The organism is Sphingobacterium siyangense (assembly GCF_007830445.1).
In the GTDB taxonomy this organism is placed as follows: Bacteria; Bacteroidota; Bacteroidia; order Sphingobacteriales; family Sphingobacteriaceae; genus Sphingobacterium; species Sphingobacterium siyangense.
In genome coordinates this window covers 94,453-140,846 of the sequence record NZ_VLKR01000017.1, presented here as the reverse complement: position 1 = coordinate 140,846, position 46,394 = coordinate 94,453, and the positions used below count along the sequence as shown (strand labels likewise).

Below are 46,394 nucleotides of genomic sequence, written 5' to 3'. Positions count from 1 at the left end.
GATATAGGATATATTAGACTTACTTGGAGCTCTTACTACACCTAAGTGGTTCAGATTACCAGTGGTACTGCGTAGACCGTTACTAATATCACGAACCGAATCTGCCGAGGAAAAATGACAGAAAAGCATACTGACTAGATGCGTCCAGCTGTTGATCCCTTTCTGATGTTTGTCACTTTTGTGCTTTGAAACCAAATCTTTGAATAATTCGCGGTCGATAAGAGATAAAATCTGACTAAAAACATTTAAATTTATCATGGCGGTGTGTTATAATTTTGCGATTTAAATATAGCAACTTTGCTATATCTAAACACCGCCACTTTTTAAACGTTTAGGACGCAAGTGATATTTAATAATGATTGGTTTGAAAGTACACCACTGAAAAGAGGTGTACTTTCTCTTTTTAATAGACCTTAAAACGTTTTAGGTCTATTTTATTTCTTTGATACAAATAGGCAGTTTTTTGAGAAAAAACGAAAGTCTGTACGATTGAATATATCTTAATTTTGGACAAATCAATTATACAAACTAATCAATCTAGGTATGTTTAAGGGTCTTAAATGTCTGCCAATATCTGCTACATTGCTCTGCTGTGCGAGCAGTTTTATCCCCTTAGCAAAGGGAGCTAATTTAATTCCAGTTTCTCCAGGGGGGATCGAGTTGCAAAAAGCAATAAAAGGGGTTGTTAAGGATAAGGATGGCAATCCTATTGTAGGAGCGACGGTCGCATTGAAATCCAAACCCAATATTGCAGTCTCAACAGATGCCAAAGGTAATTTTAACTTGACAGGTGTCAATGCCGGTGAACTTTTGACCATAAGATCTGTAGGCTACCTTTCCAAAGAAGTGATGGCAATCGCTGACTTGGCAATCACTTTGGAAGATGAAAATTCGCGCATTGATGAAGTGGTCGTTGTAGGTTACGGTACGCAGAAGAAAGAATCCGTTACCGGTGCAATCACCGCAATTTCTTCTCAGGATATCTCCAGATCTGTTGCTACAACAACGTCTGGAGCCTTAGTAGGGAAGATCGCCGGTGTTAACAGCAGGATGTCGGATGGGCGTCCTGGAGCTCCAACAGGAATTAGTATCCGCAATATGGGGACACCCTTATATGTGATCGACGGTGTTCAAAAGGATGAAGGGCAGTTCAATAATTTAGATTTCAATGATATTGAATCGGTTTCGGTATTAAAGGATGCGTCTGCTGCTATTTATGGTGTGCGTGCTGCCAACGGCGTTGTTGTGGTGACGACAAAGAAGGGGAAGCGTGGCGATAATAATACCTTTAATATCAATTCATATTATGGCTGGCAGAGTATGTTTCGTTTTCCCAAGCCAGCCGATGCCAGTACTTATATCAAAAGCTATATTCAGTCTGATGCTATTCTCGGAACTGAACATCCACAATATACGTTGGCAGATCTCGAAAAATGGCAACAAGGTACCGAGAAGGGATATCGTCCTTTTGATTGGTATGATTATATTCTCAAAACTAGCCCACAAACTTATATCTCGGGTAATGTCAGTGGTGGGTCCGAAAAAATTAATTATTACCTGAGTGTAGGGCATCTGGACCAGCAGTCCATCATTCGTAATTACGGCGGCTTCAATCGTACCAATGTGCAGATGAATATTGACGCGAACGTATCAAAACGATTAAAGATTGGTGCTAATTTGAATGGGCGGATCGAACAGCGCAAACAACCGGGCGTACCTGGTGCTGACGATACTTGGCAGGCTTTATTTGCGATATATCGCAACCTGCCTACTGCACGGCCTTTTGCCAACGACAATCCTTTATATCCAACGCAGACATCGCCCAATGCGGAAACTAACTTTGCGATGCTGAATTATGATCTGTCCGGTACTTATCAGGAAAAATGGCGGGTGATGCAGTTAAATTTTAATGCGGAATATAAGATCACAAATGATTTGATCGCTAAGGGAACAGTAGGCTATTATTTGGCCAATAAATGGATGGATAATCAGGAGTTTACCTATAAACTATATGGCTACGATGAGAAGACAGATACGTACCCGGTAACTTTTAGCATGGACAACCCTTGGCGGGAGAGATCTATTTCGCAGGTTGAAGAAATCTCAACCCAATTTACCTTAAATTATAACAAGCGATTCGGCAAACATGGAATCAATGCTGTGCTTGCTGCGGAGTCCATAAAAAGGGATAATCCAGATGTTTATGTACACGATCGTCCAGCCTCTAATGCCTTGAGTTTGATCTATTTTCAGACGATGGACACCTACAATGATACTGGAGTGAATACCCAGGCGAGAGCCGGTTTTGCAGGGCGGGTCAATTATGATTATGACCAGAAGTATCTTTTGGAGCTTTCTTCGCGCTATGACGGTTCATGGAAATTCGCGCCAGGAAGCCGATGGGGATTTTTCCCTTCGGTATCTGCAGGCTGGCGTGTTTCATCTGAAAAGTTCTGGTCTGAAGGTATGAGAAAGGTATTTGACGATGTGAAGTTAAGGGGATCTTACGGTGTATTGGGCGATGATAATTTGGATGCCTGGGAATATTTTGCTTTTGGTTATCTAAGTGGATATAATTATTTCCGAAAACCAGTCCGTGATGGCTATCAAAATATCGTCGGTTCGACAATTGACGGGAAGTATGTTATCGGTTCTCAAGCACGTGGCCTTCCCGTTAAAACGCTTTCTTGGATTCAGGCCCATATGCTAAATGTTGGTTTGGACTTTAGTACACTAAAAGGTAAATTAACAGGTTCGGTAGATGTCTTCCGTCGAAAAAGAACAGGACTGCCTGCCAAGCGAGAAGATGTATTGATACCGAATGAAGTAGGCTTTAGTTTACCTTATGAAAATCTGAATTCGGATATTCATCAAGGTATCGATGGATCATTAATGTGGCGGAGTAGCGTCAATGGATTTAACTATTTCGTAGGCGGTAATTTCACTTTCGCACGGCAAACTGACGGCGAACAATATAAACCACGTTTTGGAAACTCTTTGGATCAATATCGAAAATCGATCTATGACCGTTATGCCTTTCTCAATTGGGGATTACATTCCATTGGACAATTCCAGTCGTGGGAAGAAATTGCCAATTATGATATAGACAATGACCGTAAAGGTAACTCATCATTACGGCCGGGTGATATTAAGTATGAAGATATTAATGGCGATAAAGTGATCAATGAGCTGGATGAACGGCCAATCGGATATCGACAAGGCGGTCTTCCTTATTTCAATTACGGAATTAACCTTGGCGGCCAATTTAAGGGATTTGATTTGGCAATGGATTTCACCGGAGCAGCTTTTGCTTCTTTTAATCCCAGTTATGAAGCTGTTTTCCCTTTCCATGATGGTGGCAACAATCCGCAATACTATATGGAAAACCAGTGGATGCTGAGCGATATTACGGATCCAAATAGTGCCTTGATCCCAGGAAAGTACCCTACATTAATTAAAGGAAATAGAGATCATAGTAATTATTGGCATAGCGACTTCTGGCTTACCAATGTCAACTATTTGAAATTAAGAAACCTGCAGATCGGATATACTTTACCGGAGAAATGGATGAAACCTCGAGGAATTCAGAAATTGAGGATATATACCATGATGCAGAATCTGTTTAGCATAGATAATTTGGGTGATATGAAGATCGATCCAGAAATCACAAGTGATTCGGGCGTTCAGTACCCAACAAACAAAGTTATAAACGTTGGTGTTACCTTAACTTTTTAATAAGATGATAAATAAGAACGTTATTTTATTGGGTGTATGTCTCGTATGTACATTTTCAAGCTGCAATAAATTTTTGGAACGGGAATCACAGGCTATTTTTACCGACGATCAGATATTTTCGGATCAGAATATGATAAAATCTGTTCTAGCGAATTATTATGGGCGGATTAGCTGGGGACAGCAATTTGGAGACAATGGATCTTTTGCGATGTTAGATGAGGCAGGATTTTCAAGCGGTGGCCCCAATACGATGCAGGAATTTCCGAATGACTTTTGGCGTATGTACGATTATGAACTGATTCGCAATCTGAATCAATTTATCGTAGGTGTTCGTCAATCATCATTGGACGAAAATAATAAAAAGAGCATCGAAGGCGAGGCCAGATTTATTCGTGCTTGGACCTACTTTAATATGATCAAGCGTTTGGGCGGAGTTCCTTTGGTGGGTGATAAGATCTATGATTATACTGGCGGCATGGATCCAGCAGAGTTGCAGACACCGCGATCAACAGAAGCAGAGAGTTATAATTACGTGATTAACGAATGTACCGAAGCCGCTAAAATGCTCGGTACAGAGAAAACCATAAATTCAGCTAGAGCTAATAAATGGACAGCTTTGGCACTTAAGGCGCGGGCCAGTCTATACGCCGCCTCAATAGCGAAGTATAACTATAAAACGCCAGACGTCAAAACAGCAGGTAACGAGGTGGGAATCCCTGCGGCGGACGCCAATAAATATTACGAGATTGCTTACGAATCAGCATTGGATATTATCAATAATAGCCCTTATGCCCTCTATAATGGAAATGCCGATAAAGGAAAGAACTTCTATCTTGCTGTAAGTTCAAAATCAAGTAGCAATGAAGTTATTTGGGCCAAGGATTATGCGTATCCAGGTGAAACACATTTTTTCACCAACAATAACATTGCCTCATCCGTCCGTGGAGATATTGATGCCAATTTTGTTACGCCTGTTTTAAATTTGGTGGAAGCATTTGAATATACAGATGATCGAAATGGAGCATTGAAAACGAAGACTGCTACGGGAGATTACATTTACTATAACAATCCCGAAGAGATATTCGCCCATAAGGACGCGCGTCTGTATGGTACTGTGATTTACTCTGGTGCTGATTTTGCTGGTACCAAAATCACTTACCAAGCAGGCGTTAGATATAAAGAAGGAGGTGTTTGGAAGACGATGACCGCAATACCCGGTACTTCAGATTCCAAATTCGGAGGAATTATTACAAGCAAAGATGGACCTACGACTTCCAACGATATGTATGTCAACAAAACTGGATTTAATATCCGGAAATTTATCGACGAAAATAAAGATGCCTCTACTCGTGGGCGTGGGTCGGATATTTGGTTTGTGCGCTTCCGTTATGCTGAATTTTTGTTGATCGCTGCAGAGGCGGGGCTTGAACTTGGTAAACCGCAAGCCGAGTTGACGGGATATGTCAATAAGATTAGGGAGCGTGCGGGGATACAGGCATTGACAACCATTTCCCTGAATGATATTATTCAGGAGCGCCGGGTTGAATTTGCCTTCGAAGATCATCGTTATTGGGATCTGAAGCGTTTGCGGATTGCCCATGAAATCTGGAACGGAAGCGCTGATAATTACAATGCGGTACACTATGCCCTATTTCCATACAAAATATATGCTCCGGGGGATCCGAACGATGGTAAATGGGTTTTTGAGAAACAGAAATCGAGTCATACGCTCTATCCACGAAATTTTAAATATCAGAACTATTATAATTTCATCGATCAAGATTGGATTAATAACAATCCGAAGTTAGTTCGAAATCCTTATCAATAGCATTATCCTTATGAAAACTTTTTTTTGTAAATTAATAGTAAGTTTGTGTTTGATCGTAGGTGTATTTGCTTGTGGCAAAGATAACTATGATGCCCCTAAAAGTACACTGAACGGTCGTGTAACCTACAATTCAGAACCTCTAGGAGTAAGAGGATCAAACCAGTCCGTTTCACTTCAGCTATGGCAAGATGGTTTTCCGCTTCGATCTGCTATTAATGTGTATGTGACGCAGGACGGTTCATTTGCGGCAAAACTCTTCGACGGGCAGTACAAATTGGTGGCAACCAGCGGAAATGGCCCCTGGCTGAATAGTGCGGATACAGTGCTGGTTGATGTGAGGGGCAATACAAGCATCGAGTACCCGGTTAAACCTTATTATACCATGAGTAATATTACCTATAATGTTCAAGGGAATATGCTGAAAGCTTCTTTTGACGTCAAGACAATAGATGCTTCAAGAACGATTGATTTTGCCACCTTGTTGGTCAATGATACAAAATTCGTGGATTTGGGTCAATATACTTATAAGATGGAAAAAACTGGAATTAGTTCGGGGCATGTCGATCTGGAGCTGGATATCAAAGATATTTTGACCAAGAATGCTGCAGTGTATGCGCGCGTGGGCTTGAAGATAAGCGGTATCACCGAGGCGCTATACGATAGTTCACCTAAGAAATTGAAATAACAATGATCAAAAAATTTAGCTTTTTAAGCCTATTAATGGGCATCGGTCTTGTTACGACTGCACAAACGGGAATAGCAACAGCTGTAGACCAATTACCATTAACCGGAAAGAATACGCAATATCTGAATAATAGGGCTCCTTTAAGACAGAATGCCTTGCTAAAATTACCCGTGGGCAGTATCGTCCCGGAAGGTTGGCTCGGGAAGTATTTGGAGCTGCAGAAAGATGGTCTTACAGGCCATCTGGGAGAAATTAGCGCTTGGCTATCGAAGAAAAATAACGCTTGGTTAAGTACGGATGGGAAAGGAGATTATGGCTGGGAAGAAGTTCCTTATTGGTTAAAAGGCTACGCTAATTTGGGCTACATCTTAAAAGATCCTAAGATAATAGGAGAGTCAAAAATTTGGTTAGAGGCTGCGCTAAAAAGCCAGCGTCCTGATGGATACTTTGGACCATTGATCCTACGTAATAACAAACCGGATCTTTGGGGAAATATGTTGATGCTATGGTGTTTGCAGTCCTATTATGAATATAGCGGTGACCAGCGTGTTTTAACGTTGATGACCAATTATTTTAAATGGCAGGCCAATTTGCCGGATAGTTTTTTTCTCAAGGATTATTGGGAAAACAGTCGTGGTGGTGACAATTTGCTATCCGTATATTGGCTCTATAACAGAACACAAGGTAATGAATGGTTGATGGATTTAGCGGATAAAATCCATCGGAATACAGCCAATTGGCGGCAGAAAGATGATTTGCCCAATTGGCATAATGTCAACGTAGCGCAGTGTTTTAGAGAGCCAGCAACCTATTATCTGAAAAGCCAGTCGACTGCAGATCTTAACGCAACCTACGATAATTTTCATTTTGTCAGACAAGTATTTGGTCAGGTTCCGGGCGGCATGTTCGGTGCCGATGAAAATGCACGTCCGGGATATACCGATCCCCGTCAGGGTGTGGAAACCTGTGGAATGGTGGAGCAGATGGCTTCCAATGAAATCCTTCTCGGGATAACAGGCGATCCTTTTTGGGCGGATCATGCGGAGGAAGTTGCTTTTAATACCTACCCAGCAGCTGTGACAGCCGATTTTAAAGCATTACGCTATATCACGAGCCCTAATATGACTATCAGCGATAGCCATAATCATGCTCCCGGGATTGATAATAATGGGCCATTTTTAATGATGAACCCTTTCAGTTCACGTTGTTGTCAACATAACCACAGTCAGGGCTGGCCATATTACGCGGAGCATCTGTATATGGCAACAAATGATAATGGTGTTGCGGCAGTACTTTATGCCGCATCAAAAGCTGAAATCAAAGTCGGAAACAATCAAGCCATTCAGATTAGACAAGAATCCAATTACCCATTTGAAGAATCGCTGCGATTTGAAATAGGAACACAGGCTAAAACGGTTGATTTTCCCTTTTATCTCCGTATACCTGCCTGGGCGAAACAAGCCAAAGTAACGGTTAATGGTAAAAGTCAGGCTCTAGAAGCTGGAGCAAAATATATTCGGATTGAACGGAAATGGAAAGACGGCGACAAGGTCGAACTCTCCTTGCCGATGACCATAGATCTGAAAACATGGACTGCCAATAAAAATTCAGTTAGTATCCAGCGTGGACCACTGACCTATGCACTCAAAATCAAAGAGAATTATGTGAAAAAGGATAGTAAGGCTTCGGCAATTGGGGATTCTAAATGGCAGGAGACTGCAGATCCATCAAAATGGCCATCCTATGAAATCCTTCCTGCAAGTGACTGGAATTATGGACTTGTACAAAATCAGCTACAAGCTGTTGACCAACTAAAAGTGATCAAACGACCATGGCCTAAAGATGCATTTCCTTTTGAGGCAGAAGCAGTACCTATTTCGATTCTTGTGAAAGCGAAACGTATTGATGGCTGGAAAATTGATGAAAATGGACTAACGGGCGTATTGCCCCTGAGTCCGGTGGAAAGCAAGGGCGAGGTGCAGGAAGTTGAATTGATTCCCATGGGAGCAGCACGTTTGCGCATTGCTGCTTTTCCAACTGTGAAATAATGTAAATACGATATATAAATTAATGACTTAACGATTTTTTATGATGAAGAAAACCTTACTTTTTGCCAGTTTGATGATGGCAGCACAATTGAACTTTGCTCAGGATTGGAAACCCGCAGGGTCACATATATTAACCCCTTGGGGCGAGAAAGTAACGGCACAAAAGCCACATCCTGAATATCCTAGACCGCAATTAACCAGAACCAATAACTGGCAGAATTTAAATGGACTATGGAAATATGCTGTCACTCCAGTAGGTACTAAAGAGATTCCTCGTCAATGGGACGGCAATATCCTTGTTCCTTTTGCTATTGAATCGGCATTGTCCGGTGTTGGTAAAGAGGTCGGAAAAGATAAAGCGTTATGGTATAATAATACCATAACATTGGACAAGTCTGTCAACAAAAATAAGGTCCTGTTGCATTTCGGTGCCGTAGATTGGCAATGTGATGTGTATGTAAATAACCAATTGGTCGGAAGACATGAAGGTGGTTTTGATCCATTTTCGATGGACGTGACAAGCTTTCTAAAGAAAGGCGCAAAACAGGAAATAGCCATTCGGGTATGGGATCCGACTGATGATGGTCCACAACCCAGGGGTAAACAGGTGAATAAGCCGAATGGTATATGGTATACACCAGTGACGGGAATTTGGCAGACCGTTTGGTTAGAAAGTGTCCCCCAAACTTACATCGTGAGTACCAAACAGACTCCGCGTTTGGATGATGGAGTCTTGGCCTTTCAGGCTTCCGTAGAAGGAAGTCAAGCCGGTGACGAAATAAAGGTGCGTGCATTGGATGGCGGAAAGGTTATTAAAGAACAAACAGGACAACCGAATACATCGTTCGATCTTTCGGTACCTAATCTGGAGCCATGGTCCCCAAGTAACCCTAAGCTCTATGATCTAGAAATTCAGCTGATTCGAAAAGGAAAAGTCGTAGATCAGGCGAAAAGCTATTTTGCCATGCGGAAAATAGCCATGCAGAAAGACGAAAATGGCGTTCAACGTTTAATGCTAAACAATAAGTTTACTTTCCAATATGGTCCATTGGATCAAGGCTGGTGGCCAGATGGTCTACATACAGCACCTACGGATGAAGCGCTGAAGTTTGATGTTGTCAAAACAAAGGAAATGGGATTCAATATGATCCGTAAACATATCAAAGTTGAACCGGCGCGCTGGTACCGTTACTGCGATAGTATAGGTATGCTTGTCTGGCAAGATATGCCTAGCGGCGATCTTGGGGGAAATCATTGGGATATGCAACCGGGAAAGATTTCGGGAGGAAATAGGGATAAAGTACGTTCGCAGGAATCTGAAGGGTATTACAGAAAAGAGTGGAAAACCATTATGGAAGTGTTGCACAACTATCCAAGCATCGTCATTTGGGTACCTTTTAATGAGGCTTGGGGGCAATTCAAAACGAAGGAAATAACGGAATGGACAATGGCCAATGACCCTTCAAGACTCGTAAATAGTGCCAGCGGTGGTAACTTTATGGAAACTGGACATATCTTGGATATCCACAATTATCCCGATGCAGCCATGCCTGATCCAAATTTATTCGGCGCTAAACAAGTGCTTGCTTTGGGTGAATTTGGTGGTCTGGGATTACCGATCGATGGGCACTCCTGGCAACAAAAAGACAACTGGGGATACCAAAGTTTTAAAAATAAAACGGAATTATTGGAGCGCTATAAACGTCTGATCCATGACTTGACACGTCTAATTCCTATGGGATTGTCTGCCGCTGTTTATACACAAACAACAGATGTGGAAGTAGAAACAAATGGTTTGATGACCTATGATCGTAAAGTTGTCAAAATGCCTGAAGCAGAATTAAAAGCTGCACATCAGGCGCTTTATAATGCACCTACCAAATAATTGATAGCGATATGGCCGCAACACGGGGTGCGGCCTAAATTTATCGCTGAAAGTATACCTGTCAACCTAAACCTGTTTTATACAAAATCAATGAAATTAAAATTACTAATTGCAACGGCTATTGTATGTCAATCGGTATCGTCGTTTGCACAAAAACAAATCCTTAAGAATGATCTTCGCGCGCCTGCCTATCCTTTAGTAACAATTGACCCCAATACAAGTGCCTGGTCGTATAGCAACGAATTGAATGCGGATGTTGTACGCCATTGGACCGGAAAATCCTTCCCCTTATTGGGCGTCCTTAAAGTGGATGGGAAACCCTATCGCTTCTTAGGTAAAGAAGAAGCTGAGCTCTTGCCTTTGGCACGGATGGGTGAACATGCGGCTTGGACCGGACGTTATGTTGTCAATGAACCCGCCCCAGACTGGATGAAACCTTCATTTGATGCACGGCAATGGAAGACGGGGGCAGCGCCATTTGGTACCAAGGATAAAGAACCCAATGTGGAGACTGATTGGCAGGAACCTAAAATTTGGATTAGAAGAGAAGTTGACCTGAGTGAGGATCTTACAGGCAAATCCGTATATATCGAATTTACACATGACGATGACGCTATTTTGTACGTCAACGGTATTGAGGTTGCTAATACAGGCAATTCGACAGGTAAAAATAGTCGGGTCAAGCTGCCCGATCATGTCGTAAAAACATTGAAGAAAGGAAAAAATATACTCGCGGGTTATTGCTATAATAGGGTAGCTAATGGATATTTTGATTTTGGACTCTTTACAGAAAAAGAAGGTAGTATTCAATTCGACAATGAAGCGAAGCAGATCGCTTCCAATGTGCAGGCAACACAAACACATTATTCGTTTAACTGCGGGCCGGTCGATTTAAATATTACATTTACTGCACCGATGTTTCTGGATAAATTGGACTTAATGGCTAGACCCGTAAATTATCTTTCCTATACGGTCCATGCGAAGGACGGCAAGGAACACCAGGTACAACTTTATTTGGAGGCAGCACCAAATTGGGCACTGAATTCTCCACTTCAAGATGCTGCAAGCAGTTCCTTTGTTTCAGGAAATCTCCAGTTTGTAAAGACAGGAAGCAAAAGCCAGCAGGTTCTAGGAAGGAAAGGTGACGACCTACGGATAGATTGGGGGTATTTCTATATGGCTGGTGCAAAATCAAAGACAAAGTCCGCGGTCGGAAGTAGCCATCAATTACGGTCTAATTTTCTGAAGAGTGAAAATAGCTCTTCTTCAAATGGAGGACAACAATTGGCGCTGATGCAAACTTTTGATGTCTCATCAAGCTACCAGGATAAGATCTTGTTGGGGTATGATGACCTGTACTCCATCCAATATTTTGGACAAAATTTACGACCTTATTGGAATACCAATGGAAATAGTTCCATTGAGAAACAATTTGAACTGGCCGACAAAGAGTATACTGCTCTCAAAAAGGCTGCTGATAAATTTGATGCCGAATTATGGGCTACAGCTTTGCGCAACGGAGGTGAGGACTATGCTGCATTATGTGCCTTGGCCTATAGGCAGGCAATCGCCGCTCATAAACTTGTAAAAGCACCCAATGGCGATCTGCTTTTACTGTCTAAAGAAAATGACAGCAATGGGTCAATAGGAACTGTTGATGTAACCTATCCTTCGGCTCCGATTTTCCTTTACTATAATCCGGAACTGGCAAAAGCACTAATGAACGCCATTTTTTATTATAGTGAAAGCAATAAGTGGACAAAACCTTTTGCTGCACATGATGTTGGGACCTATCCTTTGGCGAATGGCCAAACTTACGGTGGAGATATGCCTGTCGAAGAATCGGGAAATATGTTGATATTAACTTATGCTTTAGCGAAGGTCGAAGGAAATGCCGCTTATGCCAAAAAACATTGGAAAGTGTTGTCTACCTGGGTAGATTATTTAGTAGATAAAGGTCTTGACCCCGAAAATCAATTGTGCACAGATGATTTCGCGGGCCATTTTGCGCATAATGCCAATTTATCAATTAAAGCTATTTTAGGTATTGCATCTTACGGTTATCTAGCCCAAATGCTTGGTGAAGAGGCTACGGCGAAAAAGTATCTGACCGAAGCAAAGGCAATGGCTATGAAATGGAAAGAGATGGCTGAAGATGGGGATCACTATAAGTTGACTTTTGATAAAACCGGAACCTGGAGCCAAAAGTATAATATGGTCTGGGATAAATTGCTTAAGATGGATATTTTTGACCCCTCTATTCGTGAAACTGAAATTAAATACTATCTCGGCAAACAAAATAAATACGGACTTCCCCTGGACAATCGTCAGCCTTATACCAAAACCGATTGGATTATTTGGACGGCGACCATGGCAAATGACAAGCCTACCTTTGAGGCATTTTTAAAGCCAGTCTACCATTTTATGAACGAAACAACAGACCGTGTTCCCATGTCGGATTGGACGTATACAGACCGTCCTAAGAGAGCTGGATTTAAAGCAAGATCCGTTGTTGGGGGCTATTTTATCAAAATGTTGGAAGAGAAATTGGGAAAAGCAAAATAGCTTTTCCTGTGATGAAGAAAATAATATAAAAAAATAATAAGATGTTGAATGCAATGTTGTTCAGATATTGGATCGGCGGAGTTGTCGTACTGAACTTGTTGAGCTCCTGCGGAAGCTCTCCAGGTTCAGTTAAGCAGTCTGGTCAAATAACAAATGCTACGGCTCAGCATAAGACCTACAGCAATCCGGTTTTTGAGCCTATACTTGCTGATCCTACAGTCGTTAGAGATCCTCAGAGCAAAATGTTCTACGCATACGGGACAGCCGACAATTGGGGCGATGGAAAGGGACAGCGTTTGGTGTCTATTCTACAATCGGCTGATCTTGCTCATTGGACCTGGATTGGAACGGCCTTCAGCTCAAAACCGAGCTGGAAAGCCGAGGGGGGAATCTGGGCACCAGATGTGGTGCGGTTAAATGGTAAGTATATCTTATATTATGCTTATTCAACATGGGGAGACCCCAACCCCGGTATCGGTGTAGCCCTAGCCGATAGACCGGAAGGCCCCTTTATCGATCAAGGTAAACTTTTTGATAGCAAGGAGATCGATGTACCTAATTCAATAGACCCTTATTTTTTTACAGAAAATGGGCAGAATTATCTGTTCTGGGGTAGTTTTAGTGATGCGAATACGCAGGGAACATATGGTGTTGAACTCGATGAAAATGGGACTGCGGTACCCGATTTAACTAAAAAATTTAAAGTTGCTGCTGGGGATTTTGAAGCTGTGGTGATCCATAAACGGAAAGGATATTACTACTTTATCGGATCCAAAGGCTCCTGTTGTGAAGGAGAAAAAAGCAGTTATCATGTTCTTGTGGGTCGCTCTCGCAAGCTGAAGGGACCTTATACCGATCAAGAGGGGCGTAATCTTACACAGCGGGGGAGTGGAACGTTGTTGTTAAAGGGAAATGATCAATTTGTGGGGACAGGTCATACTTCGCGCATTATTACAGACGATAAGGGAAAAGATTGGATACTCTATCATGGCATGGACCCAAAGCAGCCTCGTGTTGCGACGGGGGGAAATCGTCGGATGCTATTTTTGGATCAGATTATCTGGGATAAGGACTGGCCCAAAATTGAAGGGGCAACCAGCAGTGTTGCAGCGCAACGGGCCCCAACGTTTAATTTTAAATAGAATTTTCAATAGCTAGCAGCAGAGGCCTACCTTTGTGGGCCTGGATTTTCGCTGTCCATAAAAAATATGATACATCAAACGAAGAAACATTTTGAACTTCTTGACGCCATGCGTGGGGTGGCCGCAATTGCAGTCGTACTGTTTCACTTTATGGAAATTGCACAACCGGATTATCGCAATAATTTTATTCCACATAGCTATTTAGCCGTTGATTTCTTCTTTTGTTTATCGGGTTTTGTAATTGCCTATGCCTACGATCAGAAGCTGGTTACAATTGGTCTAAAACGATTCTTTCTTTTGCGTTTGCTAAGATTGCACCCATTGGTTATAATCGGTACATTAATTGGTTTATTTGCATTTATTTACGACCCATTCAGTAATTTGGCCAGCTCATTTTCCGTCTTACAGAAGATAGGGATGTTCATTAGTGGGATAACGTTGATTCCATACCCAGCTGTACCAGAGCGATATTTTAATCTTTTTCATTTAAACCCACCTACATGGTCGCTATTTTGGGAATATATCGCCAATATAGCCTATGCTTTGATACTGGTACGGATTCCAAAAAAGGTTCTTTGGGGAATAGTGCTCCTCGGTGCGGCAGCGCTATGTGCCGAATCATTTCGTTCCGGCTATTTAGCTGTAGGTTTTGGGGCAGATAATTTTTGGGCTGGGGGAATCCGTTTATGGTTTTCATTTTCAATGGGACTACTTATTTTTAGGTCGAACTGGACTATTTCGAACAAGCTTCCTTTTTTCAGTGTTCTTGGTCTGCTTGCTGTCGTATTTTTCATTCCGTTTTCTGATGTTTATGGTAAGTACATCGATCCTATTGTCGTTATCTTTTATTTTCCTTTATTGCTCATGCTGGGGATAGGAGGACTACCTGTTTTTGGAGGGGTCAGGAAGTTATGCAAGTTCTTAGGTGATATTTCCTATCCGCTCTATATCATTCATTATCCATTTATCTGGATTTTTATGAGCTATGTGGAGCTCCATCGCCCATCGAATAAGCAAATGGCTGTGATTATTATAATTGGAATGCTGTCGTTGATTTTTTTAGCTTTATTGGTCTTTAAATATTTAGATGAGCCTATTCGGAAATATTACAGCCGGAACTAAACTAAATGGCGATGAAGCCAGGTACTGATGAACTGGAATACCTCCATTTTGCAGTCTTCATTTAAAATTTCATGCCGCATGCCTGGATATAATTTAATGGTTATGTCGGTCTGCCCCTGTGCAATTAACTGCGCTACGCTCTTTTCAACGCCCATTCCAAAATCTCCAATTGGATCATCCTGTCCGCTGATAAATACAATTGGAAGATTTTTTGGGATATTCTTGGTAGCTTCGATATCTGTCGCTTGCAAGGAAAGATCTAACACGGTATGAAATCCATTGTTGGTAAACAATCCCCCACAAAGTGGATCTTCCAAAAATGAAATACGGTTTGTCTTGCTTACGCTTAACCAATTGCTGTTATTTTGGTTGGGCTCGTTCTTAAATCGAGCATTATTACGCCTGTCAAAAATACGGTTGATCAATTTACTTCTTCTTTTTGGGGCAATACTATTGAGAAGAGTGAGTAAAAGGCGAAAAGCTGTGGAACCTTTTTGACGTTGGCCTGTCCCCACGATAATGGCCCCCTTATATTGCTGGCCAATTTTTTGTAAAACGCAGCGTGTGACAAAGGATCCCATGGAATGCCCTAAAATAAATTGAGGCGGTTGCGGATATGTTTTTCTCAAGAAATTACTCATTGTAATGGCGTCATCAATGAGTTGTTCTTTAGCCCCATGCTGTTTAAAATACCCCAATTGATCGGCATCTAGAGCTGTCTTTCCATGACCCAATTGATCGTAGGTTAAAACCGCAAAATTCTGTGTAGTCAGATAATTGGCCAATTCTTCATACCGACCACTATGTTCCTGCATGCCATGTACCAGGAGTATTGTTGCTACTATCTGATTGTCGTCGGGTACATACAAACGATAGAAAATTTTATGTTCATTTTCAGTCGTCGCGCTGATTGTATAAAAATTGGATGCTACCTTGCTCATTATACCTCTTTATTTTAAGTAAACTAAGATAATTTTAGTGCATTTGCAAGTTTAACAATCTTCTTTCCGATTTTGTTCGGATGAGACCGAAAGGCTTTAAGGGCAGTTGATCAATGAAAATTAGCACGATTAATTTTTGTGGTTTGGGAATATTTTTTAGATTTGCATTAATTTAGAATTAATTTAAATAAACTAGTTATTCTATTTTAAACATGGGCTTCTCTGTATGCAGAAATTGTTGTACAAAATCGAATTCGGAAAGCTCCCTTGTTCTTAAAATATACGCATTTACACTTATATTCTGATGAAACCAGCACGATGTATTTCGACCCAAGTTATCGTATGACTGTAGCTCAATTTGCCGAATAATTGAGTGGGAATGAATAGGCCATGTTACTTCATCAACTTCAAAAGACAAATAAAAGGATGAAAAAGACACTTTTAGCAGCTTTATTATTCGCTGCAACTTATGCACAGGCGCAAACAAATTCGTTAATGAACGGCGAGTTTTGGAAAGGTAAACCTACCTTGACAATTGTTAAAGAAGAAATCAGCAAAGGAAATAGCCCTTCTCAGCCTAATGCGGCATCCTTTGATCCAGTCACAATGGCGATATTAAATGGCGCTCCGACGGATGTTGTCAAGTTTATGATCGAACAAGAAGGGAATAGTGTAACGAAGAAGACGCATCACAGCCGTAGTTATTTACACTGGGCAGCGTCAAGTGGAAATGCGGAGCTTGTCGAGTTTTTAATTGCAAAAGGATCGGATGTCAATTACCAAGATAGCCATGGTTACCCAATTATTGCTTATGCAGCTTCGACAGGAAATACAAATACTGCCGTTTATGATGCTTTGTTTAAAGCGGGTGTGAATCCCAAGCAAAAATATGAAGGTGGTGCTACATTAATGATGCTTGCAGCGTCTGCAGACAAGGACCTTGCATTGACGGATTATTTCATTAAAAAAGGATTATCTATTCAAGATAAAGACGAGTCGGGCCGTACAGTGACGGATTATGCGGCTAAACTTGGAAATACCGAGCTCATGGAGAAATTCATCGCCCGTGGCGTAAAACCAACCAATAATGCGTTATTTTTTGCGACTCAGGGTTCCAGACAAGCATCGAATGGTTTGTCGGTTTATACCTATTTGGTTGAAAAGTTCAAATTGGATCCCAAGGCTGTAAATAAAGAAGGAGCGACAGTGCTGCATGCTTTAGTTCGCAGACCAGATATGGCCGTGATCAATTATTTTTTGGATAAAGGTGTAGATGTCGCAAAAGCGGACAACGAAGGAAATACAGCGCTTATGGTGGCTGCTAGTGGTAAGGATGCTAAATTGGTCGAGCTGCTACTTGCTAAAGCGAAGAACGTAAATGCAGTAAATGAAAAAGGCGAATCTGCATTGACCAAGGCTGTAGCGAATGGGGCCCCCGAAATCGTGGCATTGTTGATTAAAGATGGAGCCGATATCAAGCTATTGGATAAGGAAGGTAATAACTTGGCCTTTTACTGGTTTAATTCCTACAGAGAATTGCCTCAGGGCGGCAGACCCGGTGGACAGGGAAATGCTTCACAAGGGGATGAGTTTAAAGAAAAATTAACGATCCTTAAGACGAATGGATTGGACGTTGTTGCTCCGCAAAAAAATGGTAGCACATTGTATCATTTGGCAGTAGCGAAAGAGAATGTGAAGCTTATCCAGAAAGCCAGCGAACTTGGAGCAGATATTAATGCACAGGATAAAGAGGGAACGACGGCACTACATAAGGCAGCTCTCATAGCGAAAGACGATTCCTTGCTAAAAACATTGGTTTCCCTTGGTGCAAAAAAGGAATTGAAAACAGAATTCGATGAAACGGCTTATGATTTGGCGAAAGAAAACGATTTCTTGTCTAAATCCAATGTGCAGCTTGACTTTTTGAAATAAAATTAGATACAACTGAAGATGAATAACATAGTTAAAACCACGATAGCCACCCTTTTATTTTCGATGGCAGCCCTAAGCTCTTTTGCACAGGCAGCTAAATATAAGTGTATGATCCAAATGAATGCCTATGAAGGTGAGAAAGCCTACGTGGTGATTTCACTGATTAATCCTAGTGGAGCTTACGAAAAAACACTCGCCGTATTGGGATCTGATAAACAATGGTATAATACAATCAAGGAATGGTACAAGTTCCAAAATAAAACCAAAGAAAAGCTAAATGCGGTGACGGGCGCGTCAGTTGGTGGCGGTGACCGTGCCATGCGGACATTGGATATTGATGAAACGAAGTTTAACAAAGGGTATAAACTCCGTTTTGAATCTGCTGTAGAGGAACAAAAATACCATACTGCTGATGTTGAAATTCCTTTGACAAAGGAGGCTATCACTGAAAAAGCTAATGGCAAGGGATATATCAAACTTGTTAAGTTAAATAAAGTACAATAAGAAAAGGGGTAAAAATGCTGGTATCTATTTGGAGGTATGCACATTTAGCCTTAGCTATTGTTTCTTCTATCTTTTTACTTTTATTATCGATAACTGGCGTAATATTGGCCATTGACGCCGTTAACGAAAAAATTCCGCCTTATCGGGTTGAACATATTGAAACGTTAAACCTTGCGCAGTCAGTAACAGCTTTGCGCAAGGTTTATCCTGAAATCATAGCGATCTCGGTAGATCACAATCAATTCGTGAGCATTGATGCCATAGACGCAGATGGCAACACCGTGAAAGGTTATATCGATCCGAATACGGGGCGTCTGCTGGGTCCCCAATTGAATAAGTCCCAATTTGTTCAATGGATTACAGCTTTACACCGCTCACTCTTTCTTAAAGTGACCGGTCGGGTGATTATTGGTGTGGTTTCATTTCTGTTGTTTCTTATTACTATTTCAGGAATTATTCTGATTGTCAGGCGTCAACAGGGAGTTCGACATTTCTTTGCTAAAATCAACCGGGACTTTTTCGCACAGTATTTCCATGTTGTTTCAGGACGTCTATTTTTGATACCAATTTTGATATTGGCCCTAACAGGTACCTATTTATTTCTGGTGCGTATTGAAATCTTAAAAAAGCCGAACCAAACAATTGAATATCCCAATAAGATGAAGGAAGATATTCAATTGGAGGTGGCAAAATTTTCAATATTCCAAAATACAAAACTTGTCGATTTGAAGACGTTGGAGTTTCCGTTTATGGAAGACGATCCTGAGGAGTTTTTTATATTGAAGCTTCGCGATCGGGAATTGACCATAAATCAGTTGAATGGAAGCTTGCATAAAGAAGTAAAGTATCCCTTTACAGCATTGGCCGAACAGTTTTCTTTGGACCTCCATACGGGCAAGACCAATATCATATGGGCCATTATATTGGGGCTCGCATCTTTGAATATTGTGTTCTTTATTTACACGGGCTTTGCAATCACATTCAAGCGCAGGCGTACTAAAATCAAGAATAAATATAAACCTGAAGAAGCAGAGATTGTTATTCTTTTCGGAACGGAAAATGGAAGCACGCTGTTTTTCGCCAATCAGATCCATAAACAACTCTTAGCGGATGGGCAAAAATCGTTGCTGCTCGGAATGAATCAATATCAATGCTTTCCAAAGGCAAAACACTTGCTTGTGTTTACCTCAACATACGGGCTAGGAACTGCACCATCCAATGCACTTCAATTTGAACATAAGCTCAACAGCCATCCGCAAGAACAAGACGTACAATTTTCAGTTCTGGGCTTTGGTTCAAAAGCCTATCCCGACTTTTGTGCCTATGCGCGCGAAATTGATCATTTATTAGAAAAACAAGCCTGGGCTTCTCGACTAACAGATTTACACACAGTTAATGATAAGAATGTTGATGAGCTTATTTCATGGATACATCAGTGGTCTGCTCAGACCAATATTGCATTAGCTTCTGCACCGGCTATTTATAGTGCTAAAGTCGTCGGATTGACGAGATTTAAGGTGATAGCGAAGTCTACTGTTTCAGCTAGTAACACGACCTTTACTTTAGTCCTGAAACCTTCAGGTAAAATTAAAATGCAATCGGGGGATTTACTGGCAATCTATCCCGCGCAAGATCAACGTGAACGTTTTTATTCGATAGGTTACAAAGACGGTATGGTTCGGCTTGTGGTGAAATTGTTTCCTGATGGATTTGGCTCGAGCTTCCTTTATCGATTGGAACCGAATCAACCCCTGCAGGCACGTGTCATGGTTAATCCAAGTTTTCATTTTCCGAAAGCGGCAAATGCCGTTGCTTTAATTGCGAATGGTACAGGGGTAGCACCTTTTCTAGGCATGATTTCAGCGAATGAAAGTATGACACCTTTGCGTCTGTATGCTGGTTTTCGCCATCGAAATGAAATGACAGCACACTATATAGATTTTGCTGATGAGCAGATAAAGCTGGGACATCTGAAACAGCTTGAACTGGCTTTTTCACGCGAGGAAAATGCACAATATGTCATGGATTTGATTCGTCGGGATGCGCTATATTTTGTCGAATTGCTTGATAAAGGAGGTTGTATATTGCTTTGTGGAGCATTGCGTATGCAGCATGATGTTGAACATACTTTAAATGAGCTACTTTTGGAACATGTCGGCAAAACTATTGCAGTCTATAAAGAAAATGGACAGATCTTAACCGATTGTTATTAGTAAATTGGTGGTACAATAGTATATCCCATCGGTAAAACTGCTTTTGGTACACATCGACTTTTTAATCCCTTTTTCAGATCAATCTCATGAAGAACAATAAACACTGTGGCCTGCTTTTAATTCTCTGCTTTGTATCCATTACTTCAGGGATTGCGCAGGTATTGGTAAAGCGACAGGTTACCCTTATGGGCTCTGTTTTCGAAATTAGCTTGGTAGATCGGGATAGCTCGATTACAAATCAGCATATCGATGAAGTCATCTCCGAAATAGATCGAATAGAAAATCTGATTTCAGAATGGCGTCCGCAAACCCAAATAGCAGCGGTAAACCGCAATGCAGGGATTAAGCCAGTTAAGGTGGATAGAGAAGTGTTTGAACTAACACAACGTGCAATCCAATATGCTCAAAATTCAGGTGGTGCTTTTGATATCAGTATTGTTGCGTTAGATAAAGTTTGGCTATTTGATGGCAGCATGACCACAATGCCCTCGGAAGAAGTGATTAAGAGGTCTGTCGAGAAAGTTGGTTATCAACACATTCGCCTCGATAGTGCGGCTTCGACAATTTTTCTGGAGTTACCGGGTATGAAGATCGGTTTCGGCTCTATTGGGAAAGGCTATGCGGCAGATAGGGGCAGGGAAATAATGAAAGCAAAAGGGATTGAAGCAGGTATAGTGAATGCTTCTGGTGATCTGTCGGCTTGGGGAAGCCCACCCCAGGACGATGCATGGAAAGTGGGCGTAAACAATCCGTTCAAAGCCCATCGAATGGTCAAAGTTCTTCGTTTGAATGAAATGGCCGTAGCAACTTCGGGCAGCTATGAGAAATATGCGGAGATTAATGGAAAACGTTATTCACATATTATAAATCCGGTGACAGGTTACCCAGCTACGGGATTAACTTCAGTGACGATTTATGGACCCTCAGGGGAAGTCGCAAATGCACTCAGTACGTCAATAATGGTACTGGGCGAGAAAGAAGGAAAAAAATTGATTCAGCGTTTTCCAGCATACCATTATATTTTTATTACCGATAAAGGTAAGGTCATTCAGCAGCGCCGGAAATCTTAAACCATGGAACTACTTTTTTATGTTGCATAAAGTGTATAGAAAGCATAGCCTATTAGCTGATTATCTAGTATATTTATGCGAACAAAGCGTATACGAAAGACGACGAAAAAAGAATGTGTGATGTTGTTCATCCGTTGGAAGTCAGCAAGAAAGTAGATCCTTGAAAATAATTTAAAGTAAAAGTTCGACTAGTTCGTCTATGCTGCTATGGACATTGCATACCAAAATCATATGGCAGAAAAAAATTCCAGATCATTTACGGATATCGTTAAGACTTATGGAAGTCAACTGCTACGTTTTGTTAAGGGGAAAGTAAAGAAAACGGAGGATGCAGAAGATATCTTACAGGAAGTCTGGTATCAATTTAGCCGTTTGACCAATATGGACGAACTGGAGAATGCGGGAGCATGGCTCTATGCTGTCACACGGAATAAGATTACCGATAGTTATCGGAAAAAGAAAAATGAATCACTTGATGATATGATAGCAGGTGATGATGATAGTGAAAGTACTTTCCCTATTCGTCAGTTCCTTTTGGCCGACGACTCCAATAATCCCGAGCTAAAATTATTTAAGGATATTTTTTGGGATGAGCTGATGAAAGCATTGGAGGAATTGCCGGAGAAGCAGCGTCGGGTTTTTGTGCTGAATGAGCTGGAAGAGAAAACACTTCAAGAAATTGCCGTTATGGAAAATGAGAACCTCAAGACGATTATCAGTCGAAAAGGGTATGCCGTGAAGCACCTGCGGGTACGGTTGCGAAGTTTGTATGAAGAATTAAAATTTTAAAAGGATTAAGCTATGAATGGAAGAATGAATAGACAGCGGAAGGGTAAATTCGCTTTTATGTTTGTCGCTATTACCATTGGTGTTTTTTTGTTGGTAGCCTTACTACAATATTTATGGAATACATTAATGGTTGATATTTTCAATTTAAAAACAATTACCTATTGGCAGGCATTGGGACTCTTTGTTTTGTCAAGAATTCTGTTCGGCAGGGGTTTTGGTAAACCTGGAGGGGGGAGATTTCGAAAAGGTTTTCCGCGTCAGATGGAAAAAGGAGAAGATCTTTCCGATGAGGAAAGGGAGCGTTTGAGGGCAGAATGGAAGCGTCGTTTTGGAGGACGATGTGGATTCTAAAAAAAGAATAAAAATTTTAAAGTAAAAACTGTTGTTGGGCGTCTTCTTCTATAAAGGCGCCTTTTTTTATGCCGGTATCCTGATTCTAAGGGAATAGCAGAACGCGATGTTCTGTCAGAATGGATGTTGGACAGCATAATAATTAGTTACAAAATACGAATGGTCAAGGAGAATGTCGTTTTCAATCAGATGAAAATGGAGGAAGCCAGCAACCATTTTACAAAAAAGATGTATTCAAATGAAAAATAAACTTCGATTTATATTGCCTCGCCTGATTGTGCTTACGGCAATAGCTGGATTAGCAACCTTGATTATTGGGACGATCTTTAAACTCTTATTGTTTGGGACAGTTCTCTTCGGAATAGGAAGCTTCGCGGCAGCAAGAATGCGTAGGAGAGATAGACAAGCATTCAAAATGGATAGGACTCCGGTATATCCGAATGTTCACCGTCATTACAACACTGCGGTCGCTATCGTACCATTACAAGGACAAAAACGTGCTAGGAAAGCAACGATAGTTCCCGTTTATTAAGGTTAAAAAACTGCAAAGACGAAGCAATTCGTCATGTATTAGTTCAACGTATTATTCAATATTAAAAATTAAAGACATGTTTAAAAGAGATCATTATACCAGAGGATATTCAAATCATAACAAATTTTGCGGACAACATTTTAAAGACCGTTTTGAAAAATTTCAACAACATTTTTTTGAAAGTGAAACCGCACACAGTGGTGGCGGACAGCAATCTGTTCCTGTAAATATTGTAGAGAATCAAGAATTCTATGAAGTACAGCTTTTTGCTGCTGGCCGTAAGAAGGAACAATTCCAAGTCAGTATAAATGACGGAATACTAAAAATTTCATGTACAGAGAATGCACAGGACAATGCCATAGATTATATTTATAAAGAGTACGATGGAATGGCATTTGAACGTGAATTCCAATTGAATGAACAAGTGCTTACAGATAATGTGCATGCGAGCTTCGAGGATGGGGTATTGACTGTCATTCTTCCAAAAGATCTTGAAAAAGTAATACGACCACAAGAAGTTGCTATTGATTAGTAAAAGCCAGTTTTTGATTTGGGCGCACATCAAAGTAAAGGTTGCTTATGTGCGTAAACTTAAATCAGCATAAGGGCTAATTTTGAAAAAGGACAGCATCGAATTTTGCTGTCCTTTTTTTATGGTTTACCTCCGGCCTCCACCCAAAGCAGCATATATATTTACTAAATGGAAAAAAACTAATACCAAATTATACCTAATAACAATTTTTAATCAGTTTTTAGACAGTAATTAGTCACTATTTATTCAGTCTACACTGAGTAATCACTGAGCAAACACTGAACAAGCACTGAACAAGTACTGTTGAAAGGTATAATTTGATTACCATCATATCTTCGTTTGATTGACAGGTATAAAGGTTAGGGATTATGATTTTATGCAGATATTGATCAGCTTATGTCTATTAAGATGGAGACAATATTCCTAGTTGGTTTGTGCATCTGCTAAATTGGCTTCTGCCTGTGTAGGTGAGGCTTGCTGTTATTGTAGCTTGTATAGCGCTGTGTCAAGTTTATTTAGATGTTATGACAGCTATTCAGTTCTTTTAAGTTTTTTATGTAGTTGTTCTCTACCAAATCGCCAAAAGAAGTAAAACAAGCCAATAACAACGATTATAGCCATAAAAGGCACAAATATGGCGAGTATAGTTAAGATCGTAGAACCGATGGTTTCCATTGTCGAAATCATAAAATTACCAAAACCGGCCGTTCCTATCGAAGAGGCAGCTCGGGTGCCTGCCAGGGCCGTGCTAATGGTTGCTGCAGTACCGCCACCGGCGATTATGGCCATAGCCCAGCGGAAAAAAGGAGAAATATCTGTAAACTGTATAGCGAAAAGTAAAGTACCGGCTATGGTTGCTAAGGGGATGGATAGGCTGTCCAATATGTTGTCTATAAAAGGGATGTAATACCCCGCTATTTCCAAAATCATGGCTATACTTGTTGCTGCTAAAACAAGCGGTGAACCCGCCCAGGCTAATTCATTGCCAACTTGGAACAATTCCAGCCGACAGCCAAGACTCAATAAAAATAAGGGCATGAAAATCCGGAAGCCAGTGGCTGCCGCCAAACTCACTCCTATAAAAGCACTCACCAAAAATGTAGAAAGTTCACTCATGGCCAATATTTTTTGATACAACCTAATTGTAGAATAATAAAAGAATGGCTTTTGTTTTAGCAATGCTAAAAATCCGCGTTTTCTGGAGTCTCGCTAAAAGATGATTTTCAAGTTTTTATATATCTGATAATGGTGTATATAGATTTTGATTATAGTGTATCAAATCATTCGATGTACAAGTGGTAGTGCATTTATGTAATTTTATGAAAGTGGAAGTCAAACAATTTGATCACTTAAGGTATTATATAAATAAACTTTCTTTTCATATGGACAACAACGAAAAAGACATTAGCAAATGCCCATTTCACAATGGTACTATGCGCAACGCCGTTGCGGGAGGGGGAACTCAGAATCAGGATTGGTGGCCAAATAGACTTCGTGTAGATCTGTTGAGACAACATGCGAGCAAGTCAAATCCGATGGACGAAGGCTTTGATTATGCAGAAGCATTTAAGCAGTTGGATTTAGAAGCTGTAAAAAAAGATTTGCATGCATTGATGACCGATTCACAGGATTGGTGGCCGGCAGATTTTGGTCATTATGGACCATTATTCATCCGGATGGCTTGGCATAGTGCCGGTACCTATCGGGTAAGCGATGGTCGAGGCGGAGCTGGGTCTGGTCAGCAACGTTTTGCACCCTTGAATAGCTGGCCTGATAATGTGAGCTTAGATAAAGCGCGTCGCCTGTTGTGGCCTATCAAACAAAAATATGGTAAAAATATCTCCTGGGCAGATTTATTGATCTTAACCGGTAACGTCGCTTTGGAGTCTATGGGCTTCAAAACTTTTGGTTATTCCGGTGGGCGTGTGGATGCTTTTGAACCAGAATTGGATGTATATTGGGGCTCTGAAACAACATGGTTAGGCGGTGATATTCGTTATGCACATGGTTCAGAAGGCGTAGTTGAAGCACATGGTGTTTTGTCTGCCGATGATAATGCAGATGGTAAGCAACACTCACGTAATCTTGAAAAACCGTTGGCAGCGGTACAGATGGGGTTAATTTATGTTAATCCAGAAGGACCGGATGGAAACCCTGATCCTATAGCGGCTGCAAAAGATATACGAGATACTTTTGGTCGGATGGCTATGGATGATGAGGAAACTGTCGCTTTGATTGCAGGTGGGCATACTTTTGGAAAAACTCACGGAGCTGGACCTGCCGACAATGTCGGAAAAGAGCCTGAAGCTGCCGGTATAGAACAACAAGGATTAGGTTGGAAAAGTACTTACGGCAGTGGAGTAGGTGCTGATGCAATTACTAGTGGACTGGAGGTCATTTGGACACAAAAACCAACGGAATGGACCAACCTCTTTTTTAAGAATCTGTTTGAGCATGAATGGGAATTGACAAAAAGCCCAGCAGGGGCACACCAATGGGTCGCCAAAGGCGCCGATTCGAATGTTCCAGATCCTTTTGATCCAAATAAAAAGCGCAGACCAACGATGCTGACGACAGATTTATCGTTGCGTTTTGATCCAATCTATGAAAAGATCTCGCGTAAATTTTACGAAGATCAAGATGCGTTTGCTGATGCATTTTCTCGTGCCTGGTTTAAGTTAACCCACCGTGATTTGGGGCCAAGAGAGCGTTATTTAGGTGCCGAAGTTCCTGCTGAGGAATTATTGTGGCAAGATCCTATACCGGCTGTCGATCATGTTTTGGTCGATGCGGATGACATTAGTACATTGAAATCCGCCCTATTGAAGGCGGGACTAAGCTCTGCCGAGCTCGTAACGACGGCTTGGGCGTCAGCTTCTACATTCCGTGGGTCGGATATGAGAGGTGGTGCAAATGGTGCTCGAATTCGTCTGGCTCCGCAGCGGTATTGGCAAGTTAATAATCCAGCACAATTGCAAAAAGTTCTTACTGCGCTGGAGCAGATTCAGCAGGATTTTAATGGAAAACAACAGGGCGGAAAGAAGATCTCATTGGCAGACTTAATTGTCTTGGGCGGTGTTGCCGCGATAGAGCAGGCAGCTCGTGCTGCTGGGCATGATATCAAAGTACCGTTCCGTCCTGGGCGTATGGATGCGACACAGGAACAGACTGATGTAGAATCAATGGGTTATCTTGAGCCGATTGCGGATGGATTCAGAAACTATCGCAAAGGGGCTTATACCGTGTCTACGGAATCGTTATTGATTGATAGGGCGCAGTTGCTGACCTTATCGGTTCCTGAATTGACTGTCCTTATTGGCGGGATGCGTGTTCTTCAAGCCAATTTTGATGGTTCTCAACTAGGCGTAATGACTGACCGACCTGGCCAACTGACCAATGACTTTTTTGTTAATCTATTGGATATGGGAACAGTTTGGAAAGCAATCTCTCCGGATCGGGAAGTTTTTGAAGGATCAGATCGTAAAACTGGTATTAAAAAATGGGAAGCAGGAAGAGCAGACCTTGTTTTTGGTTCAAATGCTGAACTAAGAGCCGTTGCCGAAATATATGGTAGTGCCGATGCAAACGAAAAATTTGTACAAGATTTTGTGAAGGCGTGGAATAAAGTGATGGAGCTGGATCGCTTCGATTTGCATCGCTAATGAATAAAAATTAAGCCGTTCAAGAAGCCAGTCTCCTATCGAGGCTGGCTTTTTATGATTTTGCTATTGGAGAAAATATTTTGTATTTAGCTGCGACAAAAAATACCCAATTTTTGCCTCTAATATCATTTTAATCTCACTTTAACCAAATTTTAATTTAATATATATAGAATTATGGAATTTTCTTTGGGTGTTTCCTATTTTGTGAAATAAAATTCAAGATTTGTGCTACTTTTTCTTCTTTGATCGGTAGTAACTTTGTATTGGTTTCAAAGGAATCTTTGATACTTTGTTACGTTAAAGCTATGTGGAAGCACTTTATTTTTCTGTTTGCAGCACTGTTATTATCATTTAAAATTTTAAATGCAAACAGTCTTGTACTGAAAAGTGATAGTTTTAAATCCTCGTATTTATCTTCAAAAAGTCCTTCAGAACACGCGGGAGATTCACGTATAACCCATTTTCCAAAAGATCATAGCCACTTTTGTTCACTCTACCCATCGCTTCAATCCATTGTTGCGGAAATGGACGTAGAAGTAGCACAAGATTGGTTAATGGATCGTTGGTTGGTTACTGTTGATTTGCTTTGGCATGAACTACTGCCATCCCCATTGCAGAAAGACTATCGGTATGAACATACCTTAGATCTTGAGCCTATACCCATAGCTCGATTTTTGCTGTTTGAGCAAATCAAAATTCCATGCTAAGGCGTAAGCTTTTCTTCACATCAGACAGGCAAAGAAATCTGCCATTTCTTTTCTAAATTTATTTATTTCTTAAAATATACCAATGCACGAGCTAAGTATAGTAAAGGATATTTTTGATACGTTGACCTCGCATTATGAGGCTAGGGTAGATGATATTCAAAAAATTCAAGTTACAGCAGGATTGTTATCCAACGTTCAGCCTGTATTGATCCAAAATGCATTTGATGCTTTTATTGCTGAAAATACGCAATACCAGGATATGGAAATGGAGGTCGTTGTAAACGATATCATTGCATACTGTGAACATTGTCAGAAAAATTTCCCTGTTCATTTTCATCGATTTGTCTGTGACTGCGGACAACCCTCCAGCACAATTGTTCAGGGAAATGAACTCTATATTTCAAAAGTAATTTTTAAACAAGACTAAAAAATCGTTTATCATGTCAGACAATACTCCAAATCCTAAAAGTTTAGGTAACCGTGTAGGTTCGGTTCAATGTGAAAATACAACACTACATTTATTAAAAGCAAATGATTTTGTCGCAAAAGCCATCCGCGATAGACTGAAAGATGTCTGTGTGATCAATGTATGCTCTTCTCCGGGGTCAGGTAAAACAACCTTGATGCAAGAGACGGGAAAACGTTTGTCGAAGGATTTGAATATTGCTGTTTTAGTGGGCGATCCAGAAACTGAACGCGATGCGGTACGTATGCGCGATGTGGGCATCAATGCCTTGCAGATTGTCACTGGAGGAATGTGTCATATTGAGGCACAAATGATCTTACAAGCCCTGGATCATATTGATATTGAAGGAATAGATCTGTTGTTTATTGAGAACGTCGGGAACTTATTGTGTCCATCAGCATTTGATTTGGGTGAAGATTACCGCGTAACCTTATTGGCGACAACAGAAGGGGATGATAAACCAAAAAAATACCCACGTATGTTTTTAACAAGCGAATTGATGTTGGTTTCCAAAGCGGATTTATTACCATATGTACCTTTCTCCGTGGATGCGGTAACGAAAGACGCGCGCGAGGTAAATCCCAATCTGGAAGTTATTACAATCAGTACATTAAATGGTGACGGCCTTGATACCTGGTGTGATTGGTTAAAAGAAAGAGTTCAGGCAAAAAAAGATCAATATAAAGCGCTTGAAGTAAAATAATGAACAACAGATAAAATGAATAGGATAATAATGATCCATGTTTTATTGTTATCCTGTTCAATGTTGACGCAATAGTGCTGTTTTTTGAGGAAATAAATAGCACTGAAAACAAAGCCAAATAGTGCTGTTAACGTGTGATGAAGATAAGTTTACAAAAATGAATAAGCTGCCTATACCAATAGATAAAATTGTCGCAAACAAGGCGTTTGCCCTTAGCGAGGTCGATCAATTGCATCTTGAGTGGTATGAAGTTCATAAAAGACGCCTGACGCGCAATACAATAAACGGAAAAGCAATCCTTATGCAATTGGACCAGGGTGCGGAATGGCACCATGGTGATGGTTTATTTCATCAGGAAACGCTGCAAGCGATCCTGGTTGTCAAGCCTTCGTTGACGATAAGATTTAATCCAACGGATTTGGTTCAGCTTGCAGATTTCGGTTATTTCATCGGAAATAGACATCTGCCGATATTCAACGTAACAGATGCCGAATCGCTTCGTCTTCCTTACGATGGACGGCTTTATGAACAGGTTCTAGCAAAATATGGAACGTCGATTCAGTTGGAGGAAGCCTTGTTGTTATCCGAAGATTTGATTCGTTTGCAGGCTAAAAATAAGAAGAATCCAGATTTAAAGAGAATAGACGGGCATATCAGTTTGGGTGAACAAGTTCGAAAAGATAATTAAATGAAAGTGAATCGAATTATAGTTGTATTGCTTTTGGTATGCTCTGGTATATTGAGTGCCTGCCAAAATCGGCAATCCGGCACGCTCAACAGTCAAGTGAAAGCAGTCGATAGCAGAGGAAAGGAAGTTGTGTTGGCGCATGTGGCAAAGCGTGTAGTTGTACTATTCCCTTCGCTTGTTGATGAAGTGTATATGTTGGGCGCTGAAAATAGCCTTGTAGGTATTCCTGAACAGGTTTATCAGCTCCAAGATACCTATAGCTTTTTATCCAAATTGGATCAAAGAATTGCAAAAAAAGAACTGGCAACGCCTACCTTCGCAGGCCAGGCAAATAATGTAGAAAGCATAGTGGGCTTGAACCCTGATCTTGTTTTGACGTTCAATACTGATCAGGATAATATTTCTCAATTAGAAGATCTTGGAATTCCCGTGTTTACTTTTTCTTCGCAGGATGAAAAAAGTATTTTTAATGAACTGATAGGGATGGGAGCCTTACTCGGAAAGAAAGCGAGAGCTGAAGAAATTGTTCAATTTGTTTCGGCGGAGATCAAAAAAATGACTGCTCCCAAGGATCAAATACAGAAGAAGGTTTATTATGCCTGGTCTAAAGGTAGAGTACTTTCGACATCCGGTCGTGGTAGTTTGATTGATATGGCGATCCGGCTTTCGGGTGCAGCTAATGCCTGCCCGTTAGAAATGGAAGCCCCAAATGTCGGTGCAGAAACGATTTATAAATGGAATCCGGACCTCATTATTCTTTGGAATTCTAAACTGGCAGACGTATATAATCTGAAGGAACTCGCGGCATTACCTGCAGTGAAAAATAAACAGGTATTTGTGATGTCACCGTCGTTCCCATACGATCCACATACCGTCAAATTTATGCTTTTTGCCAAACAAATTAGACATTGGTGTTTTTCGGATTATACGAAACAGCAGCTTGATCAGGATATGACCATAGCTTTTGAAAAACTATACGGTAAAGCAGGACTACTTCAATGATACATCAATTAAAAAAGCTGTTTCTGCTAGTTGTTTTACCGTTGTTGGTTTTATTGCTTTCCTTACTTGTAGGATCAAGTCAGAACATTGGTTTTGTCGAGCTCTGCCAACGCATCGGATTGAAAGTGGGGATTTATATCGGAGACCATAATACGGTATTAAAAGATAACATGGATACGATATTGTGGCAGGTACGTTTACCACGGATTCTGTTGACCTTTATGGTCGGAGCAGCATTAGCTTCTTCCGGCGGAATTTTACAGGCCATTTTTAGGAATCCAATCGTTGATCCCTTTACATTGGGTATTTCTTCGGGATCTGCTTTTGGGGCCGCATTGGCCATGTTGTTCCCTCTATTGTCCGTCAATCTATCGGCATTTCTGTTTGGTGTATGTGCGGTAGGTTTGACCTATTTTGTTTCAAATGCCGGCTTGAAAACCTCGATTATTGGGATGGTGTTGGCTGGAATGGTTATTTCCGGTGTATTTACAGCAATGTTAACCCTGTTACAATACATTAGTGATCCCTATAAATTACAAGCTATTGTGCAATGGACAATGGGGAACCTACATACAGCATCATGGTCGAAAGTACAGCAAGCGTTCCTGCCGATCACAATAGGATTGGGGATCCTGATCCTTTTGCGCTGGAAGCTGAATCTTCTCGCCCTTGGAGATCAAGAAGCAATTGCTGTTGGCGTTAACCCGAAAATATTGAAATTGGTCTTCATTGCTGTGGCAACACTAATTACGGCATCAGCTGTAGCAGCTGTCGGGGTGATTAGTCTGTTCGGATTAATTGTACCGCATATCAGCCGCATGATCTTTGGACCCAATAACAATATTATTGTGTGGGCAAATATCAGTATTGGAGGTACTTTCCTATTACTTATCGATGATTTTTCTAGGGCTGTTATGCCATTTGAAATTCCGATCGGTGTTTTTACAATGATTATTGGCGCTCCCTTGTTTATTTATCTGATGCGCCGTAACGAAATCAACTGGAATTCATGAATAATTCGATTCATATCAAAAAACTTTCTTTTGCCTATGGTAAGGATGTCATTTTAAATGATGTAAACATGTCATTTCCGGAAGGAAAGCTTTCTGTTATTCTTGGTCGAAATGGAAGTGGTAAATCGACTCTGTTTAATATTATTGCCGGGCTGGAAAAAAAATATAATGGATCAGTTCTTATTGGTGAAACAGAACGTCGCGATTGGAAGGTTGGTCGGGCCAATTCATTGAAATTGGGTTTTCTGAATCAGTTCCATCAGACCACATTTCCTTTTAGCGTTGTTGATGTTATTCTGACGGGACGAGCCTCATTTTCTCGTTTTTCACCAAATAAGGAAGATTTCGAGGCAGTTGAACAGATCTTGGATAGATTTAACCTCACACATTTAAAGGACAAACCCTATACCTCTTTATCTGGAGGAGAGCGACAATTGGTATTACTTTGTCGCGTGTTGGTACAACAGCCTGATTTATTATTGCTTGATGAACCCACCAATCATTTGGATCTGAAGTATCAGATTGCGGTTCTGCAGACAGCCAAGGAGCTGGTCAAAGAGGGGACAACCGTGTTATGTGTGATGCACGACCCCAACATGGCGTATCTTTTTGGTGATCAGTTTTATCTGATGAAGGACAATAGGCTCGTGGATCTGCACGGTCTGGAGCGGGAGCAAGTACGGGAATTATTGGAACAGACCTATCAACTTCCTTTGATCAGTTTGGAAAATCAAAAGAAATGGATGTTTGTTCCGATGCTGGGTGCGGATAGGGCATTTGACACCATTGCGGGTTCAGCGCATAACGCCGAAGCCAAAATTGAAATGAATACGCCATGACGAGGCTGTCTAAATAGGTGCCTTTATGAAAAATCATGGTTTGTACCTGAGATGCTCAGTTTACTGTGCAAATATTTTAAAAATAGCTATAACGATATGAATACCATCAAAGACAGCGGCAATATATTGGTTAATAATCAACTGATGAGCAAGCGATGTTTTCCCACACAACCCCATTTGAAAAATATCAGCATATCTCGTGTTGAAAAGGAAGATATTGATGTCGTATTACCTTATGTCATTGAATTTAGAAAACAGTTGTTCCCGATGTTGGATGCACATAAGCTTCCCAAAGATCTACGGGCATTTTCAGCCGTGTATCTTGAGGCTGAGGCTGGTGCGTTCTTGCAGGCAAAAGATCAGCAGGGTAAACTGATTGGCGTCGTTGGTATGCTGGCTTATGATTACCGTTTCCCGCACTTGGATATTGATAGAAGGAAAACGGTGGAAGTTGCTCGACTTTTTGTTGACCCGAGTTACCGTAGGTCAGGTTTGGGAACGGCCTTATTCAAGGGTTTGGTCGCTGTAGCTAAGGAGAAAAGTATTGAAAGGCTTTATTTACATACCCACCCATTCCTGACTGGAGCCTATGAGTTTTGGGGAAAACAGGGATTTCAATTGAAAGACTTTTGTAATGAATCGAATTTTCCAACGATACACATGGAATTATTCGTTGATCGTATTGCTTAACCCTAAAAGTGGATAAGCCAAAAAATATATAATTTATTCGAATGAACAACGTAATGAAAGCGCTAGCTTTCGCTTTATTGACAAGTGCTTCCGTACCGGGAGCGGTGTATGCACAACAAGGTGTGGCACTATTTGGTAAGATCCAGGATGAAAACGGTAATCCAATCTCAGGGGTCACATTAACCCTGGCAGATCGACAACAACAGACAAGTTCTAATGCTCAGGGCGAATTTAGTTTTACCGGAATAACTTCTTTTCCTGTACAGCTACGTGCAGCTGCAATTGGGTATAAGCCTGTATTGCTGGATTTGAACGCGGCCAACTGGAATGCAAAAAAAGGAGTTCGATTGCTTATGGTAGCCGGTGATAATACATTGGATGAAGTATTGGTTACGGGTAGACGTAACAATTCATATCTGACAAATAATATGGAGCTGGGGGGTAAATTTGCAGGAAAATTAAAGGATCTACCGCAATCTGTCGCTGTACTCAGTAAGGAATTTATCGAAGATAAACAGGCCTTTACTACTGGAGCGCTGGTACAGGACCTGGCTGGTGTGACAGAAGCATCTTCCTATGATGATGTTGTTATCCGTGGTTTCAAAAGCGGTTACGAAACGGGTGTTCGACTTGTCAATGGTTTACGCTCGGGGTATGGTTATGGTAACAGTTATTATAATTCACCACTAACGATCAATCTTGAAAATATCGAGGTTTTGAAAGGGCCTGGGGCATCTTTGTTTGGGGATATTGTGCCGGGTGGTACAATTAATATGACGACAAAGAAGCCTTTGGAAGATTTTAAGGGGCATGTGAATTTTGCCGGCGGTAGTTTTGAAACGATGCGAACTACTGTAGATCTCGGTGGACCATTGGATAGTGCCAAGCGTATTTTATATCGTTTTAACGCGGGTTATGAAGATACGAAGACTTTTCGTGACGTAAATCGTCAGAAACGAATGATGATTGCTCCTTCCTTTACCTTCAAACCAGCTGAAGGCACGGTGGTTGATATTGACATGGTCTATAATCAGTTCAACGGTTATCTTGATCGGGGAATGGGTATTAAGGAAAATAACTTTTATGCTTTGCCCAGGTCATTTACGTTGAGCCAGCCTTCCGATTTTTATAATTCCAAGACTTTTTCATTAAGCGCTCGTTTGTCTCAGCGTCTGGCAGAACATGTTAGTTTGAATCTGAGTTACATGAAATCCATTTATCAGGAGGATGTCAATGAACACCGGACAATGAATACATTTGCTGATGCACCACATAATACCATTATGAATATGCGCTTTTTTGATCGCCATGGGCGTGATTATACCGATAATGTTGTCGGTTACGTCAAGTGGGATCTTTTGGGCGATAGAGTTGATCATCATTTGGTTGCTGGGATTGATTTTGCCCAATATCGGGGCGACAAAGAAAACCAATTGCGGGAGGCTAGGCAGCAAACTATAGATGGTAAAGTTGTTCCTTTGACTTTTGATTTGAACAATCCCACTTATACGACTCATGATCTGACGAATTATGTATGGCGTACGGGAGTCGCTTATCCTTTTTTGAGCCCTTATAAAACAACGGGTAAATATATTCAGGATCAAATCAGCATTGACGACCGACTTAAACTTATTGTAGGTCTACGTCATGAACACTATTCTTCTGAGACACTTGATGGACAAAATCGGTTTCATGCGACACAAAATGCCTTATTACCTCGTTTTGGTGTAACCTATGGAATTAATAAGCAGATTAACTATTTTGCAAGTTATTCACAGGGGTTTGTGCCTGTAGGCGCCAATTTTATTCAAAACTATAAAGATTATGGTGCCGATAAACCCTTTGATGCCGAGCGGAGTTTCCAGGTGGAAACAGGGGTGAAGACGGGTTTCTTTAAGGAACAATTGCAGGTTGATCTATCCTTATTCCGAATTGAACGACGGAATATGCTCATTGCCACAGGGGCTATCAATGATTCAGGGCTGCCGGAATATAGACAATCCGGCAAAGCGCTATCGCAGGGTGTTGAACTCGATGTGCGTGGGCAGTTGACACGGGAGTTCCAGGTTATGGCCAATTATACCTATAATGATACGGAGGTGAAATCATCCTCGGTTCCTTCTGAAATAGGACAGTCCCTGCCGGGAGCACCCAAAAATATGGCGAGTGCCTGGTTAAAATATGTGTTTTCAAATAGTACCTTAAAAGGCTTAGGTTTTGGTGCTGGTGTTTACTATGTAGACCGTAAGCGGATGGACAATAGTATCGGAAAGGATAGCGATGGAAATGCACTCTGGGGACAATGGCCATCTTATACAACTGTTAATGCAGCGGCCTATTACCACATTGGTGCTATGAAAATGGCCGTAAACCTGAACAATGTATTCGATAAATATTACTTTTTAGGTGGTTTTGACTACACGAGAGCCTTTGCTGGTGCACCGAGAAATATCATGGTATCAGTTGGTTACTCTTTTTAAATTCGAAAGATTGATCTAAAATCTCCAAAGCGGGCTTTTTCAACAAATTTGGACTATTTAATTCAAGATTTGTGCTAGTCAAGTAGCCCGCTTTGGTTGTAAATTTGAACAACAAATAATAGAATTGTGAACACAAGAATGAGGTATAGTTTAGTCTTTTTAGTTTTCCTTTTGAGCACCCTGCTCATGAAAGGAATAGCTATACCGACGCATTCTACTGTCCAAAGTTTACCCGTCTTCCGGATAAGCCTGGCGGCTTTCCATACTCATGTAGAACAAGGTTCAGGAAATTCCGAGCGGGAAAATTTGGTCGCTGCGGTTAAAGATCATGATGTCTATGATATCACCGAACAGATGGACCTCAAAGATGAATGGAGCAAGCTGCTCTATTGGGGAGTGCTTTCAATTTGTCTTTTTGTATTCTGCTATCCTGTACGTCTCAAAATTCAGAATAACAGAAGGCCTTATATGGATCGATTGATCCTTCCGCCAAAATATATTCTTTTCCAAAGTTTAAAGATCCCGTTTCTGGGGTAAAAATTTCCATTTCTTACAACGGTTGAGAAAAGACAGACCTTACGCTGCGTAGGGGTGTAATCTGTCCTATTCATCACGATTTTGAACGATTTTTTTAAGTCGTATGGCCTTGTCGTGACCTGTACTCACCGTGACTTGTTTTAATTCGAATAACAACAATTTAAATAATATTTATATGCATTTATTACCTAGAGAGACAGAGAAGCTATTGCTTCATCTTGCCGGCGAACTAGCGAAAAAACGTAAAGCTAGAGGACTTAAATTAAACTATCCGGAGTCTATTGCATTGATCAGTAGTGAACTTTTGGAAGCTGCTCGTGACGGACGTACTGTTGCGGATTTAATGCAGTATGGTGCAACGTTGTTGACACGTGAAGATGTCATGGAAGGTGTCCCTGAAATGATTCATGATGTACAGATTGAAGCTACATTTCCAGATGGTACAAAACTGGTTACTGTTCATAACCCGATTCGCTAATTGTTAAAAATATAATCTATGATCCCAGGAGAATTTTTTATTGCAGATGGCTATGTTATCTGCAATGAAGGTAGAGAAATTACAACGATCACTGTGACAAATACAGGTGATAGACCAATTCAGGTAGGTTCACATTTTCATTTCTTTGAGGTGAACAAAATGATGGAGTTTGATCGTGAAAAAGCATTTGGCAAACGGTTGAATATTATCGCCAGTACAGCAATTCGTTTTGAACCAGGTGAATCAAAAGACGTCGAATTGGTCCCTTATGCAGGTGCAAGAAGGATCTATGGCCACAATGATTTGGCAAATGGAGATACCGAAACCGAAGTTGCGAAAGCAAATGCAATGAAAAAAGTAAAAGAACAAGGCTTTAAAAACAAAGTATCATGAGTTTAAAAGTTAGCAAATTAAATTATAGCGCCATCTTTGGCCCTACAAGTGGAGATAAAATCCGTTTAGGAGATACAGATATCATTATTGAAGTCGAAAAAGACTATGCTTACTACGGCGATGAAGCCAAATTTGGCGGTGGTAAGACTGTCCGTGACGGGATGTGCCAATCTTCAGTTCATACACGTGATGAAGGTACATTGGATATGGTGATCACTGATGCTATCGTCATTGACCACTGGGGTATCGTGAAAGGTGATATTGGTATTAAGGATGGTAAAATTGTTGGTGTTGGTCGTGCTGGAAATCCGGATACAATGGACAATATTACACCAAATATGATTATCGGTGCTTCTACTGAGGTACATGGTGGATCGGGATATATCTTAACTCCAGGTGGTATTGATACCCATATTCACTATATCAGCCCAACACAAGTTGAAACGGCCTTGTATAGTGGTGTTACAACAATGATTGGTGGTGGTACAGGTCCAGCGGATGGAACAAATGCAACTACAGTAACACCGGGTAAATGGAATTTACGCCGCATGTTGCAAGCTGTTGAAGACCTTCCAATGAACTTCGGTTTCTTTGGTAAAGGAAACGTAGGTACGGAACAACCTATTGTGGAGCAAATTGAAGCAGGCGCGCTAGGCGTTAAAATCCACGAAGATTGGGGTGCTACACCAGCAACAATCGACAGAGCTTTGACTGTTGCAGATCAATACGATGTGCAAGTTGCAATCCATACAGATACCTTGAATGAAGCGGGTTTCCTAGAAGATACGATCCAAGCTATCAATGGACGTGTCATCCATACATTCCATACAGAGGGTGCTGGTGGTGGTCACGCTCCAGATATCATCAAATCGGCGATGTATCCAAATGTTTTGCCAGCATCGACAAATCCAACACGTCCATTCACAAAAAATACGATTGACGAGCACTTGGATATGCTGATGGTTTGTCACCACTTGAGTAAAGAAATTCCGGAAGACGTCGCTTTTGCTGACTCTCGTATCCGTCCAGAAACGATTGCTGCTGAGGATGTACTGCAAGATCGTGGTGTATTCAGTATCATGAGCTCGGATTCGCAGGCAATGGGACGTGTAGGTGAAGTCATCACACGGACTTGGCAGACTGCAGACAAGATGAAGAAACAAGTAGGTCCATTACCTGAAGACGAAGGCAAGGACAACGATAATTTCCGTGCACGCCGTTATGTAGCGAAATACACGATCAATCCAGCAATTGCTCATGGTATTTCCAAATATGTTGGTTCAATCGAGCCCGGTAAAATTGCCGATATGGTGATCTGGCGTCCTGCTTTATTTGGCGCAAAACCAGAAATGATTATTAAGGGCGGGATGATTATCGCTTCAAAAATGGGTGATGCGAATGCTTCTATTCCTACGCCACAGCCAATTATTTTAAGAACAATGTTCGGTGGTTTAGGTAAAGCTGTTCACCAAACTTGTTTTGACTTTGTCTCTAAAATTTCATTGGAAAAAGGAATTAAAGAAGAGTATAAATTGGAAAGAACCTTACTTGCTGTAGAAAATTGTCGGAATATCTCCAAAAAAGATATGATCCACAATGACGCTACACCTGAAATTATCGTCAATCCAGAGAATTATGAGGTAAGTCTTGACGGTGAGATCTTGCGATCAAAACCGGTTGATACAGTTTCGTTGGGACAACGATACTTCTTGTTTTAACCCTATACTACTTTTTTATGGCGTGATCCGATATCACGCCATAAACTATGAAAAACAATATGTTGATGAAATCATCATGGGCTTATCAAAAGCGGATAAAGAGAGGGAATAACGACTGCTCATGATGCTTCATTACTGCTAAAATACGATTTACGCTAATGAAAAATTTGAAGACATTTTTAGGCTGTTGTATAGCAATAGCATGCTTTACGATACAATCGGCCTATGCGCAAAAGGGGGGTATCATGGTTTATGGGTCACTGAATTACCACGAAACAACAGCGGGGCATCAATTTAGTGCCGCTCCGGTGGGTGCTGCCTATTTTTTCACCGACAACATGAATGCGGGGCTAAACTATGGATTCAATTCTGCTAAGGATAAAGCACTGGATTTTACAGATCATTCGCATGAAATAGGACCTTTCTATAGTAATACTTGGCCTCTGAGTGAGCATTTCATGTTAATTGGCCAGGTTGATGTGCATTATTTGTGGGGCGATCAACATGTCGCTACCGGAGGTACAATGGTCGATGGTAAATACAATGGCTATCTATTCAGAGTGTACCCGCTTGTGGGTATCGCCTTGGGAAAAGGTTGGGCATTAAAAGCTAAAGTGGCAGAATTGTCTTATAAAAAGAGAAATAGTAAAGATGCTGCTATTCCCAATGATCACGAAGTCATTACGGGAATCAATGGATCTACAGTAGGTTTAGGCTTATCTAAAAATCTATTTATTAAAAATTAAAAAATGATAATCACGGAAATCACAAGGAATATTCAGGGGGAGCAGATCAATAAGCGTCTTGATTCGCTCGCTATTGAATGGTATGAGTCGACCAAACGTATTCAACGTTTACGTACAGCGGAGGGAATGGATATAGCCGTCAAATTGTTGGGTAATACCTCCAGTTTGCAGGATGGCGATATCTTGTACGAAGATGAAGAGAAAATGGTTGTGGTAACGATCAAACCTTGTGAAGTCATCCGTGTCATAGCAATTGATTTCCTTCGAACCGCTTTTGTAAGCAGTGAAATTGGAAACAAACATTTGCCTCTATTTGTGGAGGCAAATGAATTGCTTATGCCTTATGAAAGGTCCATGTACGAGTGGTTAGCGAAACAGGGGTTTGACCCGCAACGTTGCGAGCGCCAACTTTTACGTCAGCTCAACGCAAATGTCGACCCAAAACATCATCAGAAGATGAAGTTTTCGACGAAGAATATACCGCTCTTAATCAGCGATAAAGCCTTCATGAATTCGCAAGGGCCAGCAGCTATGAAATGAGATTGAAGATCCTTTCTGTCCAATAACCGAGCGTAGCGAGCGCATTGATGCCTTAATGGAGAAAATAGGGATCAAAGGAAAAACTTGGTCAGCTTGAATGCCCAATGATAGCGAAGATTACGCAAGGGGCTGATTGGTCCTTGAAGATATATACTTACAATAAAAAATAATGTCAATGAAAAATACATTTCTAGGCAAGTTACTTCATCTAGCAGATCCTACATTGCCAATTGGTGGGTTTACCCATTCCAATGGACTGGAGACCTATGTGCAACAAGGCTTGGTCTGTGATAAGGCTACGGCGGACAATTATGTGCGTCATAACCTCTGGTATAATCTGAAGTACAATGATGCTGCTTTGATGAAATTGGCCTATGAAGCAACTTCTTCGCAGGACATGGATGCATTGATCGCCCTAGATCAAGAATGTACAGCATTAAAAAGTCCAAGAGAAATTCGCGATGCCAGTAAAAAACTGGGCGTCCGTATTTATAAAATATTCAGTCGGTATCAACAGCAGGATTTTATGTTGTCCTGGGGTGAATTAATCCAAAAGAAGGAAGTAGATAGTCATTACTGTTTGATGTATGGCATGTTGGCGTCACTTTTAGCAATTCCTTTGGAAGAAGCGTTGCACGGCTTTTATTATAATGCCGCTATTACAATGGTGACCAATGCTGTTAAACTGGTGCCATTAGGGCAGTTGGATGGCCAAGATATACTTTTTGGTTTACATGATGATATACTTGATCTCTGCAAAGAGACCTTAACAGTTGAACGGAATTTAGTGGGCTTATGCAACATTGGATTTGACATCCGTTGCATGCAACACGAACGATTATATTCTAGAGTTTATATTTCTTAAAAAACAATTACAATGGAAAATAGAAAATATGTTAAAATAGGAGTTGGTGGACCAGTAGGGTCTGGTAAAACAGCATTATTGGAAAGATTGAGCAGACGTTTGATGAATGAAATTGATCTTGCAGTAATTACAAATGATATCTATACGAAGGAAGATGCGGAGTACATGGCCAAAAATAGTTTGCTGCCCCGTGAACGAATTATCGGTGTAGAAACCGGTGGTTGCCCGCATACGGCCATACGGGAGGATGCGAGTATGAATCTAGAAGCTGTAGATGAACTAGCAAGCCGCTTCCCGGATTTAGAGTTGATTTTGATTGAAAGTGGTGGTGATAACCTAACTTCTACCTATAGCCCGGATCTGGCCGATATTACCATTTTCGTAATTGATGTTGCCGAAGGTGAAAAAATGCCTCGTAAAGGTGGTCCAGCAATTACAAGATCTGATCTTTTATTGATCAATAAGAAAGATTTGGCACCCTATGTAGGCGCAAGCTTAGAAGTAATGGAGCATGATGCACGTAAAATGCGTAAAGGTTCTCCATTCTTATTTTCAAATCTAAAAACCGGAGATGGTTTGGAAGAGATTGTAGGCTGGATTAAAAAATACGCACTACTTCAGGATATTGAGGAACCTAATTTACTACGTTAGTTATGATCTGTTCTTTAGATATTAAAATAGCACATCGCGAAGGAAAATCCTTTTTAAAAGATGCATATGCGACACAACCGTTTCGTATCGTTCCAGTTGGACAATATCAAAAAGACAATGCAGCGTATCTGATGATTATGAGTTCATCGCCTGGTTTGTTGGATGGAGATGACCATCGTATTCAAGTTGATATTGCTCCGGGCGCTAAGCTGCAGTTACAAACGCAAGCTTACCAGCGTTTGTTTCATATGAAAGGCCATTCGTCCCAAACTATGGAAGTGAATATCGGTGAAAATGCTGTTTTTTCTTATGTGCCCCATCCTGTAGTACCACAACATTCGTCTCATTTTTTGAGCCATAACATTGTACATCTTGCTTCTAATTGTCACTTATTGCTTAGTGAAATCGTGACTTGTGGTCGGAAAATGTCCGGAGAAGAGTTTATGTACAATCACTTTCAAAATCTGACAGAATGTTATGTCAATGGTAGGCTTGTAGTGAAAGATAATGTATTGCTGCAGCCAGATCGTATGCCTATACAAGGCTTGGGTATTTTGGAAGGCTATACGCATCAGGGAACTTTGATCTACCTTAATAGTGCCGGCTTGAATCCAAGTGACTGGATCGAGACTTTCCATGAACAATATGGGGAAACCAAAGACGTTGCGTTTGGTATTAGTGAATTGCAGCACGACGGTTTTATGGTTCGCGTTTTAGGTTACGGTGCCGAACAGCTTTATCTTCTTTTTAAAGAAATGCAAAGCGCATTATGGGACAACATATTTTTGAATAACAACTAATTATATTCCAATGAAAAATAACATCCTAGCTTTTGTAAAAGCTTTTTTTAAAGGATTTGGGCAAATTATGTTACAGGGTAACATTTGGACGGGTATTTTATTTATAGGCGCCATTATTTATGATTCGGCACTAATGGGCTTTGCGGGAATCCTCGCCAATATCGTCGGGGTATTGACTGCCAAGTTGATGAAATTTGATGAGGGTCATATCAATGATGGACTCTTCGGATTTAATGCTACGCTTTATGGTATTGCTTTGGTTTTCTATTTTCAGACAAACGTCTGGGTATGGGGAGCTTTAATCGTCGGATCTGCGTTGACCACCATCTTGATGGGTTTTGCATTAAAGAAGAATCTGCCGGTATTTACATTTCCTTTTATCTTAATTACCTGGATCGCATTGTATGTGTTGAGTATTCCAGAATTGGCTTTAAGGACGGTACCCGAGCATTTTGTTGATATTCAAGAAATAGATGATTTCTTAATTGAAGGCCATGCCTTTGGTCAGGTTATTTTTCAGGGTAGTTTAATTGCTGGATTGATCTTTTTCATTGGGGTTTTCCTGAGCAATCCCATGGGAGCACTTTACGGTTTCGCTGCTGTTATCATCAGTGTTTATATTTCGCACCATGGCCATGAATCTGCAGATATGACCAATAATGGCATTTTTAGCTTCAATGCGGTTTTGGTTGGAATCGCTCTGAGCGGCCCACGTGTTCGTGATGGCGTATATGTACTGATCGGAACAATTATCGCCACATATTTTGATCACTTTTTGATTCATAACGGCTGGACAACATTGACTTTCCCATTTGTTTTTGCGATGTGGGCGATGCAACCGGTCAAACTTATCGATAAATGGTTGGTGAATAAATTTTCATCAGCAGAAGGGACTTCCTAGTCCTTTTTGTGAACTAAAATTTTATGTATGTTTAAATTTCGTTTAATAAAACTATTCCCAATAATGCTCTTATTGGGAATTCATGTAAATACTGCCTACGGGCAAGTCAGTCCACCGGGGTTAGGAAAAGCAAGGACCGCATCTTGGTCTGTTCTGGGCCTACGCCGGAAACTGGATAGTGCGGGAAGCAAAGAGGCACTAACCTACATCGGTCTGGGAACCAAAAGTACGCCCGACGATTCAAATCCATTTCATAAGCAGGCCATTTGGGTGCTAAATCATGAAGTCTATCATAAGTTTGCCAAGAATCAACAATATAGCTATGCATTGAGCTATCGTCGCCAAAACGTTTATGATGAGGCGGCACCCTACCATAATGAAGGTGTCGAGCAAGAATTTAGGTTATATGGGCGATATGCGTATACATTTATCCTGAATGATCGTTTGAAATGGAAAAATACCTTAAGGCAAGAGTTTCGAAAGTTCTTTACAGCTGATTTTCAGAAAACAGAAGAGAATTTTCAATTTAGGACTCGCTTGAAATCGCAGCTAAATTTTAAAATTTCGGCTAAAAATAAGCAAGAATTGGCTTTGAGCGCAGAAGGGCTTTTTGCAATCAGTAAGCTTTACGAACCTGCTAGTACATGGTCTAGCTTTGCTTATAAAGAGACCCGTCTGGGTTTCTATTACATGACAGATATTCCAAAAACACCTTTGCGATTGGATTTGGGGTATATGAACGACTTAATTAAAGGCTATGACAAAGTAGATTTTGGCGTTCATTATTTGGCCGTAGATTTAATCTGGAATTTACCTTACAGTAAAAAACATTAGCCCGCCATAAACTTATGTTTTCGATAGTCACTGGGTGAATACCCAGTGATTTTTTTAAATAGCCGAGTAAAATACGAGGGCGATTGAAATTTCAATTCAAAGGCTATACCGGCAATATCTCTCGTAGCATCCTGCAGCAGAATCTGGCTATGTAAGATACTTATTTCGCTAATCCATTGTTTCGGTGGTTTATTCGTCGCTTCTTTAACACATTTATTGAGGTAGTTTTCTGAAATATGTAATAAATTGGCATAGAATAATACGTTTTTATGATCGATATGGAATTTTTGTACATATTCGCGAAAACGGAAAGCAATATCTAGCTGTCGGCTCATTGGAGCCTTTGTTTCAATATCCGATTTTATCACCTTTAATAAGATACACTGCATCATTGAAATGCAGACTTCCATCACACGGCCCTCAGTAAAAAGTTCTTCTTCCAATAATACCAACATTTGTTGGATCCAATGTGCTACATGGGCTTTTAGTGTGGTAAAAGGATGGGAATTGAAAAATTTGATATCGTTTATACCAAGTTCAATATCAGTCACAATTTCATTTTCATAGACTACAAAAAAACCTTCTACATCATCAGAGATTGCCAGTGTGGCCGTGATATTGCCTTGTTTGATGTTAATGACTTGATTTTCAGTTAATGTGTAAGATGCGCTTTCGAGATGTTGGGTCAGGGATCCCTTCGTTACAAAAATGAGAAAATTAAACGTTGTACGATAGGGGATGACAGGCATCAGGATACTGCGTAGGTAATTCTCAATTCGATAGACTTGAATTTTATTTTCATTGAATAAATTGTGCTCAGAAACATCAGGTAGAAATAACTTTTTGTACTCGTAATTGTTGATGATCTTAATCGAATTTTTCATAGTCTTAAAACAACGTACTTACTAATGAAATCAACTAAAAAAGAATAGTTGTGTGTATGACAAATATACTTAAAAGTTTGCGAAAAACAGGTTAAAATCCAATGCTTTCATTTAAGTAATTACTGTGTTAATGGAGTGTAAAAGCCTATTTACTACATATTCTCCTGATTTCCTTTTAGAAACTCGGAGGTGAAATGTTGTTGCTGTTTTTCGTGGCTGAATTTCTCCTTATTATAGGAAGCTGAATGACCTTTGGGTATCGATAAGGTGGACCATTTATCATCCAAACATATTTTTCCGATATAGAGAATCTGCCCGATGTGGTAAGGATAATGTGCGAGTTGCCGCAAGATCGCTTCCATGACGGTATGTCCTTGATTACGGATATAGATGATTTTAACGAGATCTTCTTCTCCGAGCGATTCTATTGCTTGAAATAGACAAGCCCATCCAGCATTCCAATAAGTAATAAGCTCGTCGCGATCTGTCCAGCTGTTCTCAAATTCCTGATCCCGGTTCCTATTTTCTTTTTCACCATCTGTGCTGAGAAAATCCGTCCAACGGGAAAGCATATTTCCACCTAAATGTTTTACAATTAATGCAATGCTATTGCTTGAATCATTTGGATGCCAAAAGAGCTGTTCAGTGCTTAGTTGTGTAAATGTTTTATCACCCAATGATTTATAATATTGAAATTGCTTTATACAAGTCGCTAAGAAATTATCCATTACGCCGAAAGTTTATCATTTATATGCATATTAATATACAAAAATGTCGTGAAACCGAGACCTAAAATAGTTTTTTTTGAGCAGAAATCTGGTGGTGTTATCGATCTCACTAATTTCCTGATACTGCTTTTTGAAGTGATTAATGTGCAAATTTATAAGGAGAAGGAGAAGGAGAAGGAGAAGGAGAAGGAGAAG

At 40.7% G+C, this 46,394-nt stretch carries 42 protein-coding genes; 37 read left to right on the top strand and 5 right to left on the bottom strand.

Annotated features, from left to right (window positions below; all coding sequences use genetic code 11):
* Positions 1–258: DUF4372 domain-containing protein (locus IQ31_RS16075; RefSeq protein ID WP_145328144.1), on the bottom strand; the 258-nt coding region annotated here is incomplete at its 3' end.
* Positions 259–543: 285 nt separating this feature from the next.
* Here IQ31_RS16075 and IQ31_RS16070 point away from each other — a divergent pair.
* From IQ31_RS16070 to IQ31_RS16035, 8 genes are all read left to right on the top strand, one after another.
* Positions 544–3,735 (top strand): SusC/RagA family TonB-linked outer membrane protein, encoded by a 3,192-nt coding sequence (locus IQ31_RS16070; RefSeq protein WP_083663683.1) that lies wholly within the window; start codon positions 544–546, stop codon positions 3,733–3,735.
* Positions 3,736–3,739: 4 nt separating this feature from the next.
* Positions 3,740–5,563: a RagB/SusD family nutrient uptake outer membrane protein gene (locus IQ31_RS16065; RefSeq protein WP_088162270.1), complete on the top strand. Its 1,824-nt coding sequence runs from the start codon at positions 3,740–3,742 to the stop codon at positions 5,561–5,563.
* Positions 5,564–5,573: 10 nt separating this feature from the next.
* Complete coding sequence (locus IQ31_RS16060; RefSeq protein ID WP_088162269.1) at positions 5,574–6,248, top strand: DUF3823 domain-containing protein; 675 nt, start codon at positions 5,574–5,576, stop codon at positions 6,246–6,248.
* Between the two features lie 2 nt (positions 6,249–6,250).
* On the top strand, positions 6,251–8,296 hold the full coding sequence (locus IQ31_RS16055) for a beta-L-arabinofuranosidase domain-containing protein (protein WP_088162268.1): 2,046 nt from the start codon (positions 6,251–6,253) through the stop codon (positions 8,294–8,296).
* Positions 8,297–8,336: 40 nt separating this feature from the next.
* Positions 8,337–10,181: a glycoside hydrolase family 2 protein gene (locus tag IQ31_RS16050; protein ID WP_232475567.1), complete on the top strand. Its 1,845-nt coding sequence runs from the start codon at positions 8,337–8,339 to the stop codon at positions 10,179–10,181.
* Positions 10,182–10,271: 90 nt separating this feature from the next.
* Positions 10,272–12,746 (top strand): glutaminase family protein, encoded by a 2,475-nt coding sequence (locus tag IQ31_RS16045; protein ID WP_145328675.1) that lies wholly within the window; start codon positions 10,272–10,274, stop codon positions 12,744–12,746.
* A gap of 41 nt (positions 12,747–12,787) precedes the next feature.
* The gene (locus IQ31_RS16040) at positions 12,788–13,888 is read left to right on the top strand and encodes a family 43 glycosylhydrolase (protein WP_232475566.1); all 1,101 of its coding nucleotides are present in this window, start codon (positions 12,788–12,790) and stop codon (positions 13,886–13,888) included.
* Positions 13,889–13,954: 66 nt separating this feature from the next.
* Positions 13,955–15,010 carry an acyltransferase family protein gene (locus tag IQ31_RS16035; RefSeq protein ID WP_088162265.1) on the top strand — a complete coding sequence of 352 codons (1,056 nt, stop codon included), beginning with the start codon at positions 13,955–13,957 and terminating at the stop codon, positions 15,008–15,010.
* On the opposite strand, the gene IQ31_RS16030 is transcribed toward IQ31_RS16035, so the two are convergent.
* Entirely contained in the window at positions 15,007–15,951 is a 945-nt protein-coding gene (locus IQ31_RS16030) for an alpha/beta fold hydrolase (protein WP_075993458.1), read from the bottom strand. The two genes, IQ31_RS16035 and IQ31_RS16030, sit on opposite strands and share 4 nt — an antisense overlap.
* A 426-nt stretch (positions 15,952–16,377) precedes the next feature.
* Here IQ31_RS16030 and IQ31_RS16025 point away from each other — a divergent pair, with 426 nt between their 5' ends.
* The 8 genes from IQ31_RS16025 (at position 16,378) to IQ31_RS15990 (ending at position 23,874) form a co-directional block, all read left to right on the top strand.
* Positions 16,378–17,883: an ankyrin repeat domain-containing protein gene (locus IQ31_RS16025; protein WP_115050911.1), complete on the top strand. Its 1,506-nt coding sequence runs from the start codon at positions 16,378–16,380 to the stop codon at positions 17,881–17,883.
* 18 nt (positions 17,884–17,901) lie between these two features.
* Complete coding sequence (locus IQ31_RS16020; RefSeq protein WP_075993457.1) at positions 17,902–18,387, top strand: DUF2271 domain-containing protein; 486 nt, start codon at positions 17,902–17,904, stop codon at positions 18,385–18,387.
* Positions 18,388–18,401: 14 nt separating this feature from the next.
* On the top strand, positions 18,402–20,600 hold the full coding sequence (locus tag IQ31_RS16015; RefSeq protein ID WP_088162264.1) for a PepSY domain-containing protein: 2,199 nt from the start codon (positions 18,402–18,404) through the stop codon (positions 20,598–20,600).
* 86 nt (positions 20,601–20,686) lie between these two features.
* Complete coding sequence (locus IQ31_RS16010) at positions 20,687–21,670, top strand: FAD:protein FMN transferase (protein ID WP_208734288.1); 984 nt, start codon at positions 20,687–20,689, stop codon at positions 21,668–21,670.
* 231 nt (positions 21,671–21,901) lie between these two features.
* Positions 21,902–22,459, top strand: coding sequence for an RNA polymerase sigma factor (locus IQ31_RS16005; RefSeq protein ID WP_198385939.1), 558 nt, complete (start codon positions 21,902–21,904; stop codon positions 22,457–22,459).
* Positions 22,460–22,471: 12 nt separating this feature from the next.
* Positions 22,472–22,810 (top strand): hypothetical protein, encoded by a 339-nt coding sequence (locus tag IQ31_RS16000; protein ID WP_201667731.1) that lies wholly within the window; start codon positions 22,472–22,474, stop codon positions 22,808–22,810.
* 238 nt (positions 22,811–23,048) lie between these two features.
* Positions 23,049–23,342 (top strand): hypothetical protein, encoded by a 294-nt coding sequence (locus tag IQ31_RS15995; protein ID WP_075993452.1) that lies wholly within the window; start codon positions 23,049–23,051, stop codon positions 23,340–23,342.
* A gap of 76 nt (positions 23,343–23,418) precedes the next feature.
* Positions 23,419–23,874 carry an Hsp20/alpha crystallin family protein gene (locus IQ31_RS15990; RefSeq protein WP_145328673.1) on the top strand — a complete coding sequence of 152 codons (456 nt, stop codon included), beginning with the start codon at positions 23,419–23,421 and terminating at the stop codon, positions 23,872–23,874.
* 531 nt (positions 23,875–24,405) lie between these two features.
* Here the strand turns inward: IQ31_RS15990 and IQ31_RS15985 are convergent.
* Positions 24,406–24,990, bottom strand: coding sequence for a DUF4126 domain-containing protein (locus IQ31_RS15985; RefSeq protein WP_088162262.1), 585 nt, complete (start codon positions 24,988–24,990; stop codon positions 24,406–24,408).
* Between the two features lie 266 nt (positions 24,991–25,256).
* Here IQ31_RS15985 and katG point away from each other — a divergent pair, with 266 nt between their 5' ends.
* The 21 genes from katG to IQ31_RS15880 all read left to right on the top strand — a co-directional run bounded on the left by katG (position 25,257) and on the right by IQ31_RS15880 (position 44,587).
* Complete coding sequence (katG, locus tag IQ31_RS15980) at positions 25,257–27,536, top strand: catalase/peroxidase HPI (RefSeq protein ID WP_145328671.1); 2,280 nt, start codon at positions 25,257–25,259, stop codon at positions 27,534–27,536.
* Between the two features lie 305 nt (positions 27,537–27,841).
* On the top strand, positions 27,842–28,243 hold the full coding sequence (locus tag IQ31_RS15975; protein WP_088162261.1) for a hypothetical protein: 402 nt from the start codon (positions 27,842–27,844) through the stop codon (positions 28,241–28,243).
* Between the two features lie 82 nt (positions 28,244–28,325).
* Positions 28,326–28,670, top strand: coding sequence for a hydrogenase maturation nickel metallochaperone HypA/HybF (locus IQ31_RS15970; protein WP_088162260.1), 345 nt, complete (start codon positions 28,326–28,328; stop codon positions 28,668–28,670).
* 13 nt (positions 28,671–28,683) lie between these two features.
* The gene (gene hypB, locus IQ31_RS15965) at positions 28,684–29,412 is read left to right on the top strand and encodes a hydrogenase nickel incorporation protein HypB (RefSeq protein WP_075993447.1); all 729 of its coding nucleotides are present in this window, start codon (positions 28,684–28,686) and stop codon (positions 29,410–29,412) included.
* Positions 29,413–29,569: 157 nt separating this feature from the next.
* Entirely contained in the window at positions 29,570–30,100 is a 531-nt protein-coding gene (locus IQ31_RS15960) for an urease accessory protein UreE (protein WP_145328669.1), read from the top strand.
* 6 nt (positions 30,101–30,106) lie between these two features.
* Positions 30,107–31,102, top strand: a complete 996-nt coding sequence (locus IQ31_RS15955; RefSeq protein WP_208734287.1) for an ABC transporter substrate-binding protein — start codon at positions 30,107–30,109, stop codon at positions 31,100–31,102.
* Positions 31,099–32,115 (top strand): FecCD family ABC transporter permease, encoded by a 1,017-nt coding sequence (locus tag IQ31_RS15950; RefSeq protein ID WP_088162257.1) that lies wholly within the window; start codon positions 31,099–31,101, stop codon positions 32,113–32,115. Before IQ31_RS15955 ends, IQ31_RS15950 begins: the two co-directional genes overlap by 4 nt.
* Positions 32,112–32,954 carry an ABC transporter ATP-binding protein gene (locus IQ31_RS15945; protein WP_088162256.1) on the top strand — a complete coding sequence of 281 codons (843 nt, stop codon included), beginning with the start codon at positions 32,112–32,114 and terminating at the stop codon, positions 32,952–32,954. Before IQ31_RS15950 ends, IQ31_RS15945 begins: the two co-directional genes overlap by 4 nt.
* 96 nt (positions 32,955–33,050) lie before the next feature.
* Entirely contained in the window at positions 33,051–33,644 is a 594-nt protein-coding gene (locus IQ31_RS15940) for a GNAT family N-acetyltransferase (protein ID WP_232475565.1), read from the top strand.
* 41 nt (positions 33,645–33,685) lie between these two features.
* The gene (locus IQ31_RS15935) at positions 33,686–36,124 is read left to right on the top strand and encodes a TonB-dependent receptor (protein ID WP_198385937.1); all 2,439 of its coding nucleotides are present in this window, start codon (positions 33,686–33,688) and stop codon (positions 36,122–36,124) included.
* Positions 36,125–36,310: 186 nt separating this feature from the next.
* Positions 36,311–36,661: a hypothetical protein gene (locus IQ31_RS15930; RefSeq protein WP_075993441.1), complete on the top strand. Its 351-nt coding sequence runs from the start codon at positions 36,311–36,313 to the stop codon at positions 36,659–36,661.
* Between the two features lie 175 nt (positions 36,662–36,836).
* Complete coding sequence (gene ureA / locus IQ31_RS27940) at positions 36,837–37,139, top strand: urease subunit gamma (protein WP_075993440.1); 303 nt, start codon at positions 36,837–36,839, stop codon at positions 37,137–37,139.
* Between the two features lie 18 nt (positions 37,140–37,157).
* Positions 37,158–37,532 carry an urease subunit beta gene (gene ureB / locus IQ31_RS27935; RefSeq protein ID WP_088162254.1) on the top strand — a complete coding sequence of 125 codons (375 nt, stop codon included), beginning with the start codon at positions 37,158–37,160 and terminating at the stop codon, positions 37,530–37,532.
* Positions 37,529–39,250, top strand: coding sequence for an urease subunit alpha (gene ureC / locus IQ31_RS15915; protein WP_070567879.1), 1,722 nt, complete (start codon positions 37,529–37,531; stop codon positions 39,248–39,250). Before ureB ends, ureC begins: the two co-directional genes overlap by 4 nt.
* A 158-nt stretch (positions 39,251–39,408) precedes the next feature.
* Positions 39,409–39,996, top strand: coding sequence for a hypothetical protein (locus tag IQ31_RS15910; RefSeq protein ID WP_088162253.1), 588 nt, complete (start codon positions 39,409–39,411; stop codon positions 39,994–39,996).
* A 3-nt stretch (positions 39,997–39,999) separates the two neighbouring features.
* On the top strand, positions 40,000–40,536 hold the full coding sequence (locus tag IQ31_RS15905; protein ID WP_088162252.1) for an urease accessory protein UreE: 537 nt from the start codon (positions 40,000–40,002) through the stop codon (positions 40,534–40,536).
* A 175-nt stretch (positions 40,537–40,711) separates the two neighbouring features.
* Entirely contained in the window at positions 40,712–41,401 is a 690-nt protein-coding gene (locus IQ31_RS15900; protein ID WP_075994884.1) for an urease accessory protein UreF, read from the top strand.
* Positions 41,402–41,413: 12 nt separating this feature from the next.
* Positions 41,414–42,052 (top strand): urease accessory protein UreG, encoded by a 639-nt coding sequence (ureG, locus tag IQ31_RS15895; protein ID WP_046675418.1) that lies wholly within the window; start codon positions 41,414–41,416, stop codon positions 42,050–42,052.
* A 2-nt stretch (positions 42,053–42,054) separates the two neighbouring features.
* Positions 42,055–42,852, top strand: a complete 798-nt coding sequence (locus IQ31_RS15890) for an urease accessory protein UreD (RefSeq protein ID WP_075993435.1) — start codon at positions 42,055–42,057, stop codon at positions 42,850–42,852.
* Positions 42,853–42,862: 10 nt separating this feature from the next.
* A complete protein-coding gene (locus IQ31_RS15885) occupies positions 42,863–43,753 on the top strand; it encodes an urea transporter (protein WP_145328667.1) in 891 nt (296 codons plus the stop codon).
* Between the two features lie 27 nt (positions 43,754–43,780).
* Positions 43,781–44,587 (top strand): DUF2490 domain-containing protein, encoded by an 807-nt coding sequence (locus IQ31_RS15880; RefSeq protein ID WP_088162251.1) that lies wholly within the window; start codon positions 43,781–43,783, stop codon positions 44,585–44,587.
* On the opposite strand, the gene IQ31_RS15875 is transcribed toward IQ31_RS15880, so the two are convergent.
* Positions 44,584–45,471: a helix-turn-helix domain-containing protein gene (locus tag IQ31_RS15875; protein WP_075993432.1), complete on the bottom strand. Its 888-nt coding sequence runs from the start codon at positions 45,469–45,471 to the stop codon at positions 44,584–44,586. The genes IQ31_RS15880 and IQ31_RS15875 overlap by 4 nt on opposite strands.
* A 152-nt stretch (positions 45,472–45,623) precedes the next feature.
* Positions 45,624–46,199: a DUF1572 family protein gene (locus IQ31_RS15870; RefSeq protein WP_075993431.1), complete on the bottom strand. Its 576-nt coding sequence runs from the start codon at positions 46,197–46,199 to the stop codon at positions 45,624–45,626.
* Between the last annotated feature and the right edge of the window lie 195 nt (positions 46,200–46,394).

What these genes read in the sequence shown, in the direction of transcription:
- IQ31_RS16070 (WP_083663683.1), top strand. Translation starts at nt 544, where the DNA reads ATGTTTAAGGGTCTTAAATGTCTGCCAATATCTGCTACATTGCTCTGC.
- IQ31_RS16065 (WP_088162270.1), top strand. Translation starts at nt 3,740, where the DNA reads ATGATAAATAAGAACGTTATTTTATTGGGTGTATGTCTCGTATGTACA.
- IQ31_RS16060 (WP_088162269.1), top strand. Translation starts at nt 5,574, where the DNA reads ATGAAAACTTTTTTTTGTAAATTAATAGTAAGTTTGTGTTTGATCGTA.
- IQ31_RS16055 (WP_088162268.1), top strand. Translation starts at nt 6,251, where the DNA reads ATGATCAAAAAATTTAGCTTTTTAAGCCTATTAATGGGCATCGGTCTT.
- IQ31_RS16050 (WP_232475567.1), top strand. Translation starts at nt 8,337, where the DNA reads ATGATGAAGAAAACCTTACTTTTTGCCAGTTTGATGATGGCAGCACAA.
- IQ31_RS16045 (WP_145328675.1), top strand. Translation starts at nt 10,272, where the DNA reads ATGAAATTAAAATTACTAATTGCAACGGCTATTGTATGTCAATCGGTA.
- IQ31_RS16040 (WP_232475566.1), top strand. Translation starts at nt 12,788, where the DNA reads ATGTTGAATGCAATGTTGTTCAGATATTGGATCGGCGGAGTTGTCGTA.
- IQ31_RS16035 (WP_088162265.1), top strand. Translation starts at nt 13,955, where the DNA reads ATGATACATCAAACGAAGAAACATTTTGAACTTCTTGACGCCATGCGT.
- IQ31_RS16030 (WP_075993458.1), bottom strand. Translation starts at nt 15,951, where the DNA reads ATGAGCAAGGTAGCATCCAATTTTTATACAATCAGCGCGACGACTGAA.
- IQ31_RS16025 (WP_115050911.1), top strand. Translation starts at nt 16,378, where the DNA reads ATGAAAAAGACACTTTTAGCAGCTTTATTATTCGCTGCAACTTATGCA.
- IQ31_RS16020 (WP_075993457.1), top strand. Translation starts at nt 17,902, where the DNA reads ATGAATAACATAGTTAAAACCACGATAGCCACCCTTTTATTTTCGATG.
- IQ31_RS16015 (WP_088162264.1), top strand. Translation starts at nt 18,402, where the DNA reads ATGCTGGTATCTATTTGGAGGTATGCACATTTAGCCTTAGCTATTGTT.
- IQ31_RS16010 (WP_208734288.1), top strand. Translation starts at nt 20,687, where the DNA reads ATGAAGAACAATAAACACTGTGGCCTGCTTTTAATTCTCTGCTTTGTA.
- IQ31_RS16005 (WP_198385939.1), top strand. Translation starts at nt 21,902, where the DNA reads ATGGCAGAAAAAAATTCCAGATCATTTACGGATATCGTTAAGACTTAT.
- IQ31_RS16000 (WP_201667731.1), top strand. Translation starts at nt 22,472, where the DNA reads ATGAATGGAAGAATGAATAGACAGCGGAAGGGTAAATTCGCTTTTATG.
- IQ31_RS15995 (WP_075993452.1), top strand. Translation starts at nt 23,049, where the DNA reads ATGAAAAATAAACTTCGATTTATATTGCCTCGCCTGATTGTGCTTACG.
- IQ31_RS15990 (WP_145328673.1), top strand. Translation starts at nt 23,419, where the DNA reads ATGTTTAAAAGAGATCATTATACCAGAGGATATTCAAATCATAACAAA.
- IQ31_RS15985 (WP_088162262.1), bottom strand. Translation starts at nt 24,990, where the DNA reads ATGAGTGAACTTTCTACATTTTTGGTGAGTGCTTTTATAGGAGTGAGT.
- katG (WP_145328671.1), top strand. Translation starts at nt 25,257, where the DNA reads ATGGACAACAACGAAAAAGACATTAGCAAATGCCCATTTCACAATGGT.
- IQ31_RS15975 (WP_088162261.1), top strand. Translation starts at nt 27,842, where the DNA reads ATGTGGAAGCACTTTATTTTTCTGTTTGCAGCACTGTTATTATCATTT.
- IQ31_RS15970 (WP_088162260.1), top strand. Translation starts at nt 28,326, where the DNA reads ATGCACGAGCTAAGTATAGTAAAGGATATTTTTGATACGTTGACCTCG.
- hypB (WP_075993447.1), top strand. Translation starts at nt 28,684, where the DNA reads ATGTCAGACAATACTCCAAATCCTAAAAGTTTAGGTAACCGTGTAGGT.
- IQ31_RS15960 (WP_145328669.1), top strand. Translation starts at nt 29,570, where the DNA reads ATGAATAAGCTGCCTATACCAATAGATAAAATTGTCGCAAACAAGGCG.
- IQ31_RS15950 (WP_088162257.1), top strand. Translation starts at nt 31,099, where the DNA reads ATGATACATCAATTAAAAAAGCTGTTTCTGCTAGTTGTTTTACCGTTG.
- IQ31_RS15945 (WP_088162256.1), top strand. Translation starts at nt 32,112, where the DNA reads ATGAATAATTCGATTCATATCAAAAAACTTTCTTTTGCCTATGGTAAG.
- IQ31_RS15940 (WP_232475565.1), top strand. Translation starts at nt 33,051, where the DNA reads ATGAATACCATCAAAGACAGCGGCAATATATTGGTTAATAATCAACTG.
- IQ31_RS15935 (WP_198385937.1), top strand. Translation starts at nt 33,686, where the DNA reads ATGAACAACGTAATGAAAGCGCTAGCTTTCGCTTTATTGACAAGTGCT.
- IQ31_RS15930 (WP_075993441.1), top strand. Translation starts at nt 36,311, where the DNA reads ATGAAAGGAATAGCTATACCGACGCATTCTACTGTCCAAAGTTTACCC.
- ureA (WP_075993440.1), top strand. Translation starts at nt 36,837, where the DNA reads ATGCATTTATTACCTAGAGAGACAGAGAAGCTATTGCTTCATCTTGCC.
- ureB (WP_088162254.1), top strand. Translation starts at nt 37,158, where the DNA reads ATGATCCCAGGAGAATTTTTTATTGCAGATGGCTATGTTATCTGCAAT.
- ureC (WP_070567879.1), top strand. Translation starts at nt 37,529, where the DNA reads ATGAGTTTAAAAGTTAGCAAATTAAATTATAGCGCCATCTTTGGCCCT.
- IQ31_RS15910 (WP_088162253.1), top strand. Translation starts at nt 39,409, where the DNA reads ATGAAAAATTTGAAGACATTTTTAGGCTGTTGTATAGCAATAGCATGC.
- IQ31_RS15905 (WP_088162252.1), top strand. Translation starts at nt 40,000, where the DNA reads ATGATAATCACGGAAATCACAAGGAATATTCAGGGGGAGCAGATCAAT.
- IQ31_RS15900 (WP_075994884.1), top strand. Translation starts at nt 40,712, where the DNA reads ATGAAAAATACATTTCTAGGCAAGTTACTTCATCTAGCAGATCCTACA.
- ureG (WP_046675418.1), top strand. Translation starts at nt 41,414, where the DNA reads ATGGAAAATAGAAAATATGTTAAAATAGGAGTTGGTGGACCAGTAGGG.
- IQ31_RS15890 (WP_075993435.1), top strand. Translation starts at nt 42,055, where the DNA reads ATGATCTGTTCTTTAGATATTAAAATAGCACATCGCGAAGGAAAATCC.
- IQ31_RS15885 (WP_145328667.1), top strand. Translation starts at nt 42,863, where the DNA reads ATGAAAAATAACATCCTAGCTTTTGTAAAAGCTTTTTTTAAAGGATTT.
- IQ31_RS15880 (WP_088162251.1), top strand. Translation starts at nt 43,781, where the DNA reads ATGTTTAAATTTCGTTTAATAAAACTATTCCCAATAATGCTCTTATTG.
- IQ31_RS15875 (WP_075993432.1), bottom strand. Translation starts at nt 45,471, where the DNA reads ATGAAAAATTCGATTAAGATCATCAACAATTACGAGTACAAAAAGTTA.
- IQ31_RS15870 (WP_075993431.1), bottom strand. Translation starts at nt 46,199, where the DNA reads ATGGATAATTTCTTAGCGACTTGTATAAAGCAATTTCAATATTATAAA.